The sequence below is a fragment of the Anaerolineae bacterium genome, assembly GCA_016931895.1.
In the GTDB taxonomy this organism is placed as follows: domain Bacteria; phylum Chloroflexota; class Anaerolineae; order 4572-78; family J111; genus JAFGNV01.
The window spans coordinates 1-55,236 of sequence record JAFGDY010000296.1 but is presented as its reverse complement, the minus strand read 5'-3'; the positions used below and the strand labels follow the sequence as shown (position 1 = coordinate 55,236).

The following is a 55,236-nucleotide window of genomic DNA, read 5'->3' as shown; positions in this document are numbered from 1 at the left end:
ATTTGAATACCGATTAGCTTGACCTTTATTATCCCATATTTTCTTGTTAATGTTAAATCTTATGTCACTGCAAAAGTCGAGTAATAAAAATTATGGAAAAAGAAGAACACATTTTGATTGTTGAAGACGACTCCCTGGTTGGGGAAATGGTGCAAGGATTATTGGAAGACTTGCAGTACCAGGTAGTTGGCAAAGCAGGCGACGGCCAGCAAGCCCTGGAAATGGTGCAAGCCTTGCAGCCCGACGTGGTGCTTATGGACATTGAAATGCCCCAGATGAACGGCCTCGAAGCCACGCGACGTATCCAGGAATGTTGCCCGACGCCCGTGGTTATTTTGACCGCTTATGAAACGCCGGAGCTTTTAGCCGAAGCCAGCGCCGCCGGGATAGGGGCTTATTTGGTGAAACCGCCCAGCAAGCGCCAGGTGGAACGGGCCATTGTGGTAGCCAGGGCCCGGTTTGAAGATATGATGGCCCTTCGCCGCCTGAATGTCACCTTGCAGCAGCGTAATGAAGAATTGCAAACGGCCCTGAGCCAGGTAAAAACATTGCGCGGTTTGTTGCCCATCTGTAGCCACTGCAAAAAAATCCGCGACGACCGGGGTTATTGGCAACAGGTTGAAATTTACATTGAAAATCATTCTGATGCCGAATTTAGCCACGGCCTTTGCCCGGATTGTATGCAAGCGCTTTATCCCGACACTTATCAAAAATCCCTCCAGCGCCGGCAAGATATTGTTGACGTTCTGGCCCAATTGGGCCAGGCCAACCTGGCCACCATTGCCAAAGCCGTAAGCTTACCCGAAAGCAACACCCAAAATCGCCTGGAAGGGATGATCAGTGACGGCCAGGTTAAACGGATAGAACAAGATGGGCAAGTACTCTACAAGTTAGCCTAACCCACTCCTCACCTACCGGCAATTTTTCACCCGCGCCCACCAGCTTGTGCTAAGGAATGAAAATTAATTAACTTGCGCATGTCATTGCGAGGCCGATAGGCCGAAACAATCTCCGGTTTGGTAAGGGGAGATTGTTTCGCTTCGCTCGCAATGAAATGAATGGGTAAGTTATTTAATTCCCCATCTAAAAGAAACGTAATCACTGCCGCCGGTTTGACACGCCTGCTTAGCTGCGTTAAACTGGCGGTCATGCTCATGGTCAATTTACGGTGCAACTTAACTTTATTGGCGGCCCTGCTGCTCATGCCTGTTGCCTGCACCCCTCCCGCGCCGCCGCCTTCACCCACGCCCCAGGTCACGCCTTCCCCTATCCTGGTTGAGGATGACCTGGCCGCTACCTCCCTCAGCGCTGCTGCAATACCTACCGCTGCGCCAACTCTGGAACCGGCCCCGGCTACGCCCCCCACCTCCATTGTAGTTTGGGAAAGTCTGCCCCAGGCCCAGGCAGAAACGCTGGCCGAACACATCCAATCCTTTCAACAGGAATTTCCCCAATACAACGTTAGCCTGCAACATTATGATAGCCCAGAAAGTTTTATGCGCCCGCTGATGGCCGGGGAAACGGATTTTGACGTGGCCCTGGTAGCGCCGGTGCTGCTGGGAAATTTGTGGGCCACCGAGCAAATCAGACCAATGTCGGACCTATTTCCGGCCAGTTTTACCAACGACTTTGTCCGGGTCGCGCTCCTGGGAGCCAGTCGAGATGACACCCTGTGGGGACTGCCCGATACGGCCGGATTTCACCTGCTGCTTTTTTACAACCGCGATCTGGTTGATACCCCTCCCCAAACCACAGCCGAGTTATTCGGCCTGGCCCAAGAACTCACCCAAAATGATCAAACAAACCGGGGCGCGCCGGCCTGGGGTTTGGCCGTGAACAGTTACGAGCCGCTCTGGTTAGTGCCCTGGCTGGCTCCTTACGGCGGTTGGCTCACGGATGAAAATGGCCAACCCACCCTAAACACTGCGGCAATGGAAGCGGCCATTACCCTCTATTTGAGCTGGCAGGGCCGTTTAACCGGCATTGCGCCGGTAGCCACTTATGAAGAAGCGCGCAGCCGTTTTTTGAACGGCGACATTGCTATGATGATTGACGGCGAGTGGGCCATTGCCGAATTGGCCCGGGCCGGTAAAATCAACTGGGGGGTGGCGCTTTTGCCTAACGTGGGCGAAGCCGGGGCCAGCCAACCGGCTGCGCCCCTGGTGCTGGCTCGTTATTGGGTGGTCGGCCGAGCGGCTGGCGGAAACCGCGCATTGGCGTCTACGGCGTTTTTGGAGTATATTACCCAACCGGAAAGACAACTGGCCTGGGCCGTGCGCTTTGGCCTGTTGCCTACACGTCGCCAGGCTTTGGAAAACCTGGTGATTGTAAACGATTCGGCCCTGCGTATCAGCGCGGAGCAAATGTTGGCCGGGCGAACCGTTCCGCCCGGAGTCAATGTTGACGTGCTGCTCAATGCCATGCGCCAACCGCTCCAACAGGTTATAGATGGGGAAATTACCCCGTTGGAAGCCGCCGAAATGATGCAAAACAATATGGAGAGATGAATAAATGGAGGAGCCTAATTCACTCCTTGATTGGAACATTAACCCCATTGACACCCTCTGGAACCTGGCCATGCTGCCCAAGTTCACCTGCGCGGTTTGCCGGTATGAAATTGATCCTGAGTGGGAAAATTTAGACAGTGATGAAATTCGCTTGCGGGCGCAAACCACTTATGCCGCGCTGGGCAACGAAGTGCCCTTTGAAATAGCCGAGGCTGAATACATTCGATACGCCCGGGGCGCCATTGCCAAAACCCCCCTGGCCAATAGAATTTCTGCCGTAATCAAGGCGATGCGCCACGAGGCCAATTATCTAAATGCCGAGACGCCCTGCCCTCGCTGCCACTCTTATGAACGGACCCGGGTCACTTCCTAGGCTTCAGGCGGATCTCTGCCTCGGTCAGGTTCTCAAAGCCGGCGTCCGTGGGACGGTAAACCACAAGCTGCATGGTTTCCGGCGTGAGGCCCTCCGGCAAAAAAAGCGCGTAAACATCACGCACCACTTCCCCGGGCCGCCAGCGGCCGGTAGGATAAACACCCCACACCGGCTGGTGGTCTTGCATTAAATTTTCCCCGGCCACGTTCACCAATTGCCCGCCTACCAGGGGCCGCACCGAAACCGTGTAATCCTCTGTCAACCTGGTTGAAGCCTGCCAGTAAAGCGCCACTTGCCAATTGGCCCGCGGCAAACGGGCGACCACTTCATCGGGCAATGAAGCGGCGGAATCAATTTGTTGCCATCCCACCAGCTTCAATTGTTGGCCAAAATCAATAGCCGCCGGAACGGCGTGGGGGGGCAGTTCAAGGCGCGGGGCCGGCCAGAGCGCAATCAACTGCTCGCCGGCCGCCTGGGGATGCAGCCCCGGCTCAATAGCCTGCGGCGCTGCGGCCACGGCCCGGCGGGTGATGTAAACCCGCTCAACCGGCGGCGCATTTTGGGGCAGGTCAAAATTTCCGGCCTCGGTGGGATAAATCAGCGGCGCCACGCCCCACACTGTTTTTAAATACTGCAAAGCCACTCGCTCCGCAAAATCGCCGGAAATCACAGACGGCCCCGGCTGATCCGCCAGAATGGCCCAGCCGGGATCAAGGCCGGTATCGGCGGGTAAATTTCGCTGATTGGTCCGGGGCAGGCTGGCGGCAAAGCGGTAGAGCAAAAGACCGGTCAACAACACCAAGATGAAGAATGAAGGACGCAGGATGAAAGACAGCGTAGGGCCAGGCCGGCTTTTTAAGTTATTGATGGGCCGGTGCGCCAACTGAAGGATTTGGATCAGGCCCGCCACAAAACCAATAACAAAAATAGGATAAGCCGGGATGATCACCTGGAACCAGTTGCCAAAACGATACAGCCAGGCAAAAATGAAATAGATGAGCAGCGTACTGTAAAGGAAAATGGCCCGCCGCCGGCCCAAAAAGGCCAGGCCCAGCAAACCGCCTCCAAAAACCAGCCAGGTCAGTTCTTGCCCCATCAAGGCCGGGAATTCGGCGGTAAAAATATTTTGCCAGGTTAAACCCGGGGCCAATTCATCGCGCCCCTGCTGGATGGTCAAAAATTGCACAAACCAGGCCCAGGCGGTGGGCCATTGACCGGCGCCGCGCCACTGGGGATACTGCGCGCCCCGCCAGTAAACGTAGGCGTAACTGCACAACGGCAGCAGGGCCAAAGCAACTGCCTGCAAAATTAATTTTGGCCTTTTAAGGTAACTGCCTAAAAAGTATTTTCCGCCATCCCTTTTGAAAAGAACAAACCACAAGAGAGGGGGCAAAATGAAGAGGGTAGTGAGCATATTGGCCAGCATGGTGCCGCTGATAAAAGCCAGCCAGAGCAAGATTGAATCACGCGGGGTCTCGTCCCACTTAAAGGCCAGCCAGATAATAAGCAGCGTTTGCAGCACGGCGCTGGTATACTGCTCGGTAGTAACGCTGTAATACCAAAAAAAATAGGTGGTGGCGTAAAAAGCGGTCAACAGCCAGGCCGGCAGCCAGTAGCCGTGGCCGACCCGGAGCAAGATAAAATACAGCACCAGCAGCGAGGCCAAGGCCCACCAGGTTGAGTACAACGACAGAATTTGGATAGGGTTAAACGCCCAGCCCAACAAAAACCGCCCCAACCGGAACCACAACCAGCCGCCCATGGTATAAAGCGGGTACCCGGGGGCGTTACCGGGTCGAGCCTCCACCTGGGCGTATTGATGGGTAATCAAATCGCCGCCGGTCAGCTCGTCCGGGCGCAGGCCATTATCAAGCGTAAACAGGTATAAACCGGCAGCGACCACTACCACAAGGCCGCCCAGCCAAACGTTCATCTTGCACATTCGGGCCACCATAAGAAGAGGGCCGTACTATATCAAAGAGAACCGGCTTTGTCAAAAGGTTGGGCCATCGGCTCAACTTCATTCATTTTGTTTTAAGTCTCTTTTGACAGAATCGAATGACAAAGATACCATAACTGCGGATGGGCCAAAAAGGCAAACAACATTGTGAACAAAAACTACACCCAATTTCCAAAACCACCAGAGTGGCAGCCAATGCGTTCAATTCAAGCAAAAATATGGCAATTTGTGGGCCTGGCCCTGATAGGGGCTGGCCTGCTCATTATGGCCTGGGGCGGCTGGACATTTTACCAACAGCAAGCCGAGCTTTACAATCCGCCCGCCCGGATTGTGGAAGCCCCGGTCATAGAAGAGCCGGATACGCTGCCGGTTCAACCCAGCCCCACCGAGGCCCCTGCCCTGGCGGTGGCGGCTGAAACAAACAGCGCCGGGCCTACCGCTGAACCGGAACCTATCCCCACCACTTTGCCCGGCCAAACACCGGAAAACAACCCTACCCAACCCCCGCTTCTTGAAGATGAAGTGGACCCCCGGTTTGAGACACCCATGGCCGCAGCAACACCCCCGGCAGAAATTGTTCCGACAATTGAGACGCAGCCAACAACTCTACCCGTTGAGGTAGCCCTAGAAACAGACGTCCCCTCTTTGGCCGATAATCCCCTGGTGGTTGTGACCGAGGAGGAGCCGCCGGCCCAACCGGGGGCGGTTGGGCCGGTTGGGGAAACAACTGCGGCCCTGGCCCCTCCCACCCGGATTGTGGCCGAGAGCATTGGCCTGGACTCGCCGGTGGTGGAAACGGGCTGGACAGAAGTTATCCAGGACGGGGTAGCCACCAACGTGTGGACCGTGGCCGATTACGCCGCCGGCTGGCATAAAAACTCAATGCTGCCGGGCCAGGCAGGCAATATTGTTTTATCCGGCCACCACAACATCAAGGGCGAAGTGTTTCGCTATATTGTTGACCTGGAAGTGGGCGACCTGGTGAGCCTGTACGTGGGTGAACAACGTTACGATTATATGGTCAATGACAAATTCATCCTCAAAGACAAAGGCGAGTCTGAATCGGTTCGCCGGGCCAACGCCAAGTGGATTGGCCCCTTTAATGAAGAACGCCTCACCCTGGTGACCTGCTGGCCTTATAGCAATAATACCCACCGCGTTATAGTTGTGGCCAGGCCGGTATTGGTCCAGTAGAATTTTTTGGAGGCCATATCAATAAAAACACAAAACACGCAATACGCAACACGTATCCTGAATTATTTCCCGGCAGATGTCTGACAACAAGGAGAACCGTTTGATGATTTTAAAAACAGACGCTACACCCCCCCATGAATGGGAAGGTTTGACCATCCGCGATTTCACCGCCGGCCAAAACACAAGCTCGTCTGTGGCCCGGATTCAAGTGCCGCCCGGGGCCAGGCATGTCCGGGCCTGGTCCACCCGCTCCGACAAGTTCTACTACCTCATATCCGGCCAGCTTCATTTTTTGTTGGATGATGACATTCACCTTTTGGTTGAAGGGGATGTGGGCCTGGTGCAACAGGGACACAAATTTGCCTACGTGAACAAAACAAACATCCCCGTGGAATTGCTCTTGCTGCACACCCCTGCCTTTGAGCGGGAGGCAGAGCAGTGTGCCGAGCATTTTTTCCCTGAGCCGATGATCTATCATATAGCTAAATATAAAGCGTGGGAACAAGGATTGCAGAACGATTGTTACCAACCGGCCGGATTTGAGGCAGAAGGCTTCATCCACTGCTGCGAGGCCGACCAAATTGAGGATGTAGGCAATCACTACTACCGGGGAGAAGACGATCTGGTGTTGCTGTGTATTGAACCGGGGGCGGTTCAGGCCCCGGTGCGGTATGAAGACCTGACCGGGAGCGGCGTTTTCTTTCCGCACGTTTATGGGGGGTTAAATATTGAGGCCATACAGCAAGTGGTCACTTTTAAGCCCAACCCGGATGGAACGTTCAGCCTGCCGCCGGAGATTGGGAGTAAAGCTAAGGTGGAACCATGAAGAAAATCACAGAGAAGTTTTTGCAGCCAAACATACCCCCCGGCTTTTACTGGTTCAATGAGCCGGAAAAATACAGCGTGGGAGCGGGTTTAGAAATCTACACCAATGAAAAAACCGACTTCTGGCAAAAAACGCATTACGGTTTTTCCAGGGACGATGGGCACTGTTTGTTCACCCGGCTGGAAGGTGATTTTGCCATCACCACGCACGTGGAATTTGAACCCCAGAACCAATACGACCAGGGCGGCCTGATGGTCCGGGCCGATAACCGGCATTGGCTCAAAACCTCCGTGGAATATGAAGATGCCGCTATCAGCCGGTTGGGGTCGGTGGTCACCAATTTAGGCTTTTCAGATTGGGCCACGCAAGATATTCCGGCCGCCACCACCGCCATGTGGTATCGCCTGAACAAAAAAGGGGAAGACTTTTTGATTGAAAGTTCTTTTGACGGCGCAGCGTGGCAACAGATGCGCGTTGCTCACTTGCACTATTGTCCCCCCAGCCTGGAAGTGGGGGTGTATGCCTGTAGCCCTATTGGGGCAGGCTTCAGGTGCAGGTTTCTCCTGCTCCAAATTGAGGAAAGCGACTGGGCTTGAGCGCCTAAGAAGCCGTCTGAAAAGCATGTCATTTCGAGGCCATAGGCCGAGAAATCTCTGGAATCTCGCCAGAAAACTTCACACCGTAGGGATTTCTCGCTATGCTCGAAATGACATGGAGCCTATATCAGGCTTTTCAGACAGGCTCTATCCATCACTGTACTGCGGCGATAATTCAAATATGCAGTTCAACCACGTCACCATCGTGTAAAACGTGATCCCGCCGCACCAGTTGGCCGTCGTAAACGCCCTGGCCCCAGATACGGGCGTTTTTTAGATTCTTCACAAAATCCTGGTGGACCTTCCCGGCAAACTCTTCCACCGTGCTCCCTTTTTTTAAGACAAAGGGCGTGGTGAAGTCTGGCTCTTTGCCGGGCGGCCGGGAATAAACGCGAATGATCTCCAGGCCAGCAAAAATCCGCTGCTGCAAAAGGTCAAAGTGGCGGCCGGTGGCGGCAGAAATAGGCAGCAAGGGCCAGTCGTCTTCAAGCAGTTGGCAGAAAATCTCAAAATCTTCATCAGAAGTTTCGTCGTCATTTTTGTTGACCAGCACTAACAGGGACACAAAGGTAAAACGCCGTTGTCCGGCATATTTTTTTTGCAGGCGACGCGGGGCCAGGTGATGTTCCGCCAAAAAAGCAAGGGTATCTTCAAGTTGGTGAATGGGGTCGGCCTGCAAATCCACCATCAGCAAAACCAGGTCCGCTCTTTTGATCAATTCAAACAACTCCGGCTCAACAAAATCGCGGCTCAGGGGTGGGGTGTCTATTAATTGCACCTGAACGTTGTCCAGGGGCAGCATGCCGGGGGTAGGCTGCCAGGTGGTGTGGGGAAAGTCGGCAATTTCCGGGGTAGCATTGGTCAGCGCCGCCAGCAGCGTGGATTTGCCCACATTGGGCGGGCCAATAATGGCCACCTGGCCCGCACCCTCTTTGTCAAAGTGAAACGTTGTTTCGCGCTTGCCCGTGGCCTTTTTGGCCTGGGCTGAGGATTTTAACTTGGAGAGTCGTCGGCGCAAGTCGGCCCGGAGTTTATCGGTGCCCTTGTGTTTGGGGATGGTGCTGATCAGTTCTTCCAGGCAGGCAATCTTCTCCGGGGGCGACGTGGCCGCGCGATACTTTCGGTCTGCTTCAAAATACTCCGGCGGAAGATTTGTGGGCATAAGGTTTCCTCGCTCACGCCTTTGGCGCGGACGCTATCGCTCACGTCCGGCAGCTTGCATGTTCATTCTACCACAATAGTCAGGAGGGGCGTAATTTATAAGCGAACCTTCCCTCACCGCTCCTCAAGCCTCACCTTCCCGCAGGCAACCGTTTTCGCGAGATTTTCAGCTAAAACCAATTCAAAGGAATAAACGCCAGGAGGCGCGCCGGGCAGTAAATCAAGCGGCCAGTGGGTGTGGACAATATCGCCGGGCTGCCAGGTGGTTTGGTCAAGATTGAACGTTTCGGCCAGGGTCAGATCAAACCAGGCTTGTTGGGCCTCGCCCCCTTCGGTCATTAGCCCTACGTGCAGTTTGGTCTGGGCCGGGAGAGGCCGCTCCACCCGCCAGTAGAGGTCCAACGGAATGATGGTCTCCGGCGAGAGGGCGTCGGTGGGCCAGGCCGCGCCCAAGAGAGTCAGGGAGTGGCCCAGGGGTTGGTCAATAGGGACAGCCACGGCCGGTAGCTTATAATCCGCCGGCCCGGCGTGGCCAATCGTAAGCAAGGCTTCCTCGTCGGGAACGGTAAAGAGAAGTTCGCCCTCGGTTACAGCCGGCGCCCTGGTATAAAAGCCGATTTGCAGCCGGTATTGGCCGGGCGGGAGGTCGGCCGGCAGGGGCAGCGCGCCCCGTTCATAAATGATTTCGCCCTCGCGCCACCGGGCCACAGGCGGATTCTGGCCGGCCGCCACTTCACTCAGACCCTCGGCCCAGGCCCGCCCTTGTGCGTCAACCAGGCGGAAAAAGAAGGTCTCGTCCGGTTTTTTGCCCAGATATTCCCAATAAAGTTCAAATTCGGCGGATTGGCCGGGCAGAAGAGGGGCCTCATCACCCGCGGCCCACTGCCAGGCCAGCAAGGAGGCAATGCCGGTGTAGGTTTGATCTTGAAGGTAATGGTCAACGCCCAGGCTGGGGTAAATCCAGGCGTAATCCAGGCCTTGCAGCAAGATGACCTTTTCCGGCTCAAAACGACTCTCAAAATAATCAAACATTATCTCATCCGGGTACTCCCGCTGCGTCTGATTGACGTAAAAGATAACGTAATCCCCGGCCAGGGCTTTGCCTTTTTCTTTGGAGTAACTGATGGAAGGGCCGTGATAATAGGGGACAAAGGTGGATTCGTACCAACTGGCCACGCGGGTTTGGGCGGGGTCAACATGGGTGTTGAGATAATCGGCGGCCAGGTTTAGCCCTTCGCCCCAGCCAATGGTAATGACCCTAGCCGCGCTCTTGATACCACCCAGCAGGGGGTTATAGTAGGTAAAGTAGTAGGGAAAAGTGGAGGCAAGCAGATAGCCGTTGGTCAGCAGGATGATGAGGAGCAGGATGAGGGGATGGCGTATTGCGCGTGGCGTATTGCGTTTTAGGTATAGAGAAGTGGCCATAGAAACCAAACCGGCAGCGGCGATGAGATCGAACCAGGGGTAGACGGGCAGGAAATAACGCTCCTGCTTTTTCTCGCCGATGGTCATGAGCAAGTAGTAACCCAAGATGAAGAGCAGGATAAGGGGCAGGTAACGGGTGAAGGTTGACTGGCCAGGTATGGCCTGTTGGCTTTCTGCCTGTTTGGGCGATTTATTGCGCCACCTATTGAAGAGCCAGACTACCGCCCCGCCAACCAGGCCCAACATCACCAACGGCGAGGTGTGGTAAAGCCAGGTAACCGGATAGAACCAGGGGCCGGGGTCCGCCACACTTTCGCCTAAAAAGAAAACGCCTTTAGCGTGCGGGCCGGTGCTATACTGAAACCCCAGGGCAAAAGCGGTTTGCAAGGTTTCCACAGGGATGACCCACATGGCGGGCCAAAAAATGAAGACAACGGCGACGGTTACGGCAAACCAGAGCAGACCATCCAGCACGAGAGAGGAGAGAGGAGAGAGGAGAGAGGATGGCTTTTTGGCAATCTGCCGCCAATGGGAAACAAAAAACCAGAGGCCGATGAGGGCGATAAAGGGCATCAGAAACAGGGAGGAGAGTTTACTCAAAAAGGCAAAACCGGCCAGCAGGCCGGATAATGCCAACCAGCCCCGCCCCTGCCGTTCTCCCCAATAGATAAAGGCGCACAGCACAGACAGAAGCATAAACGTGGTACTGAGGGCGTCGTGGTGGATCACGCGGGAATAGGCCACGTGAAAGGGGTTGAGGGCCAACAGCGCGGCGGCCACCAGAGCCACAGCCGGTCCAAACAGGCGGCGAGCCAACACATAAAAGACCACCACGCCCAAGGAGGTCAACAAAACAATGCCCAGCCGTTCCGGGGCAATAAAGGTGGGGTCCAGGGGGTTGGTAGAGACGGCCACCACGTAATCATGCAAGGATTCGGGCCGGCCATCTGCCAGCCAGCGCAGCAAAAAGCCAAAGCTGCCGCTCCACATGGTGGTCACGCCGGGGTGGCCGGTGCGCAGCGTGCAGGCCAGGCCCTCGGTGAAGGCCCATTTTTCAACCCGGGTGTCGCATTGGTAAGCCGGGTTGGTCAGCCCGGCTAAAAAATTGCGGGAGCGATCCACCCATAGGAATTCGTCGGGGGTGAGGAAGCGGTCCAGGTCCAGCACGCGGGGGAGGAAGGCCAGGAGAAAGAGGGCCAGGGCAATAAACCAGCCTGCCTTAGCCAGGCCTGAAACAAAAAAACTGAAACGGGAAACGGACGGCGAATAACCGTTAGGGCTGGTCATTTTGGTTTTGTTTCTCACGAACAAGCGTCCACGGCACGGTCCAATAATCCTGGCCGCCGGGCAGAGTCAAACGCCGACCGGTGGCGGGTTGATAGAAGCCAACAATCAGTTTGTAAAAACCGGGCGGCAAATCGGGCGGCACGGAGACAACATATTTGTCAAACACTACTTCTTCTTTAACCCAGGCACCGGTGGGCCAGTCGCCCGCGAGGGGCTGCGTATCCACCCCGGCCAGGCGCTCGTTGGTTTCGGCGTTAAGGAGTTGGACAAACACAGTATAATCGGGCAGATGGGCTGTTTCGGCGCGCCAGGCGATGTTGAGACCAAGGGTATCATCAGCTAATGAGAGTTGATAAGCGGCCAGGCCAATCTGTTGGTCAAAAATCACCTGGTTGACCGGATTCAGCTCCGGCGGGAGTTGAAAATTCCGCGCCTCAACTTCACCCAGGGGCCGGCCATCCACCAACAAGGCATACCGGCCTCGTGGCAAATCCGCCGGGAGAGGCAGGAGGTGGCGGCTGACAATCAAGTCGTCGGCCAGGCGGGTCAGGCTGCCCGGCCCTTCGGCCAGAACGAAGCCGGCCCGGGGTTCAAGGGACGTGCCGTGCTCGTCGTTGTGTTCGTTCAAAAAGTCGAAAACAGAAAGGGGCTGCAAGGTGACGATAGAGGGCGTGTTGGGCAAAGGGCCTTTGGCCAGCCAGACCACGTCAACTGCCAATAGTTCGCCCAACCGACCATAGGGCGTAAGCGGGCGAAAGCCAAGCGGCAGGGGCAAAATGCCGTGATCCAGGCCGGGCGTGAGGGTTAAGGCCCACTGGAGGGCCGGGCCGGGGTAAACATCGGCATACCGGATGCCGTTCAAATCCACCGAAAAAATAGAGCCGGAATATTCATAATAACGGATGAAGGCGGGCGACGGTTCGCCGGACTGCACTTGTTTGCGGTAGAGCACCACGTAATCCAGGTGGTCGCCCATTACGTCCGAGAGGTCGCCCGCAAAAAAGGGGGCTACGGTTGAGGCATAGGGCGCGCCCACCCGGCTATTGGGCCATTGGGCCTGCAAAAAACGGCCAACCTGGTCCAATCCCTCTCCCCAACCTATTTTGACCAGGCGCGGGGCGGTGTACGGCCCGCCCAGCAGCGGATTAAAATAGGTAAAGTAGTAAGGCGCGTAGGGCAGCAGGATGATGAGCGCGGAGAGGGTGAGCAGAAAGGGGAAGAGAAGAGAGGAGAGAGGAAAGAGGTGTTGCGTATGGCGTATTACGTATTGCGTAGTGGTAGCCTCTGGCGTCTCACTTTTATCCCCTAATTCCTGATTCCTGACCCCTGAGACTTGCGCCAACAACGTCAACCAGCCATAAGCGGCCAGCAGCGCCAGGGGCGGAAAGGCGGGCAGGATGTAACGGGGGCTGCGTTTGTCGCTGAGGGTGATGAAGAGGGTGAAGAGGAGAACAAAGCCGAGCAGCCATAGAAGGGTCATTGGATAGTTTTTGGGGGAAACGAGTGATTCTTTTTTATTCTTTGCGTGGTCATTGGGCAGATTCGGTGTTTGGCGAATTGACCGGCTCAGATACCAGGCAGCCAGGCCCGCCCCAACCAGCACCAGTGGGCTGAGTTTGAAGGAGCCATGCGCCAGGTAGTAAAAAGGGCCGAGGTCGGGCGCCTGCCAATAACCTTCGGCGTCGGCTTCTTCCTGATCGGTGGCGGAGAAAAAGGCGTTCTCTATTACCGCCAGAGGGCGGCCAAGTGGGTCAACCCAAGCAGCGGGCCAGAAGATCAGGAAAGCAAGGTAGGCGGCAAAAAGCCAGAGTAAAAATCGTTTGAACCAAAAATAGAGCGAGGCGCTCTGCCGCCAGACCCGACCGGCAAAGACCAGAATGGCAAAGGGAATGAGAAATAAGGCCGGCGCTTTGGAGAGAAACGCCAGGCCGGCCATCAGGCCGGAAAGAACGAGCAGCAGGTGGGGCGCAAACCGGCGCATTGTCTTGCGCCGGTTTGATTTTTGTTCCCGGCGAACAGCTTGAGCGGGCACAAACTCGTCTAAATTGTTTGCCCACAGCAGCAGTAACAGGGACAGAGTCATAAAAACAGCGGCGGGAGCATCGTGGCCCAGAATGCGAGAAAGAGCGACAAAGTGGGGCGAAAGCGCGATAAAGGCCGCCGCCACAAAGGCCAACGCGCGGTTGAACAGGGAGCGGGTTAGAAGGTAAACGGCCGCCACACTCAGGGAGGTCAAGATAACCATTGGCCAGCGAGTGGCCGCCAATACGTCTAACTCAGGGCGGAATTCCGGCAGGGTCAATAACCATTCGGGCAGAGAGAGACCGATATCGGCCCAATGCAGGCTGTGGTAAGCGGCCAAACCCAGGCTGCCCAACCAAGTGGTGGTCACGGCAGGGGTCAGGTTAACGGTGGTTGCGGCAAAATCGCCCCGCAAAAAAGCAGACAAAAATTGGGCGGAGCGATAGACCCACTTGGCCTCGTCGGCGGTGACAAAATGCTGCAAGGCATAAGCCCGGGGCAGCAAGGCCAACAGGAAAAGGCCGAGGCTGATGGCGGCCTCGGCAAAGAGAAAAGGTTTTTTGGTTTGGGCAATCTGTTTAACCACGGTCATCTACGGCCCGGTATCATACCATGCGGCGGAAGGGCTGGCAAAAGAACGCTCACTTTACCCAAACAGCGCCCAGGGGCACTTCCACCAGGCCACCGGCCAGCAGGGGAGCCTGCGTGTCGGGGTGATAAACAACCACCCCTACCGTATATTGGCCCGGTTGGGCGTCTGATGGAATTGGCAGCAGGTAATACTCATTGGCCGTTTCAGGCGGCCAGAGTGAGGTGCCCTGGTGGAAATTGTGTAACAAGACCCGGTCTTTTTGGGCGACCCGTTCGCCGTTGGGGCTAATGAGGCGCAGAGAAACCTTGTAATCCGCCTCCATTTGGGCCAGGGGGGCAAAGGTCAAGGCGACGGGCAGCGAGTGACCGGGGGCGGCGGTGGGAGGGATAAAGGCAGCATCCAGGCGCAGCAAATTGTCGAAGGTAGCGCCAATGGGCTGAGTGATGGCCGGCAGCGTAAAGGAGGCGTTTCTGTTGAGGGTATAAGTTTCAAGATCGTATACCGGATACGATTCCCGCGTTACGAGGACGGCATTTGTTTGCAGCAAAAAAGCGACAATTTCTTTGGCGTCGGCCTCGTGGTGTTTGTCCGCGGTCCAGCGGACCAGGCGCAGCTCGTTTTTGCCGGCAACGGCCCGGGTGGTGAGCAGGGTTTCGGCGTTATGCTCGTCAACGGGCAGGTAAATGTAGGCTGAAGGCCGGTAAGAGGCCAACAGGTAATCCAGGGTATAGTGTCGCGCTTCCGGCCCGGCGCGAATATCCATGGGCAACACGTAAACGGTATCAGGCGGAGCCTGGGCGATGTCATTAGCCAGGCGAACGGCGTAGAGATCGAAAGGCAGGGTAAAGTCAACCGCCGCAGGCCAGCGGAGAAAGTAGTTAGAGTAAGTTTGCAAAGCCAGGAGTAGGTAGCAGATAGCAGGTAGCAGATAGCAGGTAGCAGATAGCAGATGAGGACAGAGGGCGTATTTTGGGTAACGCAAAATAGAGCTGATAAGTTTGACCAGCAGCCCGGCGGCGGCAGTCATTCCTACAGCAATGAAAAGGTAGGTAGGCACAATGGCGCCGATGAGGCGCAGATGGTGGGGCGCGCCTTCGGGGGCGAGCAGGGCCGGGAGCAGCATAACGGCCCACCAGCAGAGCAGAAACAGATAAGGATTGGCGGATAGAAGGGGTCGAGGACGGATAAGGCGGTAGAGACTGACCAAAACCCCCAACAAAAAAAAGGAAGCCAGCAAAACCGGCACGGCAGGTTGGCCGGGCAAATTGACCAGGGGGTTGGGGTCGCCGGTAAAACCAACAAAGGTGCCAAGGGTGAGGGTCAAGACGCGCCCGGCTGCGCCAAACAAATCGCCCTGGCGCCAGGCAGGATTAAAAATGGATACGGCGGTTGAGCGGGTCATAAAATCGGCCGGGTGGAAAAGAAAGTAGACGAGGAGGGGGGAGAGAAAGAGAAAAAGGAGAAATAGGAACTTAGAAATTAGCAGGAGGAGGGGGCGAGTAAACGCCGCCATTGGCGGGCTTCCGGCCCGGTGGCTGCGGGCAAAAACGTTCAACCAATGGAGCGCAAAAAAGAGCAGGGGCGCCAGCAGCAATAACCGGGCGGCCAGGTAGGCATAAACCGCCAGCGCCACAAAAAACGCCGATAAGACCAGGGCAAAAAATATTCGACGCCCGGTTCCTGGTTCCTGGCTCCTGACAATACTGCGCCACAAAAAATAAAATCCCAGGGTAGAAAATAAAGGCAGGAGAATGGCTCGAAAACCGAGGCGGCTAAAATGAAGATGCCAGGCAGACAGGGCCAGGCCAAGCATCGTTAGCAGAGAAATCAGCCGCGCATGAGGACAACCCTGCCGGTTTGCGCCGCCGAACAGCACAAGCCCCAAAGGATAAACCGCAGCCACGCTTAAAATGCCAACCAAAGCGGCGGGCAGACGCAGGGCCAGGGGAATATTCCCCAAAATGGTGGTGCTTGCCGCCATAAGATAGGGCCAGAGCGGTTCTTTACCCCCGCCAATCCGCCACCACAGTTTTGGCTCGCCGCGTAAAACGTCAAAGGCAGCCACGCCGTTGCCGGCTTCGTCAAAATTTAGGCCGGGGGGTAGAACTGGCAGGTGGTAGAGGCGGAGAAATGTAGCCAGGAGGATGATAAAGAAGGGAAGAAGGGAGAGGAGAGAGGAGAGAAGGGCAGGGGGTTGTTTAAGGTTTACGGTTTCACTGTTCATGGTTCATTGGGATAACAATAGGCGGGCCAAGAGTTTCGCCGGTGGCCAGGTGGTAGACCACAATTTCAAAACTCTCTATTTGCTCGACCTCCGTTTCAGGCAATTCCAAAAGGTGCGTATCGGTTACGTAATCACCTTGCCGCCATTGGGAGGTGGGCAGCAAGCCATTAACCGGCCAGCTATCCTGTTGGGCCAGCAGTTGCCCCTCAGCGGCGCGGGCACGGACCGAGATAGTATAGTCAACAGACAGGGGAGTCAGGGCATGCCAGTAGAGAGTTAGACGGGAGTTTTGCCTTTCGTAACCGGCCAGGCGCAGGGTATCGGCCAAACCAATATTGAGGGGAATGGCTGTAGGCGGAAGGTCGGTGAGGATGAGTTTGGGGCCGGGATAGACTTTGGCGTAAACGACATCCTGGATGGTGATAATTTTCTCCGGCGGTTGCGCTTCAAAATAACGCACAATTTCCGGGCTGGGGGCCAGGCGCTGCATTTGGGCCAGATAGAGCACCACATAATCGGCGCGGAAGGCGATGTCGTTGGTATAAAAATTCTCGCCCGTCCCGGCAAAGTAAGGCAGCAGCGTTTGGGATGGGGTTGAGGCTACGTAAAGCTGTTCGGCGTTGGGTTTGGTATTGAGATAAGCCGCGACTTGCTCCATACCTTCGCCCCAGCCCATCAACGTTGTTTTTGCCGCGCGAGTGGGGCCGCCCAGTAGCGGGTTGAAGTAAGTGAGATAGTAAGGGTAGTAGGTGAGAACCGGCAGGAAGTGAAATACCAGGAGAATGAAAAGTAAGAAATTAGAAATTAAAAAGGCCGGGCTTAGGGATTTGAGATTTGAGATTTGAGATTTAAAAAAGGAGCCGAACACCCAATTTAACAAACCCATCCAGCCAATGGCCGCCAGCAGATCCAGAAACGGGAACAGCGGTAGCAGGTAACGATCCTGTTTTTTGGGACTGAGATTGCCAAAAAACAATAGGGCAATAACAAATAGCCAGAAGTAGAAGGAGGCCCGGCGAGTTGAACCTGTCCGGTGGGGATGAAGGTTAGGGATAAAGACGAATAAAGATAAGACGCTGCCAAGCAGGACTACGGGCGTAAGCCGGAAGGGAATGACGTAAAAATAGAACCAGGGTCCGGGGTCAAGCGTAGCCCGGCCCAAAAAGTAAACCAGGTGGCCTTCCTCGACCTTGCCAAAGGTTTCGGCCCACATCTGGTTAAACGTGCCCAGGGGGTCCACCCACATACTGGGCCAGAGCAGAACGAAGACGAAGAGCGCCACACCCCCCCAAACGACGACAACTGCAAGCCAGGGCAGAACCAAGCGGATGACCGACTGCGGCCAGCGGCTTAGTTGTTTTTTGTCCTGCCAGAGTTTTAGCCCGGCGCAGCCCCCAGACATACCAATGACAAATAGGGCCATAAATTGGCCGGGAGCTTTGGTGAGCGCGGCCAGGCCGCCAAAAACGGCGGAGAGAACCAGATAAATAAAGGCCGACCGGGGAAAAAAATTAGAAATTAGAAAGTAGAAATTATTGCCAGTTTTTTCGTTCCCTAACTTGTTTTTCGCCAACTTTTCAAGGTACACAAAAAAAGCCAGGGCCGATAGGCTCATAAAAACAGCCACCGGCGCGTCGCCATGGGCCATGCGGGAATGGGCCAGGTAAAAGGGGTCAACGGCCAGAAAGAGCGCGCCCAGCAGGGCCAAACGTTTGGGCAACAATTGGCAGGCCAGCAGGTAAACGGCCGGCACAGCCGCCGCGGTTAAGAGGGCATAGGGCAAACGATTGGCTACCAGCAACGTCAAAATATCGCCATAAATGTACTCGGTGAAGGGGGGGACTGGCTGGCCGGTGAAAAGGTCAACCAAATATTGACCCGCTATGCCCAGAGCATCCAGCCAACTCATCGTTACACCCGGATAAAAATGCCAATAAGTGCCGCGCCAGTCGCCCCGCAAAAAGGCGGCAATTACATCGCTGCCGGCAAAAAAAATGTTGGTGTTCTCATCGCTGGTCAAGAAACGTTTCAGGCCAGGCAGACGAGGGAATAGCGCGAGTAGGAAAAGAAGAAAAGCAACGAGACGGGGATGGTCGAGAAAAGAGACAGGAAATGGATTGCGGTTGGGGGCTGGCGGATTTTGGCTGTTTGAGAGATGAGCGGTCATGGCAGCGTGAACTCTCCTAAGATAACGGCGTTTTCGCCGGAGGCGTCGTTGGCCACGGGTAGGCGTTCCAGCGTGTCGAGCTGGTAGAGGCCAACCAAAACGGTATAATTCCCGGCGGGCAAATCTGGGGGGAGCGACAGGGTGATGAGGTCAACCACGGTCTCGCCGGGCAGCCAATGGCTGGTAGGATAAAGCCCGGCCAGGGGCTGACCATCCTGTTGCGCCACCGTATCGCCCGCTTGATTGCGAACGTGTAGAAAAGTGGTGTAATCGGTGGGCAGGGAGGTGAGGGGTTGCCAGAAAAGAGTGAGGCTCAAGGCCGAATTTGGCCCATCACTGAGGGTGTAACCAAGCAGTTGAATTGAATTGCCCAGGGTAGCGTTGATAAGGGTTTGGGGCTGGGTGGGCAACGGAATACGATCAGGCCGGGTGCGGTAGACCAGGGCATTGTCTTTGGCCCAAACCTGCTCCATTTGATTGTTGACCACAGCCAGCCAGTCACCTTTGAAATAAACCGGCTGGCGAATGGTATCAATAACAAACCAGGTTCGTTTACCGGCATTGAGAGCCATATTAAAATCGGCGGCAGTGCCCACCCAGGGCGCACCCAACCAGCGGTCAACGGGAACAGGGCCGGACTTGAGCAAAAACTGCTCGGCTTCTTTTTGAACCGTAAAGCCATCGGCATGGCCCAGATAAAGACCGGCTGCGGGAGTATTCATCGTCAGCAAGGTGTCGCCCGGCTGCCAATTAGCCTGCACAAAAGCTAACGCCTCCTCATAGGCCGGTTCGGGAGTGACCAGGGTTAAACGCAGGTCGTTAAAACCGACGGCTACGAAGAAGATGAGCAGAACGAGGGAGACAAACGTGGGGGAGAGAAACCGGGCCGGGGAAGGTAGCCCGCGCTGCCAACAGGACACCCTGCCCTCTTTTCTCTGCGCCACATGCCGGATGCCGATTTTCCCCAATAAGGCGGTCAAAGGTGAAACGAGTATAAATCTAAAATTAAAGATGGCGCTGGCCGCGATGAGGTAAAAAAGGGGCAGGTACATTACCACGTAGCGGGGGTTGCGGCGGAAGGGATCGAGCAAAGTGATCATTTCCAGGATAATGAGGCCAAAAACAAGCCATAGAAAAATAGAGAATAGGGAATAGGAATTAGAAATGGATTTCTTTTTTCTGATTTCTAATTTCTGACTGTTTGCGCCGGCGAGCCAAACAAGCAGGCCGATCACCGCGCCAATGAGGGTAGCGATAGTGAGCCAGAAATGGTGGGGCACGCCAAATTGGCGGGAGAGAAATTTGAGGGCATCGAGCCAGGAAAAGTGGAAGGCGGTCTGGTAAGTGACTGTCTTGAACAATTCCTGCCAAAGAGGACCACTGCCCGGCTCGACCAAAGTTGGGACACCAAGGGGTTGGCCTAAACGTTTTACCAGGAGCGCCAGGCCAATGATGGCCACCAGAGTCAGGCCATCCAGAACAACAGTTGGCCTGAGAAACCAGGGGCGGATAGCGGGTTTTTGTCTTGAGGAGAGCCAGCCCAGGCTAAGCATGGCTACTAACAAGGGTGGGAGTAGGGTCAAAACGCCCAGTTGGGTGAGCAGGGCAAAAAAAAGGGTCAACCAGGCCCACCAGCGATATTTGGCCGGAGCGGGCCAGATCGAGCCACGATAAGCCCAGTAAACGGCCAGCAAAACCAGGAGGGTGGCCAGGGCGTACATTCGCGCCCGTCCCCCCCAGACCATGCCTTCGGGGCTAAAGGCAAACAGCCCGGCCGCCAACAGGCCAAGAGGGGCGGAAAGAGAGGTGGTAAACCCACGGCGGCCAAGCGTGTAAAGCAAGGGAATGGTGACGGCGCTGACGAGCAGGCTGGGCCAGCGGGCAAGCATCAAGCTCCAATGCGCAGGCTGCCATTGCGAGACTGGCGCGTTGATAAATAAAGCGGCAAAAGGGGCGATCACGTAAGTGGCCAGCAGGCCGTGTTCGTAAAATAGGCCGGAAGGCAATACCGGCCAGCCGTATTGCAAAATCTGGCGGGCGGCCAGCCCGGTGGTATATTCGTCAAAAAAGGGATGCGTGGAAATGAGATAGTGCAGACGCAGGGCAAAACCGGCCAGGGTGAGGATAATAAGGGTGATAGTTGGTAAACGCATAGGTAAAAGAATTAGAAATCTCTAATTTCTAATTTTCTGATAAATTTCTACATATTGCTCGGTAATGTACTCCCAGGCAAATTCCTGTTCGGCGATCTTGCGGCTTTCTTTGCCCATACGCTGTCGCTCGTAGGGATTATCCACCAGATCGGCCAGGCGTTCGGCCAGGACAGCCGGATCGTTGATGTCTACCAGGTAGCCGTTGACGCCTTCGCGCACCAATTCTCCCAGGCCGGAGGCGCGGGTGGCAACGATGGGCAGGCCACAGGCCATTGCCTCTAACACGGTGTTGGGCATTCCTTCCCAGGTGGTGGCCGTAACAAACACGTCGGCCTGCCGGTAACGGGTGACAATGGCTTCCCGGTCCACCCAGCCCAAAAAATGCACATGTTTGGTGAGTTGGTGGGCCACCGTCAATCGTTCTAAATTGGCCCGGCGTTCGCCATCGCCAATCAATTGTAATTCAAAATTAACCATGCCCATCTTTTTCAGCCGGGCCACACCTTCCAGGAGAGTTTCCACGTTCTTAAAGGCGTTAAACCGACCCACAAACAGCAAACGCACCGGACCGTCGTGGCTGCGCTGCCGGGGTGGCGTAAACTGCGATAGTTCAATGGCATTGGGAATAACGTGGATGGGCAAATCCATAGCGGTTTCGTGGGCATATTCCCGCAAGCCGTTTGACACGGCTACCAAGGCGTCGGCGTCGCGCCAGAGCCAGCGGACAAAAGGCCGCAGCACCCGGTAGTGTTTGGCAAATCGTTTGACTTCGTCCGAGGGCACGTCGGCCCCCCGCAACGAGATGAGGTAGGGCAAACCGTACACCCGCTTTAAGGCCCAACCAATCGGCCCATCGGGCAGGCCAAAAAAAATGTGCACCAGGTCGGGTTTGAATTCACGCGCCTGGGCCAAACCGTGCCACAGGCCGCTCAATAAAAACGTGCCCATTTCAAACGTGGAACAATACTCCTGGCGCTGGCGCAACACCGGGATGCGCCGCACTTCTACTCCATCAATAAATTCAACCGGCTTGAGGCCGCGAATAGGATTGGTCAATTCCCAGGTGAGGCCGGTGTTGCGCAGGATAAAGCCAATCAGCAGAAGCAGAGTCCCCAGGATCGTAAAACCGTGGTCGCTTAAGTCTTTGTTGAAGGCGAGTTTGATGTAAACCAGGTAAATCCAAAATCCCAAACCGGCGAGCACGGACATATTGCCAAAAAAAGTGTAAAGCTGGGTAGGCCGGCTGGTGATAACCCGCACCGTATGCCCCATTTCCACCAGGCAGGCAGCGATTTTCTGGCTGGCCTTGCCACCGCCGGCACCAATGGGGGGAAATTCGTAATTAATGATGAGTATGCGCATAGGCTCAAATGTTGTTGACTGTGCAGGATGAGGGTGAAAAAGAGTCTGCGAAAATACGAAGGGCCGTTGAGTAGATGTCTAAAAGAGGTCAAACCATTTTTTATCCTTGACGGCCCCCGCCGCTACGGGATTGAAGCTTTTATCCCATTTGGTCCGGCGATTGTAGACGGCCCGGGTAAGATTGACGCCATTCAGGTCGGCGCCGCGCAAATCCGCGCCGCGCAGGTCGGTTTCGTACAGGCTGGACTCGCTCAGGTTGGCCTCACGGAGATGGGCGCCGCCGAGATTGGTTTCACTCAGGTTAGCCTCGGATAGATTGGCCTCAGTTAAATTGGCCCCGCTCAGGTTAGCCCCAAATAAATCGGTGGCGCTTAAATTGGCTTCGGTCAGATCAACGCCGGCCAGATCGGCCAAACGCAAATTGGCAAAAACCAGGTTGGCCTGGCGCAAATTAGCCCTACCCAGATTGGCTTTCATTAAGTTGGCAAAAATCAGGCTGGCTTCGCTCAAGTTGGTTCCGCTCAAATTAACTTGATACAAGTCGGCCTCGTTCAGATTCACCCGGCGCAAATTGACGCCGTTCAGGTCAACGCCGCTCAATTGGACCCGACGCAAGTCTGGTGCCTTGTTTTCCCGGTGCGCAATTTTAACAATTTGGATAACTTCTTCTCGTTCCATCACTTCTCTCAAGGAGTTATATTACCCGCTGCCCAAATTATACGCAAGCCGGGGGCTAACGGCAATCTCGAAATTTCATTTTACCCTGGCTTTGCGGGCCAAAACAATCTGCCAGGGAAAGGAGTAACCATGCCAGACCAAGTCAACCACCCCCCTGACCATCCTCCGGAAACTACGGCCGGTGTAATTGTGCAAATGCTCCGGGTCGTTGCCCAGGGCCGACACGTGTTTGCCCCGCAAAAAGTTTGAGACGCGAAACCAGGGTTCGTGAGGAACGCTCAACAGCAGGTAGGCTGAAGACACGCGGGCCAATTCGCGCAAACCAACGGTCGAGTTGGGCAGGTGTTCCAACACCTCCAGGCAAAGCACCAGGGGAAAGCCGTTATCGGGAAAGGGCAAATGATGCAGGTCAAATACCACCAGGGGGGCCTGGTGCGCCACGTTGGCCCGGCCCCAGCCCAATGCCTCAAGGCTAAAGTCGCCGCCAACTATTGTGAGCGCAGGGTTTTGCTGGCGCAAATAGTTAATCACAAAGCCTTCCCCACAACCGGCGTCAAGGATGTAATTGGCCTTTGTCTGTCGCACCAATTTCGTAATTTTTTGGTGAAATTTTTTTAACAGGAACCGTTGGAAGGGATTGGGATTAAGGTGTTTTTGGAGATTGCCGTGACCTTCTATCATCAGTGTTTGAGCACTTTTTGAATAACATATTCCTGTTCGGGGCGATAGGTAAAGTAGCGCAACATTTCGCCCAGCAGGCCGGTTGAAAATAATTGAATCCCCAAAATCATGGCCAAAATGCCCACCGTAAAGAGGGGACGGGTGCCAATCGGCCCCACTTCGGCAACGCCCCAGGCCCGCAGCAACCACAACCCGGCCAGGTAAAGTTCAATTAAACCGCCCAGGCCAAACACAATGGCCCCGCCGGTGCCAAAGAGTCGCAGGGGATGTTTGAGATAGGTTTGTAAAAAAAGAACCGTAATCAGGTCTAACGTGCCGCGCATGGCCCGGCCCACGTTGCCGTATTTGGAACTACCGGCGTGCCGGGGATGGTGCTGCACTGCCAGTTCGGTAACGCGAAAGCCTTTGCCCGCCGCCAAAACCGGGATAAAACGGTGAAAGTCGCTATAGAGAGAAATCTGCTCGGTTACGGCCCGGCGGTACACTTTAAAACCGCAGTTGAAATCGTGCAACTTCACCCCGCTAAACGTGGTTACCGCCCAATTGAACAAACGCGAAGGCAGGGTTTTGTCAACCGGGTCCTGGCGATGGTAACGCCAGGCCGCCACCAAATCATAACCCTCGGCCAGTTTGGCCAGCATAGCCGGAATTTCGGCGGGATCGTCCTGCAAATCGGCATCCAGGGTGATCAGGGTTTGGCCCCGGCTGTGGCGAAAGCCGGCAGTAAGGGCCGCAGTTTTGCCAAAATTCTGCTGAAAGTGGATCACCTGGACCGCCGGGTCACGCTCAAAGAGGCGGTTTAAAATTTCCGCGGACCCATCGGTGCTGCCGTCGTTGATAAAGATGATCTCATACGGTTGACCCACCTCCGGCAGCGTTTCGGTTAACTTTTGGTGCAACAGTTCTAAATTCCCTGCCTCATCCAGCAAAGGAATGACAACTGAAAGGATTGGCTTGGTTTTCATGGTTTGGCCGGCCGGTAAGGCTCTATCACTTACTTTCTGCTATTTTTGGTTAATATAAACTTCTTCATGATAAGACCGCTCCGTATTCACCGACCACAAATTGTGTTTTTCGCCCGTAATATTTTTTACGGCCAGCATGGCCGTGAGCATGGAATGGTCTTGATTGTTGTACATGTGCAGGCCGTTGCGCCCGGCAGATTGCAGATTCTCAATGGTGTCAAGATATGTTCTGATGATATCAAGGTGTTTCTGGTATGCGCCCATGTAAACAGGATAGGCTTTGGGCTGGCGCAGGACCACCCCCTCCACCACGTCCTTTTCGGCCACCAGGCCCATACGGGCCATTTCTTGCCGGCCCAGGGCTACCAGGTCGGCGTCGGCCATCTGCCACAATTCATCGCCTTCGGCGCAAAAATATTCCAGGCCAATGCAGGTGGTCTCCGGTTGAGCGGGAGGAATCATTTCAGGACTCCAATTTTTGAAGTTTTGGATGCGGCCCACTTTGACCTCCGGGCTGTGAATATAAATCCAGTTATCGGGAAAAAGGTCATCCCGCCGAACAATCAAGGCTACGGTCAAAAAATCGCGGTAAGCAAGCTGACGCGCCGCTGTCACAACGTCTGATGGTGGGGTCGGTTTTATTTTTAGGATCAATTCGCTCAAGGGCATACTGGAAATGAAATGCCTGCCCAAAGCCATGATTGGCCCATTGGGGCTATTGGCCACAATGTGTTTGACCCGCCCCCCGGCCACATACACTTCCACCACGTCAGACTCCGGCATCACCCGGTGGCCCTGGGCCTCAATCAATTCCTGCACCCGCCGCCAGAGCATGCCCGGCCCGCGCCGGGGATAATGAAACGTATCAATCAGGGTTTTGACCTGCTGGTTTTTAGGCTTGAACAAGGCGTCTTTGACCGCCCGCGACAAAGAAAGCCCCTTGATGCGTTGGGCGGCCCACTCGGCCTTGATTTCGGTGCAGGGCATGCCCCAGACTTTTTCGGTATAAGTTTTGAAGAAAATCTGGTACAGGCGCCGGCCAAAGCGGTTAGACACCCACTCCTCAAAATTTTCTTCCTGGGGATAAGGGTGGATTTTAGCCCACCCATAACTGGCCCCCACCCGGACGCTTTCCACCAGGCCCAGCTTAAACAAGGCATCAAAAAAACGGATGGGATAGTAAAAAAATTTGTTTTTGTAATAAATCCGCGATAGGCGACGGCGGGGCAAAAAGTCATCGCCCAACACCTCGTGCCACATGGCTTCCACTTCGGCCACTTTGGTATAAAAACGATGGCCGCCAATGTCAATGCCGTAGCCTTTGTAATTCTCGGTGCGAGCAATCCCGCCAACCAATCGCTCTTTTTCAAAAACAATGGTCTTTTGGCCAAGCTTGGCCAATTGGTAAGCCGCAGTCAGGCCCGTTGGCCCCGCTCCAATGATGACCACGTCTGAGGTGATGGCGGTCTCGGTTTTGAGTGCTGTTGACTTGTCTATGGCGTCACTCCACCGGCCCGATCTAGAGATCAACTTCGTGGTGTCCCGTAAGCAGCGCCACTTTGTTGTTGTCGTTGAGTTTGCGCAATTCGGCCATAAGTTCCTGGGCCTCCTGCTGCTTTTTAAGCTCAATGCCGTAAATCAACTCGGTCTGCGTTCCGGCCTGAACGGTTTCAACCGCAATCAGGCTAAAACGGGCCAGGTACCGGGCAAAAACGCGGTCAAACAGAGTGTCGTAGGGCATGTCGGCCGGCAACCTGATCTTGAGGATTTGCTCTCGAATGTCTTTGGCAAACAGGTTGAGCGTAGCCATGCCCCACCAGATAAAAGAAATGATCACCGTAGCAATAATGGCCAGCAGGTAAAAGCGCGTGCCTACGGCCATGCCAATGGCCATGGCAAAGAAAATATAACCCACATCGCGGGTATCTTTGACCGCGTTACGAAACCGCACAATGGACAACGCGCCCACCAGGGCAAAGGCTCGCGCAATGTTAGAGCCGATGATCAGCATGATCACCGCCACCACCATGGTCATCATAATCAAGGTATGCACGTAAGATTGGGTGTATGAGACGCCCCGGTAGGTGAGTCTGTAAACCCAGGCAATTATCAACGAGAGCACAAAGCTGAGGATCAAGACAAAAATAACATCTTCCGTGGAAAAAACATTGGTAGCATCCTGGAGGCTCTCCAGGAGTTTTAAGAAATCCATTACCATTCCCTCTTTTTTAATAAAATATTTGCTGATGCTGTAATAGCGCCTTGGATTGCTCCAAAGCAGTGCAGTATTTGCTAATTCGGCGCAAGGTGCAGCGATGTTTGCCGATCAGCTCGGTTAACCAGTAAGGCACCCGGTAGTTTACTTTAATTTCCAGAACACACGACCCCGGCGGCATAAAAAAATGATTTTCCACCTGGCCGGCGGAAAGTAAAGACAGGTCATGGGTGCGGCCTTTTAAGTTGGTGTCAAACGTGACCCGCAGGCCAGGGTCGTATTCACCGCCGTTAAAGGCCAGGCGGTCGTAACTGACCACGCAGGCCGGCTGCAATTGCAGAGTATAATACAAATATTGGATTTCCTCAATCACGGCCTGCTCTGTTGCCGACACATTCTCCACCGGCTCACCGGCCCCACACAGGGCAATGGCCAAGGCGTAGGACATTTTGACTCGTTTTTTTTGCAGGGTCTTGTTTCTGCGTTGTTTGATTTCGGCAAAACAAGGGGTGTCGGGCGTAACCACCTGGTCGCCGTAAACCCGCACCCGCACCTTGCGCCGAAACTTGTGCCCTTCAATTTTATCCCAATAGGCTTTGTAGTCATCCGTGTCGTAGTAAAGGCTGGTGATGTTATAACGCCCCTGCGCGTCGCCCATAACGTCGGGCTGCAAATAATCGGCCAACACCTCCACCAGCCGGCCCTGCTGTTCCCGGCTCAAAACGTATTTAAGTTCAAAACGGCTATACTCTTTTATTCTCATCATACTCTCTAAAAACTCATTTTGCGGAATCTTACTGAGGCAACTTCTCAAGGCGTATTACGTATTCTATAGTGCCTAAACGAAATGGGTGCGTTTCAAATCAGTTGAAGGAGTGCAAATTTCATTCTGCCTCTGCCAAAAAGCGGAATAAATTCCGCACTCTAGGGGTAGTCTCAACTCAAATGAAACACACCCAAACGAAATACGCGATACGGAATATCTGTTCAAAGTGGGCTACCCATCTCTAATTTCTAATTTCTAATTTTTAGTTTCTAAGGCTGGCTCATCCTTGCCCGGCGAACCGTGCAGGTTGGCACTGGCCCGCCAACTGAGGGGATTATCCGGGTCCGCGCCCGGATCAACCAGAACCAATGAATCGCCGCGCCCATCCGGGCTGACCGGCCAGCCGTTTTCATCATTATAATTCACCGACACCACCACCTTACCCCCAGCGTCCCGCAGGATTATCTTTTCTCCCTGGTTGGCCAATTTACCCTGATAAACACCCCCCCTGAGAACACCGGGGTATCGTTGGGCAAAGGTCTCTGGATTTCTAACCAGCACTACCAAACCATCAGGAGGCAGAGGAACCGCACCAGGAGGAAAAACAAACTCAATGCCCTCATCAAAATACATCCCGGCCAAATTTAAGGCCGTCTCGCCCACATTCTTCAGTTCAACAAACTCGTAGCCACTTCCGCCCAAGGGGTTGTACATAATTTCGGTCAGGCTGAGTTGACTTTCGCGCTCCACCACTTTAAACACAGCCTCATGCAAGGCGCTCCACGTTTGGCCTGTTCCGGCTGCCGGGTCGTCGGCCAAAACCCGCGCTTTAATCGGGGTAGTGGCGGTTAACACCAGGGGAGTTTTGTAGGCGACGGCCCCGGACGCAACCTCGCCGGTCACCGGCAGGCGGGGATCAGAGCCATCGGTGGTATAGTAAATCACGCCCTCCGTAGCGGTCATTGTTAAATTGAAGCCGGCAGGCACCACGCCTCTGTGCTGATTAAAAACGGGCGGATCAATATTTGGATAGTAACCAACCTGGCGAGCTTGAGCGATCAACTTGTCCCCGTTGCCCTCCATCTGGGCCAACACATCAGCCCGGGCCTTGAGCCAATCGGCCTGGGTCACAGGCGTTTCGTGCCGAACATCCCCCCAGCGGGCCGATTCGCCGATAATGGCCTGCTCAATTGGCTGATTGATCCGCAGCCAACGTTCCTGGGCGTTGGCCTCGGTCAGCGCGCCATCGTTAAAGAGATGCTTGTACAGCCGGTCGGCCAGTTCCATTTTAAAATCCGGGTTTTGGCTGAGGGCGTCAAAAAGGCGTTTCAGGGCGTTGCGCGGCCCGGTTTTACCCACATTGATCAGGGCGCCATCATCCCACACATTTTCCGCATCCCAAACAAAGTATTTTATTTTGCCCGCCGGATTTTGGATAATCGCGTACCAGTTGTTTTCGGTCCAGCTATCGGCCCGGCCACCATACCAATTTAAGATGAAAAAGTCAATAAATTGAGGGATGTCAACATAAGCGGTGAGGGCGGCATATTTTTCAGGGTCGGCCAGGTTCCCTTCACTGGCCAAACGATGCAGGGTATCATACCGGTCGCTGCTGCCGCTGAGTGGCTCACCGTGGTTGACGCCATGCCACAACTCCTGTTTATCAGGTGATGTTTCGTCGGCAAAACCGTGTTTAATGGCAAACCAATCGTCTTTATCGCCGCCAAAATAGGCCGAGGCAAACGAGGCGTCCGGCCTTTCGATGACGTTGTACAAACCCCAATACATCCCGTTGAGATAGAGGTGCACAAACATACCGTGCGAACCGACCCCGGAGAGGTCAACCTGGGTAGCTCGCATCCATTCATCGCGGGTATAAGTAACGGCTCGCTGGTCGCTGCGCGGGCGTCCGGCGTAACTACGGCTGGTGCCGCCGCGCAGCACCAGGGTATCGAACTGCGTGACCGGCGAGTCGGGGAACAGGGGATATTCAAGTTTGGTGGCTCCGTATTTGGCTTTGAAAAACAGGCGAAAGGAGTGTTTGGGAATATACTCCCATCGCGCTTCCCCGCCCTGAATACGCAGGCCCGCGTTAGTTTGAAACCCCTCTTGCTGGGAGTCAGGGTAAATCAACTCCACCGAAACAGGCCGCTCCCAGACTTCGCCCCTCATTCTGGGCTGGCCATAGATATTGTAGTTTTGCATTTCGGTAACAATAGATAGAGAGGGAATTGAAACCATGCCTTCTCTGATCTCGTCCCGGTAGAGAGGATCGTTAACCACGGCGGGGTCCATCTCGTAATCGGCCAGCACCGGCGTGTCTTTAACGTAGCCGCCGATGTTTTTGGAATGGATACCCCAGGTATCGGGAAAGTTGGGGGGATGCGCCGGTTGGGCCAGCACGTCATCAAGAAAAAGGTAGGTATGCGTGTCCAGATAAGAGGGCAAAAAACCCGGCTTAAAGGCCACGGCCCGCACCAACGTTGTTCCGGCAATGCTCAGCGGCCCGGTGTAGGTTTGGCCGTTGGTTTCGGTGGGCCGGCTGCCATCCGTGGTATAACGAATAGTGGCCCCTTCGGTGGGGGTGCTCAACTCAAGGGTGAGGGGATCGTTATAAAAGCCGCGCGGCTGGCTAAAGAGGAGCGGGGCCACCACGCCGGCCCAGGTTGTGGTTTCGTCGTTGGCTGCGCCGGGAGAAGGGTTGGCCAGGTAACCGTATACACCCTGGCCATAGCGGCCATAGCTCAGGTCCCTAAACTGCGGCGGGAACTGCGGCGCGGCCACATCTATTAACTGGTTGTATAAAATATTGTAGAGGGCCAAAAATTCGCCTTTTTGGTTGAGTTTAAAATTAGTGTGCAGGGATGAACCAGGCTCCCCAGATTTGCGGTCTTTGCCGGAGGCAAAAACCGCCAGGTATTCGTGGCTGCCCAAGATTATGTCCGGGAAGGTCCACTTGGCTAACCGGTTGGGGTCGTCGGTTAAAGACCAACCGCTCAGGTTGACCGGCTGCTGCCCCGCATTGTAAATTTCAATCCAATCCGCATAGTCGCCATCTTCGTCGGTCAAGCCGCTGCCATTGACGGCCACAAACTCATTGATCACCAGGTTGCCGGGAATTTCTTTGGCGGAAATAAAAAGAACCCACCGCGCGCCCAACAACAGGCAAGCTAAAACGGCTGTAAAAAAGATTGTTTTACGAAGTCTGCGGATGATCATAATCATTAGCGACGAATGACCAACGACGAATAACGAATGACGAAATTTGGTCGTTGGTCGTCAGTCTTTGGTCGTCAGTCTTTGGCCGGATAGGGTAAACGCAGAGTATAGTACAAATACCGGATTTCCCCAATCACGGCCTCTTTTTATGGGGCCGGTTCGTCTCTGCCGGGTGAACCATTTACCTCGATACTGGCCCGCCAGTGCTGCGGATTGTCTACATCCCCGGCCAGGTCCACCAAAATCAATGAATCGCCCCGGCCATCCGGGCTGATGGGCCAGCCATTTTCATCGTTATACGCTACAGAAACCAAGATGTCGCCCGACCCGTTACGCAGGGTGAGCCGTTCGCCCTGGTTTGATAATTTTCCCTGATACACCCCGGCAATTTCCACCCCCGGATAACGGCTGGCAAAAGCGCCGGGGTTGCGGGCCAGCACAATCATCTGGCCGGGCGCAAGCGGGGCCACTGCCGCCGGAAATTTAAACGCAATCCCTTCATCAAAAAACGCGCCGCCCAGGGGCAAATCCGTATCGCCGGTGTTTTTTAACTCAATGAATTCGTATTGGTTCCCGCCCACCGGGTTGTACATTATCTCGGTGAGGGCCGCCTGCGGCCCGGCGGCCCGCAGTTTGAAGGTGGCTTCATTCAGGGCGCTCCACACCGGCCCCTCACCGGCCTCACCGGCCAATGCCCGCGCTTTGATAAACGTGGTTGTGGTCAACGGCAGCGGGGTGTCATAAATCAAAGCCTCGGGCAAAACTTGGCCGCTAGCGGGCAGGCGGGGGTCGGCGCCGTTGGTGGTGTAGTAGATGGTCGCTCCGCTAACCGGGGTAGAAATGGTCATGGTCAGTTCAAAATCCCCGGCCACCAAACCGCCCTGTTGGTTAAAAACCGGCGGGTCAAGCGGCGGATAATACCCCATGGCCCGCGCCTGGGCCAACAGTTTGGCGGCATTGCCCTCCATTTGGGCCAACACATTATCTCGTGCCTTGAGCCAGTCGTCCCGCGTTAGCGGCGGCTCTTGCCTAACATCTCCCCACCGGGCCGACTCGCCCACAATGGCCCGGTCAAGCACTTGATTGAGCCGCCGCCAGCGGGCCTTAGCCTGGACATCGGTAAGAACGCCGTTGTGAGAGAGATGTTTGTATAACCGGTCGGCCAATTCCATTTTGAAGTCCGGATTCTGGCTCAAGGCTTCAAAGAATATTTTGACGAGGTTAGGCCGACCGGCCAGGTCGTTTTGGCCCAGGTGAATTTTGGCCCCCTCGTTCCAACTTTCTTCCCCATCCCAAACCAAAAAATTCACCCGGCCCGAGGGCCGGTTGGGCAACACGGCATACCAATTGTTTTCCGGCCAATCCTCAGTACCCGCATACCAGTTTAAGATCAGGTAATCTATGAATTGGGTCACATCCAGATACGCTTGAACCAGCGCATACCGGTCGGACGCGGCCAGGTTGCCGCTGTTGACCAAGGCCAATAATTCACTAAAGCGGTCGCTGGAGCCGCTCACCGTGCCCCGGTGATTGATTACGTACCACTCCTCTTTTTGACCGCCAAAATATGAGGCGGCAAAGGCCTCATCCGGCCTTTCCACCAGGTTATACAGGCCCCAATAGAGGCCATTGAGATAGAGATGCACAAAAATGCCGTGCGCGCCAACACCCGACAGGGCTATCTGCGAAGCGCGCAGCCATTCATCGCGAGTATAAGTGGTCAGGGCGTGGTCGGCCACTTCGGGATGGCCGGCATAACTGCGGTCTACGCCGCCACGCAAAATGAGGGTGTCGAACTCATCTACCGGGGCATCGGAGAAAAGGGGGTATTTGAGGGTGGCAGCTCCGTACTCATCTCGAAAGAAAAGCCGAAAAGAGTGCTTGGGCATAAATTCCCACCGCCCCGCCCCACCCTGAATCCTGAGACCGGCATTGATTTGAAAGCCTGTTTGGCTGCCGGTAGGGTCAATCAATTCCACCGATACCGGGCGCTCCCACTCCCGGCCTCTATTCCGGGGATGGGCGTAAATGTCAAAATTTTGGGGATGGGTGGTAATGGAGAGAATAGGAATAGTTTGCAAATCATCTGTGATGGTTGGGCGATAGCGCGGGTCGTTAACCACGTTGGGGTCCAGTTCGTAATCGGCTTGCACTTCCTCGCCCCTGGCGTGCCCGGCAAAATCAATCTCGTGGATACCCCACGTTTTGGGAAAACCGGACGGCAAAACCGGCTGTCGCAACACGTCGTTCAAAAAAAGGTAGGTGTGGGCCCGGGGGGGGGAGGGTAGAAAATTGGGTTTAAAGGCAGTGGCCTGCACAAAGGTGGTGGTGCTAATGAGGATCGGCTGGACGTAGAGGAGGCCGCGCGTTTCCGTAGGCTGCCCGCCGTCGGTGCTAAAACGGATGGTGGCGGCCGGGTCAGGCGAATGAAGGGCCAGGGTGAAGGGAGCGTCGTAAACACCGCGTTCCACGCTAAATTCTACCGGGGGCAATACCCCCTGCCAAACCAGGCTGTCGTTGTTTGGCTGGCCGGGGGTGGCTGTGGCCAGATAGCCGGCCTGCCCCTCATGCCCATAACGACCGTAGGCCATATCTCTAAACTGTTTTGGAAACGACGGCGAAAATTGGTCCATAAAGCGTTTTTCAAAAATGTTGTACAGCCCCAAAAATTCACCCTGCCGGTTGAGTTTAAAGTTGGCGTGCAAGGCCGCGCCCGGCTCAACTGCGCGGCGGTCTTTGCCGGAAGCAAAAATCAGCAAATAGGCATGGCTGCCCAACACAATATCGGGCAAGGGCCACTTTTCCGGCTGGGTGGGGTCGTCGGTGAGCGACCAACCGCCCAGGTTGACCGGATGGCCGGTTGGATTGTAGAGTTCAAGCCAATCCGCATGCTCGCCATTTTCATCGGTTAAGCCGGTAGTATTGGCAGCCATGAATTCGTTGATAATCACGTCGCTGGGCACCTGGCGCACCGCATGAATGGCAATCTGTAAGCCGCCAAACAGGAGACACAACAGCGTGGCCGCCCAGAAAAACGGCTTATAGTTTCTCTTGCTTCTCATGATCCGGGTCTAACTTCTAGAGTTCCCGCCGTTAAACTATTACCCTGTTCATTTCCAGCCACATCAAAATAATTCAGGCGCAATCCTAACTCCGGCTCGTACATGCCCACCAGCAAGGTATAAGCACCAGGGGGAAGGTCGGGGGGCAGTTTGAGCAGGTGGCGATCCTGAACAACGGCTCCCGGCGGCCAACTATTGGCGTGCGACAGGCCGCAGACCGGAAAATCATCGGCCTGAGACCACACCCGGCCATCCGCCGAAAGCAAGTGGACAAATACCTTGTAACGCAAACTCAATAAGTTTTGCGCCTGCCAATGTAAGGTAACAGGCACAATTCCGTCCGGTTGGGCAAACTGCGTCTCCAGGTCATAACCAATCAAGGCCACCTGACCCTTTAAGCGTTTGGCTCGTTCCAGGTATTCGGGCGGGGCGTTATCTTTTAATTCCGAACCTTCGCCTAAAACCGGGGCCGGCTCGAGCCGGATTTGCGGGGTCGGCGGCTCCTGCGGCTTCATACCGGCCGCAAAATCGGTCGCCGTAACCGGCGGCGGAAAGTGGGCAGTTTCGTACAGGTCAAACGGCTCAACTTCACCGGCCAGCGGGTCAAAGGCCAAAATCGTCAACCGCAGCCGGTCATTGCCCCAAATGCGATAGCGGGGCACATAGCCAAAATTCTGCGGGTCAAAGGGCACGTCAAAATCAGCGCTGCCCTTGTAAGTGATTTCGCCCCGTAAAACGTAGTCGGGGTAGCAGGGAGTGGGCGGCGTGTTGAGCATGTACCACAGGGGCGCGTTGCCGTCGTCATTGCCGGCCCACGTGCCCTCTAACTGCCCGGTGCGCTTCAACCGGCCCACCATTTGCCAGCCCAGGCGAAACGGAAAACCAAACCCAATGCGGGTATCGTGGGGATAGTGGGCATCGGTGGGGTAAAAGGCGTTTTTGTGCGCCGGATAGGTGAGGATGTATTCCAGGTCGTTGCGCAAAAACAGCATGACGGCATGGGCGGCAAAAATTAGCAGCAGCATGACCCCCAGGCCCGCGGTCAACCATCGTCCCCCGGCAGGTTTTAACCACGGCCAGCGTTTGACGCCCGCCGACCATAGTTGGGCCACCGCCAGCGCGCCGGCTATGATCAAAGCGGCCAGGAACAAATAATGGTGTTTGCCGGGACGATTGACCAGAACCACGTAAGTTAAAAAAGAGGGCGCTATCCACAACCAGAGCACTCGCTGGGGTAGCGGCGTGGCCCGCGAAAAGATGATCAGGCCAAAAATAAAAAATAGCCCCAACCCCAACAACCAGGCCGATAATCTTTGCTCCCCCCTCATCACCAAAATCAGACCGGCCAGGATCAGGCCGACGGCCATCGCCGGGACAAACCGCGAGACGTAATCTGTGAAACGAGAAACACGATGGTCTGTTTGTTGATTTGCCTTATCCCAAAATGTCCTGGCAAAGTCAATGAGCAGCGCCAGCAATAACAATAAATTAAGCCCAACCACGTGATAAATAGAGTTGTATTTGACCGCCTGAAAGTAAAAAAAGTGGGCCAAATTATTAAAAGGCGGCAGGCTGCCCGCTATCACCCGGTTTTCCAGATACACGCCGGTTTTTTGAACGCTGGGATGTAACAAAAAAGGGATATAAAAAACAGCCAGCAAAACGATAAAGATAACGGCCGAAGGCCATAGATAAACCAGGCGCGAAAGATAAGCAGTTAGCTGTTGAAGTTTGGGCCGTCCCAGGTGGGCCAGGGTCAAATAAATGGCTACCGGCACCAGCAATACCGCTTCAAAATGAAACAGAATAGCCGCAGCCAGCAAAAACGCGCCCAGGCCGTGCAAACGCCTGGAACGCCCGCCGGTTTGATAAAAACGATAAAAACATAACAACGCAGCCAGGGTGAACAACAAGACCACACTCTGGTATTGGGCCGTGCGCGCGTAGGAAATCAAAACCCCTTCAACAGCGGCCAGCAAACCGGCCACCAGGCCAACCAAATTATTGAACAATCGCCGGCCCAACAGCGCCACCAGGCCAATCGCGGCTGTGCCGGCCAGCGCAAAGGGCAACCGAACCGTTTGTTCGTCAAATTGGCCCGCGATAGCGCCAATGGCGTTCAATAACAAAATCTCGCCGGGGCCTTTGGTGTGGGTGAGCATAGCCTCAATACGGCCATAACCCAACGACACCGCCCGTAATAAGATTTCGGCCTCATCGCCTTGGTGATCGGAATAATAAATATTGACTATCCGAAAGAGCGCCGCCACCAGAACAACGAGGCCCAACCCGATAAGCCAGGAATCCAGATGAACCCTTCGCGGATGAGGAGTCCCCTTTTGCGCGCGCAGCCAGGCGACCCAGGCCAAAATTAGGGTTATCCCGGCCAGGCCGCTCACTACGGTCAACCCATTTAACGGCAGCCGGGCAAAAACCATGAACATCAGCACGGTGACGCTCAATCCATAGCTGACCGCCACGGCCACCAACCATTGTTCCGGCTGAGTGAAAGGGGCGTCGCCGGAATTGGGCCAGAGCGCCGCCAGGAGCGTATAACCGGGCAAAAAGGCAATAAACAATAAACCGGCTACCAGTTGCCCCGGATACCACGACAACGTTACAAACACGGCCAGTAACAGCGCAATTCCGGCAGTGATGATAATAGACTTCATATCTTCATCCAATAAAAAAGCCCGCCTTCAACTTCCTTGATTTTTTCATAACCGGATGGTGGGCGGGTTGCATTGTACCACCAGAGGGCTGATTGGCCAAGATTATTTGGCCGCGCCAGCCTCAAACGTATAAAGCGTCCAGAAATCACCGGCAGCCTGTCCCTGAGGGTCCGTAACGGGCAAACGCTTTCCTGTTTGCGGGTTATACATGCCCACAATCAGGCGATAGAGGCCGCTCTGAGTCAGGGCAAAATCAAATTGATGGCGATCCGGAATGATTTCGCCGACCTCCCACGCCGTGGTAGGCAGCGTACCGGCAGCAGGTAGGCCGTCGTGCTGGCCGACCACCTGGCCGGTGGGGTCAAGCATTTGCGCAAAAACAGTATAATCCAGGGATACGGGTTGGACAGCCTGCCAATACAGGGTCAGGGTAGACCGCGCCCCGCCGGTCAAAGGAACCTGGGTCAAATCATACCCTAACAAAAAAATCGCTTCACCCAGTCTAACCTCAAGGGGATGCTCTACCGGCGGAAGGGTGTATAATCGCCGCCGGTCCAGGACTTCCACCCGGCCCAACAAAACCTCTCCCGTCGCCGGCCCGGACGGTTCTGCAAACAAAACAAGCTGCAAGTGGTAATATCCCGGGGAAACGGGCCGGGTTTGTTGGGCTTCGGCCAGATTCAGCAGCCAGGGATCGCGGACAAGTTCGCCCGGTTGCCAGCGGGAGGTTGGGTACAGGCCGCGAGCAGGGCGGCCAGACCAGGAGGCCACTTCATTCCCAGCCGCATCCACCAAACGAAACAAAAGCCCATAATCCGCGGTGATGTTTTCCCCGGCCTGCCAATAGAGGGTAAGCGGTTGGGGTGTTTGCGGCGTTAAGATCAGCGGAGGTTCAACATCGGTTCCCAATAAAGTCAGGTTATGGGTTAGTTTTTGGGACAGCGGGTAGGTAAAGACCAGAGTTGGTTGGACCGCCGGCCTTTCCACCACCACTTTGTCGCCAGCGGAAGGCAGCGCGAATTCGCCAATATCCGGTTCATCTGGGCCAACCGTAAGCCCGATTTTCAAAAAGTATAGGCCGGGCGGCGTGCCGGGCGGAATCTGGAGAAACGCTTCGCTTTCCACAATGGCCCCCAATTTACCGGCCACCGCCTCAAATTGGGGCAAAGGTTGGGCAGTCATGGCCGCCCAGGCAAATCCCTGAGCATCAACCAGGCGCACAAAGATTTGATGGCGCGGGTTGTAACCCCGATTACGCCAAAAAAGTTTTACTTGCAATGGCCGGTCAACAGAAGCCCGATCACGGCTCAGATTGTAGCCCAATAATTCCGCCTGGCCGTCTAAAAGACTGCCCGCATAATATTGGGCCGCCGGCCCGGGATAAAGCCAGGCCCAGGCATAACCCTGAAACTCAATCACCCGTTCCGGCCTTTTTCGATACAAATACTCAAGCAGGTTGGGGTCCAGCTTTTCAGTTTGAAAATGATACTGGCGCAGCAGCACGTGACCAGCCGTAATCCAGGGGGATTGATCGGCCAGGCGCACCACCCGGCCAGTGTAGGCCGGGGCAAAATCGCGGGTATAGAGCAGGGCCAGGGTTTGGTTTTTGGCATCGGGTGATTGGCTCAACTCAACCAGGGCCAACGTTTCCACGCCCGACTCGGCCATCATCGCTTGTTGGGCCACTCGCCCGCCGCCCAGCAAGGGACTCCAATAAGTGTAATAAAATGGATGCGTTGACAGAACCTGCGCCCACTGCAAAGCCAGCAATAGCCCAAACACCCCCCAGATCGGCCAATTTGCGCCAGGCCAACGTTGGCCTACTTGTTTGACCAGCCATAACAGACCGGCCGCAGCAATGAGATGAACCGCCGGGAAAATGGGCATTAAATAGCGATCTCGTTTGAGGGCGCCGGCATTGAGCACCAGCCAGTAGACGACAGAATAAACGCCCAGAGCCAGGAGTGTCCACCGGGCCGGGACGGTCATTCGCCATAAGTTGTCCAAACGATACCGCAAATTGACCTTCCACCCGGCCATCCACCGCAGCAGATGCCAGCCGCTTATCCCGGCCAGGCCGGCCATAATGGCCCCGCCCAACACCACTAAAGGGGTGGCCCGAAAAAGGAAGGCGTTGGGATAAAACAAGGGGATGGATTGGTCGAAGGTGAGTTGGCCCCAAAAATAGTTGAGCCGGCCGTCAATGGAACCCAGGGCGTAGTTACGCACAAAAACAAAAACCTCGCCGGGCGCAACCCACAGGGCGGGCCAAAGCGCAACGATGGTCAGGGCGACAATGCCGCCCCAGTCCAGCAAAACAACAACCCCCCACCGCAACCGGCGCAGCCAGTTCACCTCCCGGCGATACAGCCCCAGATAAAGGCCCATCGCCAAAACAACAAAGCCGGTCACGGGAATGGCCGTGATTTTGGTGAGCATGGCCAATCCCAAACTAAGGCCGGAAAAAACAAGGTAAAACCAACGGCGTTTTAAGAGAAACAACAAAAAACCCAAAACACTGGCCAGCATCAGGCTGCTCATGAGCGCATCGCCGCGCATGGTGCGGGCGTCGGCCAATAAAAAGGGAGAAAGGGCCATTAAGCCGGTGCCCAAAAAGGCTATCGCCTCGCCCACCAGGAGCCTGGCCTGCCAAAAAATCAAGCCGAGCAAAAGGGCGTTGGCCAGCCCCATGGCCAGGCGGCGCTGGCCAAGCAGGTCAAAGTTGAAGGGTTGGTCCAAAGCGGCCCGCTGGACAAACTCGGCCCAGGAGTAGCCCCGGAGGGTGTCAACCAAAAAATGAACCAAAAAGCCGGCCCCATGCACCCAAAACACCGTCACCGAGGGATAACCCTTACCCACCAGGGTTCCGGCCCAATCAAAATTAAGCAAGGCTGTGACAAACTCGTTTGTCCAACTCCAATAGAGGGTTTCATCATTGACAATAAAAGTGCCGCTCAAGGTGGTTATGCGCGGCCCCAGCGCCATCAAAAAAATAATCAAAACAAAATAAAAGGCTCTATAGTTGCGAAAATGAGGGATGTTACGCATGACCATTACTTGTTTACGGCTTGCTGGCTATCCAACACCAGCCGGTATAATTCTTCAGCCACAAGGCGGTGGACAAATTCGTTTGGATGGGCGTCAACATTGCTGACAATCAAGTTGGCGGGGGCTATTCCAGCCAGCAAATCGGTTACATCCAAAACCGGGACTCCTTGTTCACGATAAAGGTTAGCAACCTGGGAAGTAATCGGGCGGCTTTCCTCAATTTTTATCATATCTGGAAAAATGACCACGATGAATTGGCTGTTCCCGGCCCTGGCAATTTGGGCCATCTGTAACAGTTCGCCCCGATAAACTTGCCAAATATCGGGGTTATGGTAAACGGTCATTATCCAATCCCAATAAATTTCATCAGCTTGCGGTATAAGCCGGTACAGACGCCAATAAAAAAAGTTCAGCGCATAGGATTCGGCCACCAAAAAAGGAGGGGGCACGATCAGGTTTGGCCGCGTAAACTTCATATCTTTAGCCGTTGAATCGATATCGTTGAGACAAAAGGAAAGGATGACAATATCCGGCTGATAAGGATACGCCAGAGCGTTTCTGATTTCGTCCTTGGTATCGGCCCCACTGAGGCCCGCATTCAGCACGGCATATTCCTGGCCCAGCTTCTGACCCAACAAATCGGAAAAACGGTCCGCCGGATTCTCTATGCCGGTGCCCTCAACAAAAGAATCGCCCAAAACCATAATTTTGGTGCGACCCTCCAGTAACGTTGGCGTCCATTCTTTATCCCGATAGCCCAGCGAATTAACATGAACATAACGCTGGCGCCAATTTGTGGCGGCCAGGGTAAAACCAAAGGTGTTAGATTGAGCAAAAAAAAGTTTAAGAAATAACTCCAGCAACAACAGGGTAATCAAAAACGAAATCAAGAGCAGCGAAATATTTTGCGCAATCTGCCTGGTTTTGCCAAACTTATCTTTCCAGATATAACGGAACAAGAAAGTTATATTCAAAACCAAACTAATTACAGCAAAGGCGATGATAGAAAGGACAAACCAGTACATCTAGCCCTCCTGTCTCACACTTTTATTTAATCACCCGGATTACAATTTTATCTTGAATATTTTCTATCCTAACAAAGTTGGTTTCCGAGCCGTTGGTTAGCTTAACCGGCTCAACTTGCCTTGTGGCCATATTTTTAAGGGCAATATCCAGGTGATAGCTTCCGCCCGTCATCGCGCCAACGTTAAATTGATAAAGGGTGGTGACAACTTCCCCGGCCTTCCACAAAGTTTTGGGAAATTCGCCCCCTAACGGCGCCGACCACTGTTTTAACGTCTGGTTCGTCTCCGCCTGGCGTAAGGTCAACAGGAGGTCAAACGACTCCTGTCCCTCGGCCCGGCTTTGCCAATAAAACGTGGGCGCAAGGGACCCCCGCCCGGCTCCATCCGTATCAAAATAGAGATCGTAACCCAACAGGGTCAGGCGGCGGCCAAAGTTTACGTTCAAGGTAGCCTGCATGTCGGGCAGGTCATAGGTGATGGGTTGAGGCCAAACTTCAAGATTGGAAAGCAGGCCGTAAGAGGGGGCAGGGAGGGTACCGTCAGGATGGGCAAGCGATAGTTCCAGGCCATACGAGCCAAGAGGGATATCCGGCTCAACCTGTAAAGCCCACACGTCCTTAACAATTTCCCCGGACTGCCATTGAGAAGTGGGATAACGGCCGTAACCGGGCCGGCCCTGCCAGTGCGCGACCTCTTTGCCTGTACCGGCCAGCAAGCGTAAGTTGACCCAATAGTCAGGGGGTGGGGTTGTGGCCTGCCAATACAGGGTAAGCCAGGCCGGCGAAGCGGCATTTAACACTTGCTCCGGCGGGGTGAAACCAAGTAGGGTGATTTCCTGGCTTAAAGCCTCATGAACCGGGTTAGCCGGCGCCAACCGGGCCGGGTTCGTTAAAATCTGGCCGGGGGTCACGATTAACTGGTCGGCGGTGGCAGGCAGCGCAAAGTCGCCCAACAGTTCCTGCTCGTCGGGCGCAACCACACTCACCCGCAAAAAATAAGTGCCCGGCGGCGTGGTGGGGGGAATGGTGAGCATGGCCGTGCCCACCACAATGGCCCGCTGCTCAGGTGGAAGGGAGGCATATTCGGGCAGCGGCCTGACCCTGGCCCGACCCCACTCGTAGCCGGTTTCATCAAGCCAGCGCAAAACCAGGTGATCAACACCGGCCCCCAAATTGGTCCACCAGACGGTGGCCGTGATGGTCTCGCCAACCGGCCCGCCGGCCCCACCCTCCACTCCGGGCGACAGGTTATACCCCAACAAACGCCCCAATCCGGCCAGGTCATTAAAGGGACCGGCCCAATGTTCAATCTCGGGCACCCGGTACAGCCAGGCGTAGGTGGCGCCCTGCAAGTCAACCTGGCGCAACGGTTTTTGCCACAGCAAAAAGTCAACCACCTCCGGCGGATAAATTTGCCGTTGGAGATGAGAAATGTACAACGAGGCGTAATCCGCCTTTAGCCAGGAACCGTCAAAATAGCTGGCATAACGCAACGATTCGCCCTTGAACAACCATTTACACCAGGGCTGAGACGCGCCGCAAACCAGGCTCGTTTCCGCCGCCTCCGGTTGCTGGTTGAGATAATTCACCACCTGGTCCAACCCCTCGCCGCTGCCCACCGGCACCATGTTCATAGCCGCCCGTCCCCCGCCCAACCATGGATTCCAATACGTGTAATAATAGGGATGAACCGGCAGGGTCTGGCCGAGTTGAAAACCGAGGGTGATAACAATCAGGCCGGCCAGGACGCCGGAAGCTACGATTGGGCTTTTGCCTCCTTGGCCAACTCCTTGGCCGACTCCCTGGCCCCGGCGTTTGGCCCATAACCGGGCCGCCCCATTTGCCAGCCATTCAAAAAAAGCGGCCAAGCCAAGAGCGCTCAACATCCCCACAGCCGGAAAAATTAGCAGCAGAAAGCGGTCAACCTTGCTGATCACCAGGGTCATTTCCAGCAAGAGCAGGATGATGAAGGTCAACAGTAAAACCAGGGCCATGCCGGGCCACGAGAGCCGTCCCAGGCGGGGGCCGGCCGGTGAAGACAGGGGAAAGCGGGCATAACTGCCCTGCGGGTAAAACATCAACAAACCCAGCAGCAGCAAGGCTGCGACCACGCCCAGCCAAGTGAGCGGCATGGTCCGAAAGGCCAAAACCACGGGATAAAAAAACGGGCCGGGATCATTGGGCACGAGCCGGCCCCAGAAGAAAACATCGCCATGCCACACGCTTTCTTCGGCGGCCTGTGACAGGCCCAACCCAAAAATATAATTGAGCGCCGCCAGAGGTTTGACCCACATGGCCGGCCAGATCAGCCAAAAAATGCCAATAGCCCCGCCCGCCCAGATAAGGCCGTTGACCACCACCCGTTTGAGTTTTTCCGGCCGGGCGCGCCGGGCAAAAACAAACTCCAACAGCAACAACAGCCAGATGTAAGGCGCCACCAAACCGGCGGCTGTTTTGCTGGACACGCCCAGGCCGGCCATCACGCCCGAAAGAAGAATCCAACCCCACCGGCGTTCGCGCAGGTAGAGAAAGTAGGTTAAAAGGCTGAGAAAAACAAATTGGTCCGAAATCATTTCCAGGCGCAGCACGCGCGCTTCGGTCAGGCTGAAGGGGTCCAGGCCCAAGAAAACAACCGCCAGCAGGGCCACAGTCCAACCAAATAATCGCCGCGCCAACCACACCGCGGCCAGAATTTGCCCACTCACAAATAACCCCACCACCAGGCGACGTTCGGCCAAAAGGTCAAGCGTGCGGCCGTCAAAAAGATTTTCCAGGGGCAGCCCGGTGTGCGGAAACAGCGCCGGGACATTGTATTTAAGAGTCAAAAAGAGGGTCTGCGCCCAAAACAGGGGGATGCCGGGATAATCACTCTCGGTCAGCGTGCCGGCCGGGTTGCCTTGCCACACGGCCAGGGCAAATTCATCGGCCCAGGGCCACACGGCCAGTTCGTCGCGGGCGTAGAATACGTCCAAATCCAAAATGCGGGGGATAACAACCACCACCCCTATCAAAAGCCACAAAAGCCAGGTATATTGATTTTTGAGGTAATGAGGCGATGTTTTACTCATAGACACTCATGGGCCAGGCTCATCCACCCCGGGCGAGCCGCCCAGGTTCAGGCTGGCCCGCCAGGTTTGGGCATGGTCAGGGTCGCCATTTGGCCTGGCCAGCACCAGGGAATCCCCGCGGCCATCAGGGCTGATGGGCCAGCCGTTTTCGCTGCTGTATTCAACCGAGATCACCACTTCGCCCCGGCTGTCTGTGAGCGTGATCTTTTCGCCCTTGTTGGAAAGTTGCCCGCCGTATTCGCCGCCAACGGGCACGCCGGGGTAACGTTGGGCAAACGCGGCGCGATCACGCACCAACACCAAAAATTCGCCGGGGGCCAGCGGCCTGGTATGTGGGAAAAAGGTGTACCGGATTCCCGCAAAGGTCATATTCGACAGATTTATGTCGGCATGGCCGGTATTTTTTAGCTCAATGAACTCAAGCTCGTCTGGCCCCGGCGGGTTATACATAATTTCGGTGATCCGTAAGGGCCGGTCCTGGGCCATCACTTTAAACGTAGTCTCATTCAAGGCGCTCCATTGTTCACCAACCAGCACCCTCGCCTTGATATGAGTGGCGCCGGTCAGCACTAGAGGCGACTCGTAAATCAAAGCACCAGGCGCAATCCCGCCCGCGCCCCAGGATCGAGGGTCGGAGCCGTCAACGGTGTAATAAATAGTACATTCCCCCGCCGCCTGCCCCTGACAAATGGGGGGAAGGTTCATAGTCAATTTGAAACCTGCGGGCGCCAGCCCGCCTTGTTGGTTGAAAGCCGGCGGGTCAACCGGAGGATAGTAACCTGCCTCCCGGAGCAAAAAAACCAACCTGGCGGCATTGCCCTCCATCTGGGCCAACACAGCATCCCGCCCCTGACGCCAATCATCCGGCGTAATCGGGTCGTCATACCGGGCATCGCCCCAGCGAGCCGATTCAGCCGGAATGGCTTGTTGAATGTTGTTGTTCAGTTGCAGCCAACGGGCCTGGGCGTTGGCGTCGGTGAGCGCGCCGTCGTTATACAGGTGTTTGTAAACGCGGTCGGCAAATTGTATTTTAAAATCTTCGCTCTCCAGCAGCGCGTCAAAGAAAAACCGGACCAGGTTCTTTTGTTTGACCTGGCCCAAAACAATTTCGGCGCCGTTCACCCAGGCGTGTTCGGCGTCCCAGACAAAAAATCTAATTTGTCCCGCCGGATTTTGCACGCTCGCATACCAGTTATTGCTGGGCCAATCTTTGGTGCCGGCATACCAGTTCAAAATAACGTAGTCAATAAATTGGGGGATGTCGAGGTAGCGGGCCAGCACAGCGTACCGCTCGGCGCCAGCCAGGTTATCAAGACCCCCCAACCCGGCCAGCTCCTGTTCCAACGCCTTGATCCTCCCGTCCGACCCGCTGATCGGGCCGCTGTGATTTCTAACATACCAATCCTCTTTTTGACCGCCAAAATAAGACGACATAAAAGAAGCGTCCGGCCTTTCCACCAGGTTGTACAAGCCCCAATATAAACCATTGAGGTAAAGGTGCACAAAAAGGCCGTGCGAGCCTTCCCCCGACATTTCAATTTGCGAGGCGCGCACCCACTCGTCGCGGGTGTAGGTGGTGAGCCGGTAATCATAACCGCTTTTGGGCCAACCGGCAAAACTGCGGTCGGCCCCGCCGCGCAGGATGAGGGTGTCAAACTTGTTCGCCGGCGAATCCGGAAAAAGCGGGTAAGCCAGCTTGGTTGGCCCGTATTCCCGCTTAAAAAATAGCCGGAAGGAATGTTTGGGCATATTTTCGCGGCGGCTGGCGTGGCCTTGCATGCGCAGGCCCGCGTTAACCTGCCAGGCCGGCCCATCGCCCCGGGGATAAAACAGTTCCACCGAAACCGGCCGCTCCCAGGCCACTCCTTGCGCCCGGGGATTGGCGTAAAGTTCGGCAAAGGCTTGCCGGTTCATCACCAGAGACAACGTGGGAATTGAGGTAAGGCCATCCCGGAGGGTTTCATGATAACGCGGATTGTTGACGATTTCCGGGTCCATTTCGTAATCGGCGCTCACCGGGGAGCCGGGCGCGTATCCTTCGTAATCGTCGCCGTGCGCGCCCCAGGTAGGGGGCAAGCCGGGCGGGTGGGGCGGTTGGGTCAGGATGTCGTTGGCAAAGAGGTAGGTGTGGGTGGCCGGGGACGACGGCAAAAAGCCGGGTTTTAAGGCGATGGCCCGCAGCGGGGTGGTGGCATCAATTAAAATTGGCCCGGTGTAAGTGAGGCCGCGGTGTTCGCCCGGCTCGCTGCCGTCGGTGGTGTAACGGATGGTGGCGGCGGGAGTGGTGGTGCTCAATTCAAGCATAAACGGCGCGTCGTAAAAGCCGCGCGTCTGGCTAAAGTTGACCTCGGCCACCAGGCCGGCCCAAACCGGACCCTGATTATTGGCCCGGCCCGGGGTGGGGTGGGCCAGGTAACTATAACCCGGCTCGGAGCCGTAGCGGCCGTAGGCTATGTTGCTGAATTGCGGCTGCGGCTGTACCTGGTCCACAAATCTACGCTGGAAAATATTGTAAAGCCCCAAAAATTCACCCGACCGGTTGAGTTTGAAGTTAGCGTGTACCGGGCCGTCTGAGGCGGTGGGGCTGCGATTTTTGCCAGAAGCAAAAATCAGCAGGTATTTCCCGCTGCCCAGGGTCATGTCGGGGAAGACCCACTTTTGGGGCTGGTTGGGGTCGTCGGTGAGCGCCCAGCCGCCCAGGTTGACGGTTTCGCTGCTGCGGTTGTAGATTTCAATCCAGTCCACAGGGTCGCCATCCTCATCAACCAGGCCGGCGTCGTTGTCGGCCACAAACTCGCTGATCATCAGGTCGCCGGGGCGGATTTCGGCAGCAGTCAAAAAAACTTGCATCCCGGCCAATAACAGGCCCAGGGCCATGGCTATTTTAAAAAATGTTTGGCGGCGCTGTTTGATGAGCATGGGCATTTGGGCTATACTTTCTGCCGGTCTAAAGAATTGACTTATCGCCTCAGACGTATGATAATCTTTAGCCTGGGAATGGCAAAAATAGGTTACCAAACCGATGAAATTTCAATTGAAACAACTTCTTCAAAATATCGGGGCAAGGCTATTGGGCCTTTTGCTTGGCCTGATGATTGTGGAAATCGGCCTGCACTTGCTTCCGGAAAATGCGCTCAAGGCACTGACCACGCATAACCAGAACCGGCACGAATTATACCAGACCGATCCCGCCATTGGCTGGCAACACAAACCCAATGCAGCCACGCGCTATGTGATTGAGGGCGAGATTGATGTGCCGGTAAAGATCAATTCCCGGGGACTATATGATACCGAACATCCTTATCAAAAGCCGGCCGGAACGTTTCGCATTCTCCTGCTGGGCGATTCCGTGACCGAGTCGTTGGTGACGCCGCTAGACAAGGGGTTTCCTTATCTTTTGGAAGGTTGTTTGAACAACCACTACCGGCAGCCCATCGAGGTGATCAACGGCGGCGTGTCTTATTACGCCAGCACCGAGGAGTTATTTTTTTTACAGCAAGAGGGGCTGCGCTACCGGCCAGACCTGGTTTTAGTGGGCTTCTCTTTAGACGACCTTGATGCTTACGCGGCCCGGCAGTCCAGCGACGGTTGGTTGAACTCGATGGGGGGCTACCTGATTGAGTTGGACGAAAGCGGCCAATTGCAGAAAACCTGGGTGGAATGGAAAAATCCCGGCCCTTATGAGGACATTTCAGCCCTTGAGGGGTTTTTGCGCCGCCGATCGCGCACGTACTACATTTTAGCTCACCCCGATACGCAGTTCAACCATTGGACAGCCAGTCGCCTGGAAAGTTGGCAAGAGAAGTGGCAGGCCCGGTGGCCCTTTGCCTTAATTTGGGGTCCCCCGCCGGAGGAACAAGAGCCACAGGATGACTTTAGGAAAAATTTGGACCTGATGGTTTTTGCCCCGGATTTTCCCTACGGCCCGGAGATACCGGCCCAGTTGGTTGAAGGTTGGGCCATTATCGGCCAAACCCTCTCCCAAATCCAGGCGGTCAGCGCCTCGGCCGATGCTGGCGTGGGCGTATTGATTTTGCCCCAAAGAAAACAGGCCATGGAGCGTTACTACCTGGAGACCTATCAAAAATATGCCGACCGTTACGGCGTTGATATTGCCGGCATTGCCTGGAACTACGCCGCGCCTAACCAGGCTCTCAGCCAACTTTTGGCCGAAAAAAATATCCCCAGCCTGGACCTATTGCCCATTTACAGGCACTACGACGCCGCCCACTCCGCGCCCATCTACTTTGAAAGAGACAACCACATCAACGAACGGGGCCATCAAGTGACGGCGGAGGCTATTTGCCAATGGGTGGTAGAGAACGGCTTTATTTCTGAGCCGCAACAGGCTAAAGATTAAAATCTATCGGCCTATGACTTTTCAGACACCATTTGCGGCACAAAACGCACAAAAAGCAAGGCGGCGGTCAAACGGCCCAGGCCGGAAAATATAAAAGTGGCCTTGTAGCCTCCATACTCGGCGATCACGCCGCCCAGGGCCGCCCCGCCGGCTAGGGCCGTCATCACAATGATTTGATAAAGCGCCGAGTAGCGCTCTCGCTGCCCTTCCGGCATCAGCGTAAGCAAAAAATTGAAAGCGGCCAGGTTATAACCGGCCCACAGGAAACCGGCTAAAAATTCAACCGGCACCAATTGCCACAACGAGCGCACCAACGCCCAACCCCACGGCAATATGGGAATCAGCAGGCCGGTCAAAAGCTGCACCCGGCGCGGACCCCACCGGTCGGCCAACGCCCCAAACAGGCGCTGGCTGGGCAGCGCGGCCAGGCTGCTAACCACGCTTAACGCGCCCACCATACTGGCCTTGGCCTGGAGGCCATCCACCAGGTACACGTTAAAAAACGGCCCGGCGATATTCAGCGAAAAATTCCACAAGGCCGTAGTGGCGCACAAAATCCAGAAACCCGCATCCTGCCGCCAACGCCCAAACAAGCCCAGGATATTTAGCCCGCTTTGAGGAGAGGTCGCCGCCGCCAGCGGGTCGCGGATACGATTAAAACTGTAGGTCGCTCCCGCCCCAATCACAAAAGCTACGGCCAGGGCAAGCTGGTAGCCCTTTAACCCGCCCACAAAGGTAATGAGCAAACCCACCAAAAAGGTGGTGGTCATTCCGGCCAGGCTCATCATGATATTGCGCGAACCAAAATAACGACCGCGCCAGGCCAGGGGCACAATATCGGCCGTGAGCGACATCCAGGCCGGGAACGCCAGGTGATTGGCCGCGTTGCGCACCACAACCAGGCCAATGGCAATCACCACCGCCGTAGGGCCGTTAAAAGCCAAGGGCAAAAGGGCCAGCAACAGCAACATCGCCCGCCCTACCACCCCGCTGCTGAAAACAACCGTTTGTTTGCGATGCCCCCACCGCTCCACCGCCGCCGCCCCAGGTAACAGAAACAGGGCCGCGCTCAGGCTGGACAGCGCGCTCATCAGGCCAATTTGGGCCGGGCTGGCTCCTAACGCCAGCACAAACAACGAGAGGTAAGCCAGGATAACGGCCTCGCTGGCATTGGCAAACACCCCATCAAACCAGAACCAACGCAAGTTTTGCCTGACCGCCGGACGAAGCTGCTCGGTCCAGCGCCCGCCGGCGGTAAAACGCCGGGTCCGCCGCCGCATCAGGTGTAACCTGATACGCAACTTGGCCATCGCGCTCCGGGTAGAATGGGGTTTTTTAGACTTGTTCAAAGTGGGGGGCATTGACCACAAAAATTGTAGCGCGGTGATGATTGGGATCAGGTGGGCTACAGGCCTCTCGCAGCAGGGCAATAATTGGCCGGACCTTTTGCTCTTCTGCGCCAATGAGCAAGGTTACATTGCCCCGCCGCAAAAAACCGCCGGTGCTGGCCACCCGAGTGACCCGATAGTGGTGGGCGATCAACTGGTCAACCACCGGGCCGGCGTCTACATCGCGGACAATAGCAATAATCAGTTTCATAGATAACGAGCCTCATTCGTGAGAGTTTGCTCAGAACTGCTCAAAATGTTCAACATCGAGCACGTAAACGGTTGCGCCGCCCACCTCGGCCTCCAGCATCATGGGCTGGGCTTCCAGCAGGGGGACCTCGCCGTAAGCCATCACAAACCGCTGCTCCGTAGCGCAGTACTCCCGGATGTGGTTGAGCAGGCGCGGCAAGCGAGCCTGGTCAACCCCAATCAGCAACGAGACGGTGGCCTCGTATAACAGGCCGCCGCTGGTGTCTATCTGAGTTACGTAAAACTCGTCGCGGGTCAACCGTTCGGTGAGCGCATGGGCCTGAGAGGCGGAAGCGGTAACAATAACTAATTGATTGACCGTCAGCGTAGCAGAAGATTTAGACACGTTTCCTCCGGCGATATTGTAACACACTTGGCCGGTAGCGCAACAGTTTGCTTTGCCCTTGAGGTTTATTTGCCCGTTATTCGCCTGGCGCAATTTTGGGTTTTTGGGAATGTCCACGACAAATTGTATATCTGGCAAGGGCGTCCGGCCGGACACCCCTACGGGCAGGGCGTCGCCACGCCAAATCCTAAAAAACCGCAATTTTTTTGGGCCAGGTCTTGCAAACGGTCCAGGGGAACGGCGTAGGCCACTCTATTTTTGAAGCCGGTCATGGTCTCGGCCATGGTTATTGAATTCCAAATGGCCTCTTCAGTGGCCTCAGCTACGGCTTCAAAAAAGGGGTCCAGTTTTTGGTGGCGAAGCATTTTAAAATCCACGTAAACCGGCATGTCGTAAGGCAGATCATTGCCGGTGGCAAAGGCAATAAAAATATCGCCGCTGCCGTTGTGCCCAATGCCGCCCACCCTGGCCAGGCCCACGGTGGCCCGTTGAGCCAGCCGCCGGCACTGGTTGGCCACCAAAGGCGCATCGGTGGCGATGACCACAATAATAGACCCTCCCGGCAGCGACGGCGTATCTCCCCAGGGTAAAGCCACTTCGGTTTCGTCAATGAACGTCCCTACCGGCAGGCCATTGAGCCGCAGCATGTGCCGGTCGCCATAATTGGACTGCACCAAAACGCCTACCGTGTACTGTGTGTCGTCAATGGGCACAAGGCGGGAGGACGTGCCAATGCCGCCTTTGAAATCGTGGCAAATCATGCCTGTGCCGCCGCCCACATTGCCCTCGGTCACCGGCCCGCCGGCAGCGCGGTTAATGGCTTCAAATACGTTTGACTTGGTCACGTGAAAGGCGTCAATATCATTAAGCCAGCCGTCAAAAGTTTCGGCCACAACCGGCAACGTAGCCCCTTCAATGTAATGCTCGCGCTCATAGGCAATCAGCATATCCCTCACCAACCCCACCTGGTTGGTGTTGGTGAGGGCAATGGGCGAAGTTAGTAATCCCACTTCGTTCATCCAATGGGCGCCGGTCATTTCTCCGTTGCCGTTGAAGGCATAGTAGGCGGCAAAAGCATTGTTCTCCCAAATTTTGCCCTGGCGCGGCATAATCACGGTGACGCCGGTGCGGGCCACGCGGGGCATATTGTAGATTAATGTGCTGTGGCCCACCCATACGCCGGGGACATCGGTGATGGCATTGTGAGGGCCGGGGGGAAGTCTGCCAATGGTGATACCTAAATCTCGTAAACGCATTCGTTCCATGATAAATAACCTCTTGATTTTAAGGCCCACTATACTACAGGAGGCAGATTCTGGTCAAACATTGAACTGATTCTGATTTGGAGACAGAGGAAATCTGAGTAGAATTTGGAGAGTCCAGCTAAACTGTGGCTAAACTGAAGCGTTGTTTTGAGACAATGCCAACGGAGGCAAAAATGCAAACAAGTCAGACCTTTGCCCAAAAACTACAAAATTACGCGGATTTAATTGTTAAGGTGGGCCTGGGCTTGCAAGCCGGGCAGCGTTTACTGGTGCGGGCGCCGGTTGAGGCCGCGCCCCTGGTGCGATTGATTGCCGCCAGCGCCTATCAGGCCGGGGCCAGGCTGGTTGACGTAATGTGGTCCGACGACGCCCTCACCCTGGCCCGCTTTAAGTACGCGCCGCGCGACTCCTTTGCCGAATATCCCGCCTGGCGCACCGAAGCGATGACCGGATTCGCCGAACAGGGCGACGCCGCCCTCTCGATTCACGTGGTTGACCCGGATCTGCTCAAGGATCAGGACCCGGAGTTGGTTTCTCTGGCCCAACGGGTCCACGATGAACACCTGCTGCCCTTTCGCCGCAGATTGATGGCCGACGAAAGCAACTGGTGCCTGGTGTCTATGCCTATTCCGGCCTGGGCCGCCAAAATCTTTCCCCACGACCCGCCGGACAAACAACTGGCCCAACTCTGGGACGTCATTTTTAAAGTGTGCCGCCTTGACCGGCTCGACCCCCTGGCCGCCTGGCAGGAACACCTGGCTATTTTGCAAAAAACAGCGGACTACCTGAATACCAAACAATATGCCGTCCTCAAATACACGGCCCCCGGCACAAATTTCACCGTGGGTCTCCCCCAAAACCACATTTGGAAAAGTGGGCAAAGCCAAAGCCAAAACGGTATTTCTTTTGTGTGCAACCTGCCCACCGAAGAAGTTTTTACCATGCCCCACAAAGACACCGCCAACGGCGTGGTGGCCAGCACCAAACCCTTAAACTACAACGGCGTATTGATTGAGGATTTCAGCCTGACCTTTGCCCACGGGCGGGTGGTGGGGGCCGCCGCGAAAAAAGGCGAAACCGCCCTCAAAAAAATGATCAACAGCGACGAGGGCGCGGCCAAGTTGGGCGAAGTGGCCCTGGCCCCGCAAAGTTCGCCCGTGGCCCAGGCCGGGATTCTTTTTTACCACACCCTGTACGATGAAAACGCAGCCAACCATCTGGCCCTGGGGCGGGCTTATCGCTTCTGCCTGCAACACGGCCCCACAATGTCGGACGAGCAGTTTGCTGCCGCCGGCGGCAATAACAGCCTGATCCATACCGACTTTATGATCGGCTCGGCTGAAATGGACGTTGACGGCCTGACCCGCGACGGCGCTGTTGAGCCGGTGATGCGCCGGGGCGAGTGGGCCTTTTAGCCGGAAATCAAAATTATTCAAGGAGAACAAACCATGACCATTCCCGCCACCTGGGACTTAGAATCCATTTTTGCCGGGGGCAGCCAATCCCCCACCCTGGCCGAATTTTTGGAGGCCTTGACCCGCGATTTGTCTGATTTTGACGGTTCAAATCTACCCACGCCCTTGACCAAAGCCGGGCAGCCCCGCTGGGTCGAAAAAATTGAAACGCTCTACCAGTTAGGCGCTCGCCTGCACCAGGCCGCCTCTTTTATTGAATGTCTCATTTCGCAGGATGTTAAGGACGACAAAGCCATTCAGGAAATGGCCCGCGTAGACCGGTTGAGCGCGAGTTTGGGCAATCATTGGACCCAACTGAGCGCGCGCTTTGCCCAAGAGGATGACGCTGCCTGGCAGGATTTATTGGCGGCCACTTCTCTCCGGGCGGTGGCCTTTCACCTCAACGAGCAACGCGACCTGGCCCGCCAGAAAATGTCTCCTGCTCTGGAAAGCCTGGCCAACGACCTGGCTACCAACGGCTACCACGCCTGGGACCGGCTCTACGGCATTGTCAGCGGCGACGAAGAAGTGGAGTTCCAGGGCCGGCCCCTCTCTTTGGGCCAACTGCAAAACAAGTACGAAGACGACCCCGACCGCGAAACCCGCCGCCAGGCCTTTACCGTATATGAATCCACCTGGCGCAAGGTCTCCAAAATCTGCGCCCAGGCCCTTAACAATCAGGCCGGGTTTCGGTTGTCGCTCTACAAACACCGCGGCTGGGACTCGGTACTCAAAGAACCCCTGCTCGACAACCGTTTCACCCTGGCCACGCTGGAGGCCATGTGGCATGTAATTGAAACCAAAAACAGCAAACTGCTTGACTACTTTGCCGCCAAAGCCAAAATTTTGGGCCTGGAGCGCTTAAGCTGGTACGACGTTTACGCCCCGGTTGGCAAAACCACCCAAACCTTCACCTACCCCGAAGCCGCCGATTTTGTAGTGGACAACATCCGCCCCTTCAACCCCCACATCGCCGACTATTGCCGCATGGCCATTGACCAGCGCTGGATCGAGGCTGAAAACCGTCCCGGCAAACGAGCCGGCGCCTTTTGCACCGGCTTTCCCCTGATCAGCCAATCCCGCGTTTTTATGACCTTCAACGGCAGCTTCAACGGCATCCGCACCCTGGCCCACGAGTTGGGCCACGGCTATCATAGTTGGGTTATGCGCGACCTGCCCTACGGCGCGCGCCGCTACACCATGAGCGTGGCCGAAACCGCCAGCACCTTCAACGAGTCGGTGATCAACGACGCCAGCCTCAAGGCGGCGACCAATGACCAAGAACGTTTGAGCCTGCTGGCGGCCAAACTCAACGACGCCGCCGGCTTTCTGATGAACATTCGCGCCCGCTTTATTTTTGAAACCGCCTTTTTTGAGCAGCGCGCCCAAAAAGCCCTCAGCGTAGACGAACTGTCCGCCCTGATGCTCTCGGCGCAAAAGACCGCCTTCAAAGACGGCCTGGCCGATTATCACCCCCTCTTCTGGGCCTCAAAATTGCACTTTTACTTTACCGATGCGCCCTTCTACAATTTCCCCTACACCTTTGGTTATCTCTTCAGCAACGGCGTTTACGCCCAGGCCCTGGCCGAAGGGCCAAGTTTCAAGGATCGTTACATCGCCCTGCTGCGCGATACCGGCTCGATGACCACAGAGCAATTGGCCCAAACCCATCTTGGGGTTGACCTGACCCAGCCGGAATTTTGGGAAACTGCCGTTGATCGCGTTTTAGCCGACGTGGCTGAGTTTGTATCTCTGGTGGGCTGACCGGACATTTAAGCAAATGGAGACCCAATGACCCAACAATTTCTCAAAGAGCTTGAAGAACGATTTTTGCGCTACGTGCAAATTGACACCCAAAGCCGGGAAGATTCCCCCAAAACCCCCAGCACCGCCAAACAATTTGATTTGTTGCGGTTGCTGGCCGGCGAATTACAAACGCTGGGGGCAAAAGACGTGACGTTGACCGGCCCCGGCTACGTCTTGGCCACCCTTCCGGCCACCGTCTCCACCAACAATCTGCCTACCGTCGCTTTTTTGGCCCACGTGGATACCACCCCGGCCTTTAGCGGAACGGGCGTCCGGCCCATCATTCAGCGCCGGTACAGCGGCACGCCGATTACTTTTCCCGATAATCCTGACCTGGTTTTAGATGAAAAAGATTTTGCCTATCTGCAACACAAATACGGCGACGACATCATCACCGCCGGCGGCAACACCCTGCTGGGAGCCGACGACAAAGCCGGGGTCGCCATTATTATGACCATGGCTGCCCACCTGCTGGCCAACCCCGAGATTCCACACGGTGAAATTCGGCTCTGCTTTAACCCGGATGAGGAAGTAGGGCGCGGGGTAGCCAATTTAGAATTAGAGGAACTGGCAGCCAACGTAGCTTACACCCTGGACGGGGCCGAACTGGGCGAAGTGTGTTATGAAACCTTCTCCGCCGATAAAGCCACCATCACCGTCACCGGCGTTTCCATCCATCCCGGCGAGGCCAAAGGCAAAATGGTCAACGCCCTGCACCTGGCCGCCAAAATTGCCGACGCCCTGCCCCAGGACCATTGCTCGCCGGAAACCACCGCCGAACGGGAAGGTTTTATTCACCTGTACGAAATGCGCGGCGCCACGGCCCAGGCCAAGCTGCACCTTATTTTACGTGATTTTGAACTGGACGGCCTGGCCGCGCGCGGCGAGCTGGTGCAATCAATCTGTAAGAATGTGCAGGCCGGCGAGCCTCGCGCCAAAATTGAATGCGTGATCACGCCCCAATACCGCAACATGCGCTACTGGCTGGAAAAAGACAAACGCCCGGTAGACCTGGCCGCCGAAGCCATTGAACAGATGGGGCTGGAGCCGGTTTTTCGCCCCATTCGCGGCGGCACCGACGGCTCCAAACTCACCGAGCGGGGCCTGCCCTGCCCCAACCT

General features: G+C 55.5%; 35 protein-coding genes. 10 read left to right on the top strand and 25 right to left on the bottom strand.

The window, feature by feature from the left end; genetic code table 11:
- Nucleotides 1–92 precede the first annotated feature (92 nt).
- The 3 genes from JW953_22745 (at nt 93) to JW953_22735 (ending at nt 2,880) form a co-directional block, all read left to right on the top strand.
- Nucleotides 93–899, top strand: coding sequence for a response regulator (locus JW953_22745; GenBank protein ID MBN1995524.1), 807 nt, complete (start codon nt 93–95; stop codon nt 897–899).
- 255 nt (nt 900–1,154) lie between these two features.
- Nucleotides 1,155–2,507 carry an extracellular solute-binding protein gene (locus JW953_22740; protein ID MBN1995523.1) on the top strand — a complete coding sequence of 451 codons (1,353 nt, stop codon included), beginning with the start codon at nt 1,155–1,157 and terminating at the stop codon, nt 2,505–2,507.
- A 4-nt stretch (nt 2,508–2,511) separates the two neighbouring features.
- Complete coding sequence (locus JW953_22735; protein ID MBN1995522.1) at nt 2,512–2,880, top strand: hypothetical protein; 369 nt, start codon at nt 2,512–2,514, stop codon at nt 2,878–2,880.
- On the opposite strand, the gene JW953_22730 is transcribed toward JW953_22735, so the two are convergent.
- Complete coding sequence (locus JW953_22730) at nt 2,870–4,822, bottom strand: DUF2723 domain-containing protein (protein ID MBN1995521.1); 1,953 nt, start codon at nt 4,820–4,822, stop codon at nt 2,870–2,872. The genes JW953_22735 and JW953_22730 overlap by 11 nt on opposite strands.
- Before the next feature lie 213 nt (nt 4,823–5,035).
- Between JW953_22730 and JW953_22725 the strand changes: the two genes are divergently transcribed.
- The 3 genes from JW953_22725 to JW953_22715 all read left to right on the top strand — a co-directional run bounded on the left by JW953_22725 (nt 5,036) and on the right by JW953_22715 (nt 7,456).
- Nucleotides 5,036–6,034, top strand: coding sequence for a sortase (locus tag JW953_22725; GenBank protein ID MBN1995520.1), 999 nt, complete (start codon nt 5,036–5,038; stop codon nt 6,032–6,034).
- Between the two features lie 103 nt (nt 6,035–6,137).
- Entirely contained in the window at nt 6,138–6,860 is a 723-nt protein-coding gene (locus JW953_22720) for a DUF952 domain-containing protein (protein MBN1995519.1), read from the top strand.
- Nucleotides 6,857–7,456: a DUF1349 domain-containing protein gene (locus tag JW953_22715; GenBank protein ID MBN1995518.1), complete on the top strand. Its 600-nt coding sequence runs from the start codon at nt 6,857–6,859 to the stop codon at nt 7,454–7,456. Before JW953_22720 ends, JW953_22715 begins: the two co-directional genes overlap by 4 nt.
- Nucleotides 7,457–7,631: 175 nt before the next feature.
- On the opposite strand, the gene JW953_22710 is transcribed toward JW953_22715, so the two are convergent.
- The 20 genes from JW953_22710 to JW953_22615 form a co-directional block, all read right to left on the bottom strand.
- A complete protein-coding gene (locus JW953_22710; GenBank protein ID MBN1995517.1) occupies nt 7,632–8,618 on the bottom strand; it encodes a 50S ribosome-binding GTPase in 987 nt (328 codons plus the stop codon).
- A gap of 113 nt (nt 8,619–8,731) precedes the next feature.
- Nucleotides 8,732–11,329, bottom strand: coding sequence for a glycosyltransferase family 39 protein (locus tag JW953_22705; protein ID MBN1995516.1), 2,598 nt, complete (start codon nt 11,327–11,329; stop codon nt 8,732–8,734).
- A complete protein-coding gene (locus tag JW953_22700) occupies nt 11,316–13,943 on the bottom strand; it encodes a phospholipid carrier-dependent glycosyltransferase (GenBank protein ID MBN1995515.1) in 2,628 nt (875 codons plus the stop codon). The genes JW953_22705 and JW953_22700 overlap by 14 nt, the downstream gene beginning before the upstream one ends.
- Before the next feature lie 49 nt (nt 13,944–13,992).
- Nucleotides 13,993–16,167, bottom strand: a complete 2,175-nt coding sequence (locus JW953_22695; GenBank protein MBN1995514.1) for a hypothetical protein — start codon at nt 16,165–16,167, stop codon at nt 13,993–13,995.
- Complete coding sequence (locus tag JW953_22690) at nt 16,157–18,334, bottom strand: glycosyltransferase family 39 protein (GenBank protein ID MBN1995513.1); 2,178 nt, start codon at nt 18,332–18,334, stop codon at nt 16,157–16,159. Before JW953_22690 ends, JW953_22695 begins: the two co-directional genes overlap by 11 nt.
- Nucleotides 18,331–20,487 (bottom strand): hypothetical protein, encoded by a 2,157-nt coding sequence (locus tag JW953_22685; GenBank protein ID MBN1995512.1) that lies wholly within the window; start codon nt 20,485–20,487, stop codon nt 18,331–18,333. Before JW953_22685 ends, JW953_22690 begins: the two co-directional genes overlap by 4 nt.
- Nucleotides 20,488–20,508: 21 nt before the next feature.
- Complete coding sequence (locus JW953_22680) at nt 20,509–21,849, bottom strand: glycosyltransferase family 4 protein (GenBank protein MBN1995511.1); 1,341 nt, start codon at nt 21,847–21,849, stop codon at nt 20,509–20,511.
- A gap of 78 nt (nt 21,850–21,927) precedes the next feature.
- Nucleotides 21,928–22,527 (bottom strand): pentapeptide repeat-containing protein, encoded by a 600-nt coding sequence (locus JW953_22675; protein MBN1995510.1) that lies wholly within the window; start codon nt 22,525–22,527, stop codon nt 21,928–21,930.
- A gap of 75 nt (nt 22,528–22,602) precedes the next feature.
- The gene (locus tag JW953_22670; protein MBN1995509.1) at nt 22,603–23,112 is read right to left on the bottom strand and encodes a class I SAM-dependent methyltransferase; all 510 of its coding nucleotides are present in this window, start codon (nt 23,110–23,112) and stop codon (nt 22,603–22,605) included.
- A 95-nt stretch (nt 23,113–23,207) separates the two neighbouring features.
- Complete coding sequence (locus JW953_22665) at nt 23,208–24,173, bottom strand: glycosyltransferase family 2 protein (protein ID MBN1995508.1); 966 nt, start codon at nt 24,171–24,173, stop codon at nt 23,208–23,210.
- 39 nt (nt 24,174–24,212) lie between these two features.
- Nucleotides 24,213–25,670 (bottom strand): NAD(P)/FAD-dependent oxidoreductase, encoded by a 1,458-nt coding sequence (locus JW953_22660; protein ID MBN1995507.1) that lies wholly within the window; start codon nt 25,668–25,670, stop codon nt 24,213–24,215.
- 22 nt (nt 25,671–25,692) lie between these two features.
- Complete coding sequence (locus JW953_22655; GenBank protein MBN1995506.1) at nt 25,693–26,385, bottom strand: DUF4956 domain-containing protein; 693 nt, start codon at nt 26,383–26,385, stop codon at nt 25,693–25,695.
- A 16-nt stretch (nt 26,386–26,401) separates the two neighbouring features.
- Nucleotides 26,402–27,154, bottom strand: a complete 753-nt coding sequence (locus tag JW953_22650) for a polyphosphate polymerase domain-containing protein (protein MBN1995505.1) — start codon at nt 27,152–27,154, stop codon at nt 26,402–26,404.
- Between the two features lie 255 nt (nt 27,155–27,409).
- The gene (locus tag JW953_22645; protein ID MBN1995504.1) at nt 27,410–30,379 is read right to left on the bottom strand and encodes a lamin tail domain-containing protein; all 2,970 of its coding nucleotides are present in this window, start codon (nt 30,377–30,379) and stop codon (nt 27,410–27,412) included.
- A gap of 140 nt (nt 30,380–30,519) precedes the next feature.
- Complete coding sequence (locus tag JW953_22640) at nt 30,520–33,435, bottom strand: lamin tail domain-containing protein (GenBank protein MBN1995503.1); 2,916 nt, start codon at nt 33,433–33,435, stop codon at nt 30,520–30,522.
- Nucleotides 33,432–36,107 carry a glycosyltransferase family 39 protein gene (locus JW953_22635; GenBank protein ID MBN1995502.1) on the bottom strand — a complete coding sequence of 892 codons (2,676 nt, stop codon included), beginning with the start codon at nt 36,105–36,107 and terminating at the stop codon, nt 33,432–33,434. The genes JW953_22640 and JW953_22635 overlap by 4 nt, the downstream gene beginning before the upstream one ends.
- A gap of 102 nt (nt 36,108–36,209) precedes the next feature.
- Nucleotides 36,210–39,155 carry a glycosyltransferase family 39 protein gene (locus JW953_22630; protein MBN1995501.1) on the bottom strand — a complete coding sequence of 982 codons (2,946 nt, stop codon included), beginning with the start codon at nt 39,153–39,155 and terminating at the stop codon, nt 36,210–36,212.
- 5 nt (nt 39,156–39,160) lie between these two features.
- The gene (locus JW953_22625) at nt 39,161–40,180 is read right to left on the bottom strand and encodes an SGNH/GDSL hydrolase family protein (protein ID MBN1995500.1); all 1,020 of its coding nucleotides are present in this window, start codon (nt 40,178–40,180) and stop codon (nt 39,161–39,163) included.
- Nucleotides 40,181–40,202: 22 nt separating this feature from the next.
- Nucleotides 40,203–43,247 (bottom strand): glycosyltransferase family 39 protein, encoded by a 3,045-nt coding sequence (locus JW953_22620; protein ID MBN1995499.1) that lies wholly within the window; start codon nt 43,245–43,247, stop codon nt 40,203–40,205.
- Nucleotides 43,248–43,253: 6 nt separating this feature from the next.
- Entirely contained in the window at nt 43,254–46,172 is a 2,919-nt protein-coding gene (locus JW953_22615) for a lamin tail domain-containing protein (protein ID MBN1995498.1), read from the bottom strand.
- Between the two features lie 109 nt (nt 46,173–46,281).
- Between JW953_22615 and JW953_22610 the strand changes: the two genes are divergently transcribed.
- Nucleotides 46,282–47,607, top strand: a complete 1,326-nt coding sequence (locus tag JW953_22610; GenBank protein MBN1995497.1) for an SGNH/GDSL hydrolase family protein — start codon at nt 46,282–46,284, stop codon at nt 47,605–47,607.
- 11 nt (nt 47,608–47,618) lie between these two features.
- Here the strand turns inward: JW953_22610 and JW953_22605 are convergent, their stop codons facing one another.
- The 4 genes from JW953_22605 to JW953_22590 form a co-directional block, all read right to left on the bottom strand.
- Complete coding sequence (locus JW953_22605; GenBank protein ID MBN1995496.1) at nt 47,619–48,917, bottom strand: MFS transporter; 1,299 nt, start codon at nt 48,915–48,917, stop codon at nt 47,619–47,621.
- A gap of 25 nt (nt 48,918–48,942) precedes the next feature.
- The gene (locus JW953_22600) at nt 48,943–49,206 is read right to left on the bottom strand and encodes a cyclic-di-AMP receptor (GenBank protein ID MBN1995495.1); all 264 of its coding nucleotides are present in this window, start codon (nt 49,204–49,206) and stop codon (nt 48,943–48,945) included.
- 30 nt (nt 49,207–49,236) lie between these two features.
- A complete protein-coding gene (locus tag JW953_22595) occupies nt 49,237–49,590 on the bottom strand; it encodes a cyclic-di-AMP receptor (GenBank protein MBN1995494.1) in 354 nt (117 codons plus the stop codon).
- Between the two features lie 158 nt (nt 49,591–49,748).
- Nucleotides 49,749–50,855, bottom strand: coding sequence for a P1 family peptidase (locus JW953_22590; GenBank protein MBN1995493.1), 1,107 nt, complete (start codon nt 50,853–50,855; stop codon nt 49,749–49,751).
- A 173-nt stretch (nt 50,856–51,028) separates the two neighbouring features.
- Between JW953_22590 and JW953_22585 the strand changes: the two genes are divergently transcribed.
- The 3 genes from JW953_22585 to pepT all read left to right on the top strand — a co-directional run.
- Nucleotides 51,029–52,270 carry an aminopeptidase gene (locus JW953_22585; GenBank protein MBN1995492.1) on the top strand — a complete coding sequence of 414 codons (1,242 nt, stop codon included), beginning with the start codon at nt 51,029–51,031 and terminating at the stop codon, nt 52,268–52,270.
- A 33-nt stretch (nt 52,271–52,303) separates the two neighbouring features.
- Nucleotides 52,304–54,073, top strand: coding sequence for a M3 family oligoendopeptidase (locus JW953_22580; protein ID MBN1995491.1), 1,770 nt, complete (start codon nt 52,304–52,306; stop codon nt 54,071–54,073).
- A 27-nt stretch (nt 54,074–54,100) separates the two neighbouring features.
- Nucleotides 54,101–55,236, top strand: a 1,136-nt coding sequence (pepT, locus tag JW953_22575; GenBank protein ID MBN1995490.1) for a peptidase T, incomplete at its 3' end; no start/stop codon positions are given.

What these genes read in the sequence shown, in the direction of transcription:
- JW953_22745 (MBN1995524.1), top strand. Translation starts at nt 93, where the DNA reads ATGGAAAAAGAAGAACACATTTTGATTGTTGAAGACGACTCCCTGGTT.
- JW953_22740 (MBN1995523.1), top strand. Translation starts at nt 1,155, where the DNA reads ATGGTCAATTTACGGTGCAACTTAACTTTATTGGCGGCCCTGCTGCTC.
- JW953_22735 (MBN1995522.1), top strand. Translation starts at nt 2,512, where the DNA reads ATGGAGGAGCCTAATTCACTCCTTGATTGGAACATTAACCCCATTGAC.
- JW953_22730 (MBN1995521.1), bottom strand. Translation starts at nt 4,822, where the DNA reads ATGTGCAAGATGAACGTTTGGCTGGGCGGCCTTGTGGTAGTGGTCGCT.
- JW953_22725 (MBN1995520.1), top strand. Translation starts at nt 5,036, where the DNA reads ATGCGTTCAATTCAAGCAAAAATATGGCAATTTGTGGGCCTGGCCCTG.
- JW953_22720 (MBN1995519.1), top strand. Translation starts at nt 6,138, where the DNA reads ATGATTTTAAAAACAGACGCTACACCCCCCCATGAATGGGAAGGTTTG.
- JW953_22715 (MBN1995518.1), top strand. Translation starts at nt 6,857, where the DNA reads ATGAAGAAAATCACAGAGAAGTTTTTGCAGCCAAACATACCCCCCGGC.
- JW953_22710 (MBN1995517.1), bottom strand. Translation starts at nt 8,618, where the DNA reads ATGCCCACAAATCTTCCGCCGGAGTATTTTGAAGCAGACCGAAAGTAT.
- JW953_22705 (MBN1995516.1), bottom strand. Translation starts at nt 11,329, where the DNA reads ATGACCAGCCCTAACGGTTATTCGCCGTCCGTTTCCCGTTTCAGTTTT.
- JW953_22700 (MBN1995515.1), bottom strand. Translation starts at nt 13,943, where the DNA reads ATGACCGTGGTTAAACAGATTGCCCAAACCAAAAAACCTTTTCTCTTT.
- JW953_22695 (MBN1995514.1), bottom strand. Translation starts at nt 16,167, where the DNA reads ATGAACAGTGAAACCGTAAACCTTAAACAACCCCCTGCCCTTCTCTCC.
- JW953_22690 (MBN1995513.1), bottom strand. Translation starts at nt 18,334, where the DNA reads ATGACCGCTCATCTCTCAAACAGCCAAAATCCGCCAGCCCCCAACCGC.
- JW953_22685 (MBN1995512.1), bottom strand. Translation starts at nt 20,487, where the DNA reads ATGCGTTTACCAACTATCACCCTTATTATCCTCACCCTGGCCGGTTTT.
- JW953_22680 (MBN1995511.1), bottom strand. Translation starts at nt 21,849, where the DNA reads ATGCGCATACTCATCATTAATTACGAATTTCCCCCCATTGGTGCCGGC.
- JW953_22675 (MBN1995510.1), bottom strand. Translation starts at nt 22,527, where the DNA reads ATGGAACGAGAAGAAGTTATCCAAATTGTTAAAATTGCGCACCGGGAA.
- JW953_22665 (MBN1995508.1), bottom strand. Translation starts at nt 24,173, where the DNA reads ATGAAAACCAAGCCAATCCTTTCAGTTGTCATTCCTTTGCTGGATGAG.
- JW953_22655 (MBN1995506.1), bottom strand. Translation starts at nt 26,385, where the DNA reads ATGGATTTCTTAAAACTCCTGGAGAGCCTCCAGGATGCTACCAATGTT.
- JW953_22650 (MBN1995505.1), bottom strand. Translation starts at nt 27,154, where the DNA reads ATGATGAGAATAAAAGAGTATAGCCGTTTTGAACTTAAATACGTTTTG.
- JW953_22645 (MBN1995504.1), bottom strand. Translation starts at nt 30,379, where the DNA reads ATGATTATGATCATCCGCAGACTTCGTAAAACAATCTTTTTTACAGCC.
- JW953_22640 (MBN1995503.1), bottom strand. Translation starts at nt 33,435, where the DNA reads ATGAGAAGCAAGAGAAACTATAAGCCGTTTTTCTGGGCGGCCACGCTG.
- JW953_22635 (MBN1995502.1), bottom strand. Translation starts at nt 36,107, where the DNA reads ATGAAGTCTATTATCATCACTGCCGGAATTGCGCTGTTACTGGCCGTG.
- JW953_22630 (MBN1995501.1), bottom strand. Translation starts at nt 39,155, where the DNA reads ATGCGTAACATCCCTCATTTTCGCAACTATAGAGCCTTTTATTTTGTT.
- JW953_22625 (MBN1995500.1), bottom strand. Translation starts at nt 40,180, where the DNA reads ATGTACTGGTTTGTCCTTTCTATCATCGCCTTTGCTGTAATTAGTTTG.
- JW953_22620 (MBN1995499.1), bottom strand. Translation starts at nt 43,247, where the DNA reads ATGAGTAAAACATCGCCTCATTACCTCAAAAATCAATATACCTGGCTT.
- JW953_22615 (MBN1995498.1), bottom strand. Translation starts at nt 46,172, where the DNA reads ATGCCCATGCTCATCAAACAGCGCCGCCAAACATTTTTTAAAATAGCC.
- JW953_22605 (MBN1995496.1), bottom strand. Translation starts at nt 48,917, where the DNA reads ATGGCCAAGTTGCGTATCAGGTTACACCTGATGCGGCGGCGGACCCGG.
- JW953_22600 (MBN1995495.1), bottom strand. Translation starts at nt 49,206, where the DNA reads ATGAAACTGATTATTGCTATTGTCCGCGATGTAGACGCCGGCCCGGTG.
- JW953_22590 (MBN1995493.1), bottom strand. Translation starts at nt 50,855, where the DNA reads ATGGAACGAATGCGTTTACGAGATTTAGGTATCACCATTGGCAGACTT.
- JW953_22585 (MBN1995492.1), top strand. Translation starts at nt 51,029, where the DNA reads ATGCAAACAAGTCAGACCTTTGCCCAAAAACTACAAAATTACGCGGAT.
- JW953_22580 (MBN1995491.1), top strand. Translation starts at nt 52,304, where the DNA reads ATGACCATTCCCGCCACCTGGGACTTAGAATCCATTTTTGCCGGGGGC.